Here is a 57,671-nt window from a genome sequence, read left to right on the forward strand (position 1 = left end):
ATGGTGTACAGACGCACGGTGTCGGCGCCGTACTGGTCGATGGCTTCCTGCGGGTCGACACCGTTGTTTTTCGACTTCGACATTTTGCTCATGCCGGCAGCCTGCAGCGGCAGACCATCGCTGGTGCGTTTGGCACCGGTTACACGGCCTTTGTCGTCGCGCTCAACAGTGACTTCGGTGGGGTTAACCCACTCTTTGCCGCCGTGTTCGGTGCTGTAGTAGAAGGCTTCCGCCAGCACCATGCCCTGACACAGCAGGTTGTTGAACGGTTCGTTGCCCGGCACCAGGCCGGCATCGCGCAGCAGCTTGTGGAAGAAGCGCGCGTACAGCAGGTGCAGAATGGCGTGTTCAATACCGCCGATGTACTGGTCGACCGGCAGCCAGTAGTTGGCTTCTTCCGGGTTGACCATGTGCATATCGTCCTGCGGAGAGCAGTAACGGGCGTAATACCAGGACGACTCCATAAAGGTGTCGAAGGTGTCGGTTTCGCGGAATGCCGGCTCGCCGTTGTATTCGACGTTCTCAAATTCCGGGTTGTTTTTGATCGGTGAATTAACGCCGTCCATCACCACGTCGGTGGGCAGAATCACCGGCTGCAGGCTTTCCGGGGCGACGATGGTGTCACCGGCCTGGGTGCGGATCATCGGGATCGGCGCGCCCCAGTAACGCTGGCGGCTGACGCCCCAGTCGCGCAGGCGGTAGTTGGTTTTCACCTCGCCTTTACCGGCAGCCACCAGTTTGGCGGCGATGGCATCAAAGGCCTGGTCAAAGTTCAGGCCGTCGAACTCGCCGGAATTGATCAGGGTGCCTTTTTCGGTGTAGGCGGCTTTGCTCAGGTCGCATTCGTCACCATCGTTGGCGGCGATGACCTGCTGAATCTCAATGCCGTATTTCTGCGCAAATTCCCAGTCGCGCTGGTCGTGGGCTGGTACGGCCATTACCGCACCGGTACCGAATTCCATCAACACGAAGTTGGCAACCCAGACTGGTACGGCCTGGCCGGAGATTGGGTGAATGGCGGTAAAGCCGGTGGCCATGCCTTTTTTCTCGGCGGTGGCCAGGTCCGCTTCGGCGGTGCCGCTGCGGTTGCACTCGTCAATAAAGGCGGCCAGGGCCGGATTGTTGGAAGCGGCTTCTTTGGCCAGTGGGTGGCCGGCGGCCACGGCCACGTAGCTGACGCCCATAACGGTGTCGGGGCGGGTGGTGTAAATTTCCAGCCCGTCAGCGCGGCCCTGCAGGCCGAAGGTCATCTGCACGCCACGGGATTTACCGATCCAGTTGCGCTGCATGGCTTTCACCTGTTCCGGCCAGCCGTCGAGCTGGTCGAGGTCGTTCAGCAGTTCTTCGGCGTAATCGGTAATGCGGATAAACCACTGCGGAATTTCTTTGCGCTCAACGATGGAGTCGCAGCGCCAGCAGCAGCCGTCGATAACCTGTTCGTTGGCCAGGACGGTCTGGTCATTCGGACACCAGTTCACCGCTGAAACTTTTTTGTAGGCCAGGCCTTTGTCGATCAGCTTGGTAAAGAACCACTGTTCCCAGCGGTAGTATTCCGGCTGGCAGGTGGTTAATTCGCGGTTCCAGTCGTAGCCAAAGCCCAGCGATTTCAGCTGGTTTTTCATGTAGGCGATGTTTTCGATGGTCCACTTGGCGGGTGCCACTTTGTGCTTGATGGCAGCGTTTTCCGCCGGCAAGCCGAAGGCGTCCCAGCCCATCGGCTGCATAACGTTTTTGCCCTGCATACGCTGATAACGGGAAATCACATCACCGATGGTGTAGTTACGCACGTGCCCCATGTGTAGCCGGCCGCTTGGGTAAGGGAACATCGACAGGCAGTAGAATTTCTCTTTATTGCTGTCGATAACGGCTTTGAATACCTGATTTTCTTCCCAGCGTTGCTGTACGGAAGGCTCGATGTCGCGGGGGTTGTAGGTCTCTTGCATCATGGTGGTTTCGGTCTGTTCGCAGGGCCAGAATAAAGCCCGGAAGTGTACCCGAATGCGCCGGTAGCTCATAGGGGCAGGCGCTGGCGTGTCGGGTATAAGCCCTTTCTGAATGTGTGGGATAGGCCAATTAAGCCGCAGGCTGCTTGATGCAGGTCAGCATTTATCGCCAATAGTGGCGGCTCTGCACCTTTGGCCTATTGGCCTGTGGTCGCTGAGTGCGTATGTTTGCCGACCATTCCAATGTCGTACTAATAAAGTGGTAGATATGAAAAACATCATGGTGGCCGGGTTCGCCGTATTGTTGCTGTTAAGTGTGTCTGCACAGGCCGATGTCAACCGGATGCTGCAGGAAATGGCCGTTATTGAACGCAATACGGCGTTACTGCAGGCTGCGCTTAACGATGGTCAGGAGCGCGCCACCCTGTGTGTGCACTGTCACGGCAATGATGGCAACAGCAAGCGTGACTATATTCCCAACCTGGCGGCGCAGAACTCTGAGTATCTGTTAACCCAGTTTGAACATTTTGCCGACGGCACCCGCAGCGATTATGTGATGAGCAAGCTGGCCAAAGGCCTGTCAGAAAATGACCGCGTTGCCATTGCGCTGTTCTTTTCCAGCCAGACGGTAAAACCGCGTCAGCAACCGGAGGCCGACAGTGAGAAAGGCAAGGCGTTGTACGACAGCCTGTGTTTTGCCTGTCACGGTGTCAGCGGTCATGGCAGCAAACAGTACCCGCGTATTGCCGGCCAGCCTTATGAGTTTCTGGAAACCACGCTGATGAAATTCCTGAATAATGACCCGACGCGGCAGAACTCGCCGATGATGTCGGTGATCCGTAACCTGAACGCCCAGCAAATTAAGGAAGTGGCCGCGCACGTCGCCAATATGCCCTGAACCGGCCGCCTTTGTTACACTGGCGGCCCGCTGAATTATGCAGGCCGCCCGATGTCTTCTCTCCCTTCTGTTGGTACCGATCCCCGCTGGCAATTCTGGATTGACCGTGGCGGCACCTTCACCGATATCGTCGCCATAACCCCGGCCGGTGAACTGCTTACCCATAAACTGTTGTCAGAAAATCCGCAGCATTATGCCGATGCCGCAGTGGAAGGTATCCGGCAGTTGCAGGCGCGCTTCCCACAATTACCGGCGGACATTGCGGCGGTAAAAATGGGCACCACGGTGGCCACCAATGCGTTGCTGGAACGCAAGGGCGCGCGCACCCTGCTGTGCATTACCAAAGGCCTGCGCGATCAGCTGGCCATCGGCTATCAGACGCGGCCGGATATTTTTGCCTTATTTACTAAACAACCGGCGCCTTTGTACGAACAGGTGGTGGAAATACCCGAGCGCGTATTGGCCGATGGTACGGTCGGCTATCCGCTGGATGAAGAAGCGGTGCTGGTGCAGTTACTGGAAGCCCGCCGGCACGGGTTTGATAGTATTGCCGTGGTGCTGATGCACAGCTGGCAATACCCGCAGCACGAACAGCGCATTGGCGCTATCGCCGCCGGGCTGGGGTTTACGCAGATTTCTTTAAGTCACCGCATCAGTCCGTTAATTAAATTGGTACCGCGTGGCGACACCACCGTGGCCGATGCTTATTTATCGCCGGTATTACGCCGTTATGTGGAGCAGGTGCAGGCGGAATTACCCCCCACCAATCTGCAGTTTATGCAGTCGCACGGCGGCCTGTGTGCTGCTGCCGACTTTCACGGTAAAGACGCCATTTTATCCGGCCCGGCCGGTGGTGTGGTCGGCATGGTGCGCACTGCACAAGCCGATGGGTTTGCACAGTTAATTGGCTTCGATATGGGCGGCACCTCCACCGATGTCAGCCATTTTTCCGGAACTTATGAGCGCAGCACTTTAACCGAAGTGAATGGCGTTAAATTGCGCGTGCCGCTGATGAATATTCACACCGTGGCGGCCGGTGGCGGTTCCATTGTGCGCTTTGACGATGGGCGCTTGCAGGTGGGTCCGGAATCCGCCGGCAGCTATCCTGGCCCGGCCTGTTACCGCCACGGCGGGCCGCTGACCATTACCGACTGCAATGTGCTGCTGGGGCGTTTGCAGCCGGAGTATTTTCCGGCCCTGTTCGGGCCGCAGCAGAATCAGCCGTTGGATGTGCTGCGGGTACAGCAATTATTTGCCCAGCTGGCGGAGCAGGTGAACGAGCAAACCGGCATTTTGTATACCCCGGAGCAACTGGCGCAGGCCTTTATTACCATTGCGGTGGAAAATATGGCGGCGGCGGTGAAAAAAATCTCGGTGCAACGCGGCTACGATATCCGCGACTATGTGCTGAACGCCTTTGGCGGCGCCGGTGCTCAGCATGCCTGTGCGGTGGCGCAGGCGTTGGGTATACAGCAGGTGTATCTGCATCCATTGGCTGGTGTGTTATCGGCCTTTGGTATTGGTTTGGCGGAACAGCGCTGGCTTGGGGATGAAGCGGTATTACAGCCGTGCGACCAGCAGGTAAGCGCAGCCGCGAAGCAGGCGTTCGAGCGCTTGTCTCAGCGCGCCACGTTAGCGTCACCGGAACAGAGTATCCGCCGCGCCTGGCTGCGCTACGACGGCAGTGATACGCCGCTGTTGGTGGCTTATGCCGAGCCGGGGGACATGCTGGATGAATTTGCCACACAACACCGGCAACTCTTCGGCTTTGTGCACAGCGGTCGCCGCGTCTGGCTGGATGCCGTGCAACTGGAACTGGCACAGGGGCAAACGGCCCTGCCGGCGCTGGCATTGCCCGCGCAGAGTGGTGCGCCGCTGGGGCAGGTAAGCATGCTGGTGAATGGCAAGCCGCAGCCGGTCGCGGTCTGGCAGCGCGAGCAACTGGCCGCTGGTTTTTCTGCCACCGGCCCACTGTTATTAACCGATGCCAACAGCACCATTGTGGTGGATGCCGGTTGGCAGCTGCAGGTGCTGAACAGCGGGGCTTTGTTGCTGACCGATCAGCGTCAGGCCGCCGCAACCTCCGGTGTCGGAAATAACCCAAATAACCGCATAGAGAACACCACCGCCGATCCGGTGCAGCTGGAAATATTTAATCATTTGTTTATGTCCGTCGCTGAACAGATGGGACTGGTGCTGGAACAAACCGCCAGCAGCGTGAACATTAAAGAGCGGCTGGATTTTTCCTGCGCCTTATTCGACACCCAGGGTGAACTGATCGCCAATGCGCCGCATATTCCGGTGCATTTAGGCTCGATGAGTGAAAGCATTAAAGTGGTGATGCACGGCCAGCCAACGATGCATCCCGGCGATGCCTTTGTACTGAATACGCCCTATAACGGCGGTACCCATTTACCCGATGTGACGGTGGTAAAACCGGTATTTATTGCACCGTTTAAACCGGGCAATAGCGCCGATTTTTATGTCGCGGCCCGTGGTCATCATGCCGATATTGGCGGTATTACGCCCGGCTCGATGCCGGCTCACAGCCGTCATATTGAAGAAGAAGGTGTGCTGCTGGATAACCTGTTGCTGATGCGTGACGGTCAGCTGCAGCAGGCTGAAATCCGCCGCGTGTTGGCTTCCGCACGTTATCCGGCCCGCAATCCCGATCAGAATATGGCCGATTTAGCCGCACAGCTGGCCGCCTGCGAAAAAGGCGCGGCGGAATTACAACGCCTGTGTGCGCAGTACGGTTTAAATACGGTGCAGCTGCGTATGCAGCAGGTGCTGGATAATGCCGAATACACATTGCGTAATGCATTAAAACAATTACCCTCCGGGCAATTTTTCGCACAAATGGATGATGGCACGCAGTTTAAGGTACGCATTGATGTAGATGCCGAACGCGGTTCAGCGCTGGTGGATTTTACCGGTACCCATTACCGCCCCGATCAGCCGCAGCATCCGGGCAATTTTAATGCCCCGTCCTCGGTGGTCATGGCTGCGGTGTTGTACAGTTTTCGTGTGCTGGTGGCGCGGCCCATGCCCTTAAATGCCGGATTTTTCCGGCCGTTAACCGTCCGTATTCCGCCGGCTTCAATCATTGCGCCGCAATACCCGGCGGCCGTGGTGTCGGGCAATGTGGAAACCGCGCAATATCTGGTCGATGTCTTAATGGGCGCGCTGGGGTTAATGGCCGGTTCGCAGGGCACCAATAATAATTTCACCTTCGGTAATGAGCGTTACCAGTATTACGAAACTCTGTGCGGTGGTACCGGCGCCTGTGCGCAGGCCGATGGCGCCAGCGCATTGCACAGCCATATGACCAATTCGCGCTTAACCGATCCGGAAATTCTGGAGCAGCGTTTTCCGGTGGTGCTGGAGAAATTTCATATTCGTCGTGGTTCCGGCGGAACAGGCCAATTCAGTGGTGGCAATGGGGTCGAGCGGCATATCCGCTTTCTGGAACCCATGCGCGCCAATATTATCAGTGGCCGGCGCAGCGTTGCACCGCATGGGCTGGCGGGTGGCCAGGCCGGTTTGGCGGGAATAAATGCAGTCTTGCGTCATACCGGCACGCTGGAACGGTTAAGTGGTTGTGCTGATGTGGCCATGCAGGCTGGTGATGTGTTTTGCATTAACACACCCGGAGGCGGAGGTTTTGGTCCGGAAAATCCCGGATAAAAAATATGAATTGGTCATTTCCAGCCAGCTTGTCGGAAAATTTGTTGCCAGAATATGAAAAAATTACAAATTACTACCGTTATTTCTGCCGCTAACCCTTTTGGGGTACTAAACTGCCCGATTGTCATCCTGCGAAAAAACACTTATGCGGCGCAATCTTCCTGTTACCCAGACTGAACGGACGTTCCCGGCGGAACAGAAGCTTATTTCATCGACCGATCTGAAAGGCATTATCCGCCATTGTAACGATGACTTTGAAGCGGTGAGTGGGTATTCACGCGCCGAGTTGATTGGTCAGCCACACAATATTGTGCGCCACCCTGATATGCCACCGGCTGCCTACAAAAATATGTGGGAACACCTGAAAGCCGGGCGGCCGTGGATGGGTATTGTCAAAAACCGCTGTAAAAACGGTGATTATTATTGGGTGCATGCCTATGTAACGCCGGTTGCAGAAAATGGCGTGGTGGTGGGGTACGAATCGGTGCGGGTTAAACCCCATGCTTCGGATGTGGCGCGGGCTACCCGCCTGTATAACCGCCTGAACCGCGGCGGCAGCCTGAAATCCTGGCGTGATCTGCGCAGCCTGATTCCGCTGTTGTTCGGTTTACCGGTGCTGGGTGGTCTGGCGTTCCTGCTGAATGATCAGGTGTGGCCGGCTTTTATTCTGGCTTCTTTAAGCGGCCTGGGTTACGCCGCTTATGCGCTGCGCGAGCAAAACCGGATTCTGAAATCGCTGCTGAAAATGATGCCGAATGCCTTCTATGATCCGCTGGCGGCCAAGGTCTTCAGCTCGGATACCTTACTTCTGGGGCAGATCAAAACCGCGGTAATCAGTCAGCAACGGCATCTGGATACGGTGCTTACCCGTATCGAAGACGCGGCCAATATTGTTTACAAAGGTGCCGATCAGGGGTTGGTACAGGTGGAAAATACCCGCTCGGCGCTGGTCGGGCAGCAGACCGAGACAGAACAGGTGGCCACCGCCGTGCAGGAAATGTCGGCCACCATTAACGAAGTGGCCGACAGCGTACAGAATACCGCCAATCAGGCTGGCCATACCCGCGAATTGGCCGAAAGCGGCCGTGATGTGATTCATGCAACGCGCGAATCCATCGACCATCTGGCTCAAACCGTTAATGATATCCGCGCTGCGGTGAATGAACTGGCGGGCCAGACCAAAGCCATCGCCGGCTCGGCGCAGATCATCGAGCAGATTGCTGAACAAACCAATCTGCTGGCCCTGAACGCCGCCATCGAAGCCGCCCGCGCCGGTGAACATGGCCGGGGCTTTGCGGTGGTCGCCGATGAGGTACGCAACCTGGCTGGTCGTACCCGCCAGTCGACTGCTGATATCCATAATATTGTTGATGCGCTGATGCAGCGCAGCGAAGCTTCAGTGCAGGTGGCCGGTGCCGGTGCTAAAGCGGCTGAGGCGGGGCTGGAGCGGATGCAACAGGCTGAGCAAACACTGCACGACATTGCTGCTTCGGTTGGCAGCATTGCCGAAATGGCCTTGCAGATGGCGACTGCGGTGGAAGAGCAGGCACAGGTTTCAGAACAAATCAGTGATCAGGTGACCCGCATCTCCGGCTTGTCGGATGACAGTATGAGCAGCGGTCAGCAGTCGGCCACCGAAGTCCGCAATATCCGTCAGGTGGCAGAAGACCTGCACGATCTGGTGGTGCGTTTCCGCTGAGTCACCAGAAGGATGTGAATACAACAGATTTTTTGGGGTAGCCTGGCCGCTATGTCTGAGCACAACTGTCAGGTATTCCGGGCCTTATGCTACAATCGCCGCCATATTCGTTAACCCGCTGCGGAGACAACCTATGGACATCATGCAGGTCATCAAAGATCAGATCGAACAGAACGCCATTCTGCTGTACATGAAAGGTTCACCGAACCAGCCGATGTGCGGTTTTTCTGCCCGCACCGTGCAGGCGGTGATGGATTGTGGCCAGAAATTTGCTTACGTGGATGTATTGTCGAATCCGGACGTGCGTACCAATCTGCCGGTATACGCTAACTGGCCGACTTTCCCGCAGCTGTGGGTAAATGGTGAACTGGTTGGCGGTTGCGATATCGTCACCGAAATGCACGCCAAAGGTGAACTGAAGCCGCTGCTGGAACAGGCGGTTTCTGCCTGATCTTAAGCACCAGAAAAAACCCGCTGCGGCGGGTTTTTTTATGCCGGTCCGGCGCGCCCCGGGCGTTGAGTCCGGCGGCCGGTCGTGGTTCCATAGCGCGATGCTGGAATCTTATAACAACCCTGCCGGACACCCTGATGAACACCGAAACTGCTGAAGCAACGCTGCCGTCTGCCGACTCTGCGGTACTGAATGCGTTGTTGCAGATTAAAAGCCGCTGGCCGGAAGCGCCACACTGCGGGCTGAACCGTCAGGGGTTGCTGGCGGCGCCGCTGCAACAGGCGCAGATGCTGTGGCTGAATGCCCCGGCCGGCTATGGCAAAAGTGTGTTGCTGGCCGATTATGCGCGTTCACAACAACAGCAGGGGGTGCCGGTACTCTGGTGCCGTATTGATAGCCAGGATCAGCCGGCGGCGCAGTTTCTGCTGCACCTGCTGGAACTGGCCGCCCGCCACTGGCCCGCTATTGAACAGACGGCGCTGGCGCACTGGTATGAAACCGGTCGCCGTGGTCACGTGGATACCGAGCAGGTGTTGCTGCTGTGGCTGGAAGCCCTGCAGCAGGGGGCTGACCCTCTGCTGCTGTGTCTGGATGATGTGCATAACCTCAGTGATGACAGCAGCTGGCAATTACTGGTGCGCCTGCTGGAACTGTTGCCGGAGCGCGTCAGTGTGGTATTGGCCAGCCGTCACTTACCCGGCCCGCTGGGCCGTCTGCATTTACTGCCCCGGTTGCACTGGTTACCCGCCGCCACACTGGTTTTCAGCGATGACGATACCCAACGCTTGCTGCAGCAGCATGGCATTGCCCGTGCCGCGGAGCTGGTGATGCCGTTAAGCCGCCGTCTGCAGGGCTGGCCGGCCGGTCTGGCCATCTGGCTGGCCTGTTATCGTGCTGCCGGCCAGCCGGCGGAACCGCCGGCCTCGCTGGGCGCTGCCGAAGCCGGTGATTATCTGCAGGGTGAAGTATTACAGCAGCAGTCAGAGGCGCTGCAGAACTTTATCGGGCTGGTAGCGGTGCTGGGCACCTTTAATGAAACCCTGTTGCGCCATTGTTGCGGCAATGACCAGTATCACCAGCTGTTGCAGCAGGCATTGCAGCAAAACTTATTTATAACGCCGTTAACCACCGTGCCGGGCTGGTTTCAGGTGCATCCGCTGATGGCTGGTTTACTGGCGGTGCGGCTGCCCGAATCGCAGCGTCTGCAACTGCACCGGCAGGCATTCAGCTGGCTCAGTCAGCACCGGCAACCGGTGGCAGCGTTGCAGCATGCGCTGGCAGCGGGTATGGGCGAAGAAGTGCAGGAATGGGTGGGGCGCGAAGCGGAACAGATTCTGGCTAATCTGGATATTGCCGGGCTGCTGCACTGGTTTGAACAGCTGGGGCCGGAATTACTGCAGCAGTCGCCACGCCTGATGGCCATTGCCTGCTGGGCCTTGTTACTGACGCAACAGCGTGAGCAGGCCCGTTCGTTACTGCAGTCATTATTACAGCGCGATTATGTGCAGGCCTTTGAGGCCGATGCCCTGCAGGGCTATCTGGCCCGGCTGGATGGTGATCTGGACGGCTCGGCGCTGTTGTGCCGGCGCGCACTGGAAGCCTTACCGCCGGCCCGCTTTGCTTTGCGCATTCTGATGAGTTCAACGCTGGCGCATTTGCAGCTGGCCCGGCAGGACACCGAAGATGCCCGCCACTGGAACCGCCTGACCCAGGATCTGGCGCGCCAGTATCAGGCGCCGGCGCTGGAAGCGCTGAGCCTGTTTGATTACGCCCGTATTGAACTGAACCGTGGCCATATCAGCCGCAGCAGCGCCATTATTGAACGTGGCCTGCAGTTGCTGGACGGTACATCGGAACACGCCGACCGCCTGCCGCGGGCGCGTTTGCTGCTGTATCGGGCGGTGTTGCTGTGGCTGACCGGCGACAGCGATGCGCGCCTGGAAGATGCCCTGCGCCAGGGCATTGCCGTCAGCACCGAGCTGCGAGATGTCAGCGTTTGTTACGGTTACGGCGTGGAAGCTATGCGTTGTGCCGCCCGGCAGGATTTTACCGCGGCGCTGGGGGCACTGGATGCGGCCGAGCGTCTGATGCAGCGCTGGCAGGTCGAGCGCAGTACCTATGAGTGGCTGGCGTTGGTGAAAGTGAATATCTGGATCACCCAGGGCAAGCTGGTACGCGCCCAGCAGGGGCTGGATCAGCTGCTGCGTGGCCGCACCTTTCTGGCGTTACCACGCCCGGAATTATTTCCCATGCAACCGGGCTTTGCGTTGCTGACCCAGGCGCGGCTGTGGCTGCATAACGGTCAGGTCAATGACTGTCTGGCGTTACTGGAACAGACCCTGCGCCAGCGTACCAATCCATTGATCAGTCTGGTGCTTGGGCTGTTGCGCAGTGCGGCGTTACGGCTGCAGCAGCCCGGGGCGGATGCGCAGCAGGTTTTCAGCCAGGCGCTGCGCAGTCTGCAACGGGAAGGGCTGGCGCTGAGCCTGCCCGATTGGCTGCCGGGCCTGAGTGATGGCAGCGTCAGCCTGGACAGTGGACGCGGCCTGGCGCTGTCAGCCAATCTCAGTGAACGCGAACTGGAGGTGCTGCGCAAAATTGCCCAGGGCTTATCCAACCAGGATATTGCCGACCAGCTGTTTATTTCGTTGCACACGGTGAAAACCCATGCCCGCAAAATCAACGTAAAGCTGGGCGCCCGCAGCCGTACGCAGGCGTTGCACCGGGCGCAGGAGCTTAATCTGCTTTAGGCAGGGCGGCTGGTTTGTCGCTGTCCAGCACTTCCCACGGCGGATTGGGGCGGATGCTTTCAATCACAAAATCAACAAAGCTGCGCACCTTGGCCGACAGATGCCGGTTGCTGGGGTACAGGGCGTGAATCGGGCTGGCTTCAAAGGGCCAGTCGGGCAGCACCGGAATCAGATTACCGGCCCGTACCGCCGGGGCGGCAATCAGCATCGGCAGTGGCGCAATACCGGCACCGGCCAGGGTTAAGGAATACAGACTGGCAAAGTCGTTTACCTGCAGCCGTGCTTTTACTTGAATGGATACTTCCTGCTCATCCGGTCCGGCCATATGCCACTGTGGCCACTGGCTGGCGGTAATCAGGCTGTGATTACTGAGTTCATCCGGGTGACTGGGGGCGGCTTTACGCCGCAGGTATTCGGGGCTGGCGCACAGCATGCCGCGCACATCACCGAGATAACGGCCGATCAGTGAGGAGTCTTCCAGCTGGCCGATCCGGAAGGCGATATCGATACCGTCCTGCACCAGATCCAGACGTTGATCCGACAGCACCAGGTCAACGTTTACCTGCGGATGCAGTTCCATAAACTCGGCGATCAGGGCGGATAACACGGTGGAACCAAACAGCACCGGCGCGGTAATACGCAGGGTACCGGTGGGCGTGCTCTGCATCTGGGTAACGGCGATATTGGCTTCTTCAATTTCGCTGAGAATGCGCGCGCAGTGGTTGTAGTAAGCATTGCCGGTATCGGTCAGGCGCAGGCTGCGGGTGGTGCGCTGAATTAAGCGCACGCCTAAGCGTTCTTCCAGCTGGGTGATTTTGCGGCTGACGGTGGATTTCGGCAGGCCCAGATTGCGGGCGGCCCCGGTAAAGCTGCCGGCATCCACCACGTGGGCAAAAATAGCCATTTCATTCAGGTCAAATTCTTCACGCTTTCCGATCAGCATAGCGGGGTTCCCCAGTCAGATTCCCCCGCTTAATGGGGGCAATGGCGTTATTTTAAAGTTCCAGATGGAACAATTCAGTAATTTTTTTCGCGATTAACGTCGCTGCAGGATGAATTACAACCTGACTTTAATACCGAAGGACACAATAGTGGGCAGATCGTTTACGTCTTTTCTGGTGCTGTAATCCGCGCCTTCGTATTGATAACCGGTGACGTTTTTACGGGCATAGACGTTAAGAATTTCGGCGTAGAAATCCAGCTCTCGGCCATTTTTCAGCCGGAAAGTGCGGTCGGCGCGCAGGTCGAGTTTGTGGTAAACGGGCAGGCGTTCAGAGTTCAGGCTGCCATAAACCGGAGTGTATAAATCGTTGCTGTCCGGACCAGTAACATCCGCCAGTGGTGTAATCAGCTGGCCGCTTTGCAGCCGCCATTTAAAGCCTACATCCCAGTGCTGGTTCAGTTGCCAGTTAGCCACCGCATTAATAATAAGCGGTTGGTCATAGTTATAACTGAATTCTTCACCGGTCAGTGTATTGGTGCGGAAGGTGCGCGAATAAGCCACCGATAACCAGCCGTACCAGCGGTCGCTGAGGTTTTTATTCAGGAAAAACTCCAGTCCCCAGGTTTTACCTTCGGCATCGTTGGTGTAGGTGGGTAATGCGTTGTATTCGGCTTCGGTCAGGGTCGGGTAGCTGCTGTCTTTGGCCGGACGCGACACAATCAGGTTATCCAGTTGTTTATAGTACAGCTGAATTTTCCACAGCAGGTCATCCCGCAGCTGTTGCTCCAGCCCTAACTCAAAATGCCGGGCGGTGGGTTGTTGCAGGTCTTCGTTACCAAAGGGCGCAATATACTGACCGAAATTATCCGGCAAAATGTGGTGGTCGCCGTAAGCGGCGTTAAACCACCATTGGTCGCGGAACTGCCAGCGGCTGCGCAGGCGCGGTTCAACAAAGGATTCGCTGGTGTAATCATCGTAAGACAGTGCCAGGGCCGGGGTTAACGTCCAGTTTTGGGTTACCTGCCAGATATCGGCAATATGAGCATCGTATTCGTTAATAACGGGTTCGCCGCTGCCGGTTAATGCTTCAGTACCATCGACAAGGCGGCAGTCGGTGCGGAATTCATCACAGGGCGGGCCGGAAAAGCGGCCGGCGTAATCAATATTTTTCTGCGTATATTCCACGCCCCATTGCAGCTCATGGGAAAAACTTAACGGCTGGTTAAACTGGCTGCGCAGATTAAAGTCGTTGACTTTGACATCGACAAAATTGGCATTGCCAATGGTGAACGCAAACTTCTGCTCCATGTGCGACAAACCAATTTTATGACTCATGCCGCTGGCATAAATCTTTTCCCAAAGTAAGCCCTGGGTATTAAAAAAGGCTTCAAAATTCAGCCCGCCGGATAAGCCCGGGTCCTGCAGTACGGCATCGGAATCCTCAGCAAATAACAAACCGGCTTTATCGCGGGAGCCCAGTATCTGAATGGCGACCTGTTCGGTGTCACTGAGGCGGAATTCGTACTTACCCTGGTAATCGTAGTATTCCGGTACAGTGGTGAATTCAAAATCTTCGTCATCGAGGAAGTTTTCGATGTAATACTGAAATAAACTCTGGCGGGCACCGAAATAAAAACTCTGGTTTTCGTTGACCGGCTGCTCGTAAAAGAAACCGGCTTTTAACAGGCTGGCATCAATAATAATCTGCCGGCGGTCGTAATACGGCGAGCGCGATGTGGCGTCGATCACGGCGCCGGTGGCATTGTTGTATTGGGGGGAAAAGGCCGCCAGTTCGAGGCGAAAATCTTCCAGCACGTTGTCACTGATAATGCTGGAGGAATCGCTGTGAAAAATATACCCGACCGGCAGGAAATCCACGTAGTAGGCGTTGTCGTTGGGTGATGAACCACGCACGGCAGGCTCTGACCCCATGCCGTTGGTAAAAGTAACACCGGGCAGGCTGCCAATAGCGCGTAATGGGTCGTAACCGGCACCGGGAACGCGCAGCAGTTTTTTGGTGGAAATTTCCGCCAGCGGTTCCTGCTGACCACTGATCTGAACCGTATCCAGTTGCAGCGCCGCCTCAGCCGGTGCAGCGGTTGTTGCGCCCGGTGCTGCGGTTGTTGCCTCCGGGCTGGTTTCTGCGGCGGCGGCCGGAATACCGGCCAGCAATAAAAACCCCAGGCGCTGCAATCTGTTCATGGCGTAATCCTTGTCCGGTTGTTCTTAATGTCAGTTTTCAGGGTTGGGCGTAGCCTGGTCGTGATACTGGTACTGAATAACGGCTTTAAAGGTGGTGCCGTTGTCGTCCTGAATATTGGTTAAGCCTTTATAGCGCAACAGTCGCTGGCTGGTTTTATCGTAGGTCAGTTCAATCGGGTCCAGCAGCCAGGCCAGCAGGCGTGAACTTAAGCGCATGGACAATACCAGTTCATTATTGTCGCTGGCCTGAGGTTCCAGCCGAAAGCGGATCAGATCCTGACGGGCGGCAGAAGCAAAATGAAAATCCACCCGTTTGCCTTGCTGCAGGGCCTGCCAGTGCTGGCGCACAAAATCATCAAAGCCGGCATCAATGATTAAATCATCCGGCAGGTTGCGGAAGGTTTTACGGCTGCTGTTGCCCTGCTCGGTCAGGCTCAGGGTCAGTTCATTACCCTGAAATACAGCCTGTTCGCGGTACTCTTTGCGGGCATCGGTGAGGGTAAATTCCGGAGTGGCGGCATTCTCGCCGTAGCGGTTGGTTTTTGTCGCCAGCAGGCGGCCATTGGCGTCGTGATATTCCACCTCGCGGCTGACCGGGCGCTGGTTTTGCAGCGTCAGACGATGACTTTCCCGGTACAGCACCAGGCTGCTGTCGTTTATATCACGGGCGGTGCCGGTGTATTCCAGCACTTCGGTCGTGGCAGCGCTGACCGGCAGCCCCTGTAACAGCGCCGGCAGCATCAGCAGGCCGAATATTTTATTCATGACTTCTCCGCTTTTACGGTGATGGGGCGCAGCCGTGCCATGGAAAACATCAGCATGGCCCAGCCAATACCAATCATGATTAAGGCCGCCGGCGCGGCGTCAACGGCACCGAGTAAATCTCCGGCGTAATAGCTCCAGGGCGCTGCCGTCAGGCCCAGCAGCACCGCCAGCCAGGGTTTGCGCAGCAGCCAGTCGAGTGAATGACGCAGGGTGCAGGCAAAGGCCAGCCACAGCAGCATCAGCCACAGGGGGATCAGCGCCGAGCTGTGGCCGGGAAAGCTGAGCAGACCGGCTTTATACAGCGCGGTATCAAACAGCACGCCGGTAATGGCAAAGGCGGCAAGCAGCATCGGTTCACCAGGTTTCAGCACTTGCCAGTGCCAGACAAAAAATGCCGCACAGACCGGAATGGCCCAGCTGTTGCCGCCCACCACACAGGCGATCCAGCACAGCTGAAATCCAATTACATTAATAGGCAGGGCCAATTTCTGCATGGGTTACTCCATCGCGCCCAGTAAAGGCTCGCGCCGGTTCTGGGGCTTGGCAAAAATAACCTGCACATCGCCGATAACGCGCTCGGCAAAACCGCCTTCGCAATAGGCAAAATAAAAGTCCCACAGGCGGATAAAGGTATCGTCATAACCCAGGGCTTTGATTTTTTCCTGGTTGTGCAGGAAGCGTTCGCGCCAGGCCGCTAATGTACGGGCGTAGTGCGGGGTAATGTCTTCCAGATGGATCATTTTCATATCGCTGGCACGGGCAAACGACTGGCTGATGGCGGTCACGCAGGGAATAAAGCTGCCGGGGAAAATATAACGCTTAATAAAATCCACTTCGGTTTTGGCCTGCTCGTAACGCTGGTCATCAATGGTAATGGCCTGCAACAGGGCAATGCCATCGTCTTTTAATAAACGGCTGATGGTGGCGGTGTAGGTGTCCAGAAACTGGTGGCCAACGGCTTCGATCATTTCAATGGAAACCAGTTTGTCGTACTGGCCTTCCAGCAGACGGTAATCTTGTTTCAACAGGGTAATTTTATCCTGCAGGCCTTCTTCTTTAACCCGGCGTTCGGCCCAGGCGTACTGCTCTTCGGAAATGGTGGTGGTGGTCACCCGGCAGCCATAATATTTGGCCGCATGAATGGCCATGCTGCCCCAGCCGGTACCAATTTCCAGCAGATGGTCGTCGGCATGCAGGCGCAGTTTCTGGCAGATGCGATCCAGTTTGTACAGGGAGGCTTCTTCCATGCTGGCGGAGGCCGACGGAAAAATACCACTGGAATACATCATGGTGGGGTCGAGAAATAATTCGAACATATCGTTACCCAGGTCGTAATGGGCGGCGATATTGCGGCGCGAGCCTTTTTCGGTGTTGCGGTTCAGGTAGTGGAACCCCTGCAAAAACAGTTTGCCGATATTGGCCAGACCACCATCAATGTTATCAACCACATCTTTGTTGCGCGCCAGTACGCGGATCAGCAACGGTAAATCCGGGCTGCTCCAGTCACCGGTCATATAGGATTCACCGGCGCCCACACTGCCGCTGAGGGCGATGTTGCGATAGGCCTCGCTGTCGTGAATAACGATGCGGGCGGTAAAGCTGGTGGCATCGGTCTGACCAAATGCCTGTACTTCATTGCCTTCCTGCACCTGTACACAGCCAGTGTGCAGTTTTTCCAGCGTGCGGAATAAAGCGGAACGGCAGATTTTATCCAGCCAATGCATGGCCGGCAGGGTTGCGCTGATGGTTTTCATTGCTGGTGCTCCTTGCCCGGTCGGGCGGGGACGGAAATTTTGTTATGGGTTGAGTAAGGCCGGTGCGGACTGGCATGGCCTGGGTGGTCATAAAACGGCGAACGTTTCAGCCACAATTTCAGAGCATTCCAGTAAATGCCCCAGACAACTTTGAACGTCATAAAGGGGTATTGCCACAACACGCGGGTCATATTGGCGCGGGTAAAAGGCAGGCGGTCTAATACCAGGGTGGCGTCGAAATCTTTGCGGTTATTTTCGTTCTGGTTCAGCGTATCCATGTGTATCCGCAGCTGCTCTGCGGGTTGCTGAATAACCCAGTGATAATTCATGGCCAGCGGATTAAAGGGCGACACATGAAAGTGTTTGCTGAAGGCGTATTCGTAAGCCTTGCCGGCAGCCAGCTGCAGCGTGCGCTGCGGCCTTACCGCGGGTGCCGGCAGCGGCTGACCGGTATGGCTGCTTAAGGTGTAATGAAAACGTTCATCCCAGGGGGTGTTGGTAATTTCCGCCAGAATACCGGCCAGTGAACCATCGGCGCGGTAGCCATAATAAAAACTGACCGGGTTTACCACATAACCGAAATAGCGCAGGTTGGTGAGCAGTTCTACCCGCACCACGGTTTCTTCTAATTCTGCCGCAAAGGCGTTAACCACTGCCTGTTTTAACTGCGCCGCCGTTTCCTGCTGCGCCTGCTGGCCGGCAAAATAATCACTGCGGCGGAATTGCGCCCAGGACAACCAGCCCGGGCGACTGCGCCACAGCGGATGCAACTGCATAACCGCATCGGTTTCATCCAGATCGAGCAGCACCATATACACCCGGTATTGCAGAGTGTTCTGTACCGGCGCAAAACGGCGGTGCCGTAACGTGCCGGTATAGAGAGCGCTGTGGCGGATGGTCACAGCGCGACTCCCAGCGCTTCAGTAACCCGCAGGGCGCTGCGCACACCGTCTTCATGGAAACCGTTAAACCAGTAAGCGCCACAGAAATGACTGCGGTTGTGGCCGCTGATATCGCCATGACGCTGCTGCGCTGCCACGCCTTCCAGGGTAAAGACCGGATGGGCGTAGTTAAAACGACGGATGACTTTGCTGTCGTCAATATCCATGGATTTATTCAGGGTGACGCAGAAATCCACCGGTGCGTCGTCAAAGTTCTGCAGACGGTTCATGTAATAGGTGACCGCGACCGTGTCCTGAGCTTTATTGCCGATGTGGTAATTCCAGCTAGCCCAGGCTTTTTTGCGTTGCGGTAAGATCGAGCTGTCGGTATGCAGAACCACGTCGTTATCCTGATACGGAATAGCCCCCAGAATGGCCTGCTCAGCCGTTGTTGGGTGCGCCAGCATGGCCAGTGCCTGATCGCTGTGGCAGGCAAAAATGACCTGGCTGTACTGTTCGGCGCCGCGGGCGGAATACAGCGTGACATGGTCGGCGCTGCGTTCAACCCGGTTAACAGCGGTGTTCAGATAAATCTGGCTGATGGGCAGATCTTGCTGCATACGTTCCACATAAGAGCGGGAACCACGGCTGACCACCCGCCATTGCGGCCGGTCGTCCACACTCAGCATGCCGTGGTTATTAAAAAACTGCAGAAAGAAATACAGCGGAAAATCCATCATCATGGCTTCGCTGGCTGACCAGATGGCCGCGCCCATGGGAATAATGTAGTAGCGGCGGAAATAATCGCTGTAATTTTTACGATCCAGATAATGGCTCAGTGTTTCCGCCGGGTTAACGGTGCCGGCAGCCAGTTCCGCGCGGGTTTCTTTGTTAAAGCGCAGAATGTCGCGGATCATCCACAAAAAGCGTGGATTAAAAATATTGCTGCGTTTGGCAAACAGGCTGTCCAGCGTGTGGCCGTTGTATTCCATGCCGGTTTGTTCGCACTTCACACTGAAGCTCATATCAGACGCTTCGGTGGCCACACCCAGGCGTTCCATTAATTTAATGAAATTCGGATAGGTCCAGTCGTTGTACACAATAAAACCGGTATTAACCGGGTAGATTTTACCGCCGGCTTCAACGTCGGTAGTTTGGGTATGGCCACCCAGATAATCCCCGGCTTCATACAGATGAACATCATAACGGTCACGCAATAACCAGGCGCAGGTAAGGCCGGAAATGCCGGAACCGATAATGGCGATTTTTTCTTTCATCAGTGAGTGTCTCCGGAGGATGAGGTTGTATTGTTATTGCGCGCCATGGCGCGGGTGATGCGAAAACGCAAAGCGGCCGGCAGTGCGCCCAGCAGTTGCAGAATACGGGTAAAGCGTTTGGGAAAATGAATATCGAAAACCCGTTTTTCCAGCCCTTTGATAATGGCCAGGGCGGCATCCTCAGCCGTGATACGGCCGGGCATAGGGAAATCATTACGGTCGGTCAGCGGGGTTTGCACAAACCCGGGTGAAATAACCGATACATCCATGCCTTCGTGCCATAAATCAGCGCGCATGGCTTCCAGAAAATGCCGGGTAGCGGCCTTGCTGGCACCATAGGCCTGCGCCCGGGGCATGGCCAGCCAGGTGACGCTGCTGCTCATGCCGGCCAGATAGCCACGTTCACTCTGGCGCAACCAGGGCAGTGCCGCGGCAACGGTGTACACCAGCCCCATAAAGTTGGTGTCCATGACGCGGCGGAACAGGGCGGTATCAAACTGTTTTACATCCACGTATTCGCAGGTACCGGCGTTGGCAATTAAGGTATCGATACGGCCAAACTGATCGCCGATGTAATTCGCCACCTGCTGTAGTTGTTGCTCGTTGGTAATGTCCGCTGCCTGCACCGTCACATTGCTGTAACCATTGGCCAGCGCGCTCAGGGCGTCGGCGTTGCGGGCAGTAATAATCAGATGCTTGCAGCGGCTTTGCAGGGCCGGGATCAGGGCCGCACCAATACCGCTGGAGGCACCGGTCAGCCAGATAATCTGTTCATTGAGCGGCAGTATTTTCATTGCATACGCTCCTTCAGTTTGCGGATGGCCCAGCCCAACAACGGCAGGTGTTCATAGAGCATGGCACCGGCATCGAAAAAATCGCGCTGGGCGGTAATTAATCCGTCTTGCCAGTGCAGTTCACTGCAGCCTTCTACAGCAACCGGCTGGCCGCTTTTAATGCGCGGATGACGGAAGGTCATGGTCCAGCGCACATTGCTGATCTGGCCTTGTTGCAGGCTGTGGTGAAATTCAAACTGAATATCTTCCACATTGCTGTACAGCGCGCTGAAGTAATCGGTCAGGTTGGGCAGGCCCTGTACCTGATGAAAGGGATCCGTAAACTGAATGTGCGGGGCATAGCAGCTGCCCAGTAATTCATCGCAGACATTGCTGCGGTTCAGCGTATGGTACAGCTGCTGAAAGCCTTCGTTATTAACGCTGCTGGTCATGGTGATGGCTGCCTTGTTGTTGTGAACGGCCTTCTGTCAGTACATGAGCAGGAACCGGATTCAGTTCCCGCACAATGCCGACCCAGCTCATTAATTTCAGAATCAGCCAGGTAATATCCAGCTCCCACCAGTAAAAGCCCTGGCGACAGGAAACGGCCCAGCGGTGATGATTGTTGTGCCAGCCTTCGCCCAGCGTCAGTAACGCCAGGAAGGGGTTGTTACGGCTTTCATCGTTGGTGTTAAAGCGTTTGCTGCCCCAGATATGGCCCAGTGAGTTAATGGTGACGGTGGCATGAAACAGCATGACGGTGGAAATAAAGAACCCCCAGATCACCAGCTGCACACCACTGGTATCTAACTGCGGCTGATAATGCGCCAGCAATTCGCCACCGGCGTATAACAATGCCACCAACAAGGCCGGGGCAAAGGCATCGTAACGGTCCAGCCAGCGCAGCTCCGGAAATTTGGCAAAGTCTTTAATGCGGTGCAGCTGGGTGCGGAAGGAGGCATCACAGGTAAACCAGCCGGCGTGGCTCCACCAGAACCCGCGTTGCACCGGTGAGTGTAAGTCCTGTTCGGTGTCGGCATGCTGATGATGGGCACGATGATGGGCGGCCCACCACAGTGGCCCGCGCTGGGTGGCCATATTGCCGAGCAGGGCAAAAATAAACTGCCAGAAGCGGTTGGTTTTATACGACCGGTGGGAAAAATAACGGTGATAAAACGCAGTAATGGCAAACAGGCGCAGCCAGAATAAACCTAAGCAAACCACAATGGCGGTGGTGCTGACGTCGATAAAGAAGGCGGCCAGACAGGCCAGGTGCAGGGCAATAAACGGTAATACCCGTACCCAGTTAAATTCGGTGCTGGTCATTTCTTCATCGGCACCGGCCCAGGAGTCAAACCAGCGCAGAATATTGCGCATAAAACTTGGTGCCGGGCGGGATTCGGGCGTGGCGTTTTTATTCATTACTGCTTTCTCCACTGTCGGCCATAACCGGCGACAGATTCAGACTGTTTTTAAACGCATTGAGGGCACGCTGACGGGCAAACTTATGCTCGACGATGACTGGTGGATAGTGACACTGACGGCGCTGAAAAGAATCAGGCTCATGACGATTCTTTGCTGTTATAGGCAACAGTTCCGGCACATAGCGGCCAATAAATTCCCCTTGCGGGTCAAATTTCTGCGATTGGCTGGTCGGGTTGAAAATACGGAAGTAGGGAGCACCGTCGGCACCGGTGGAGGCACTCCACTGCCAGCCGCCATTGTTGGATGCCAGATCGGCATCCATAAGCCAATAATTAAAAAACGCTTCGCCTTTACGCCAGTCAATCAGCAGGTGTTTGGTTAAAAACATGGCACTGATCATGCGCAGGCGGTTGTGCATCCAGCCCTGCTCGCGCAGCTGGCGTTGCGCGGCATCGATAATGGGGTAGCCGGTACGGCCTTCGCACCAGGCGGCAAAGTCTTCTGCGTGTTCCCGCCAGGGCACCGCTTCGGTTTCCGGGCGGAAGGCTTTGTGCTTGCACAGGTCGGGAAAGGCCACCAATAAATGCCGGTAAAATTCCCGCCATACCAGTTCGTTAATCCAGCTGTCGATACCGGGCTTGCCGCCGGTTTGCAGGCCGTCGTTGAGCAGCAATGCCGTGTGCAGGCACTGGCGTGGCGACAATAAACCGATGGCCAGATAAGGGGATAGCCGGCTGGTGGCATCCAGCGCCGGGAAATCCCGTTGCGTCTGATAGCGGCTCATCTGTTCGGCAGCAAAATTCTGCAGGCACTGGTGGGCGTGTTCTTCATCGGCCGGCCACAGCGGATCGGGCTCGGCGGTTAAGGGCGCCGGCTGTACCAGGGCGGCGGCCAGTTGTTGCAGTTCAGGCTGCGGTGACCGTGCTTGCGGGCGTGGCAGCGGAGCCTGATAAAAAGCCTCGCTGCGGTTAAACCACGCGCGTTTAAACGGGGTAAATACCTTAAAGGGCTGGCCTTGCTGGGTCAGCACTTCGCCGGGCGGGATAACGCACTGGTCATGAAACTTATGCACTTCCACCTGTTGGCGGCGGCACCAGCGGGAAAATTCAATATCACGATGACGTTCGTTGACTTCGTATTCGATATTAAAGGACACCGAGCGGATATCCAGCTGCACAATAAGACGTTGCAGACTGTTCAGGCTGCCGGCAAAGGTGCCGGCCGGAATAATCAGCAACGGAATATTCAGGGCCTGTAATTCCTGCTGCAGCGCCAGCATGGCGTTGCGCATAAAGGCGATGCGGCGTGGGCCAAGGCCATGCTTTTGCCATTGCTGCGGGCAGTCATAAACCACGGCAATAACCGGCTCAGAGGGTTGGCTGCAGGCATGCCAGAGGGCCGGGTTATCGGCACAGCGCAGGTCGTTGCGGAACCATACCAGTCGGGTCATTGTTGCTCTCCGTAGCGTTGGCCACCAGATTGTTGCTGGTAACAGACCGGTACTTCCTGCATCCGGCTGTGGTTCTGGTTGATGTATTGACGTACCTGCTGCGATAACAGCGCGGGCATAATTTCGATCTGATTATTGCTGCTAACGTCACAAGGCACGGTACCAGAAAGACAATGCGGAAACTGCTGTTGCCATAAATATTCCTGCCACTGTTGTTGTTGCGCTGCCGGCAGTGGATGAAAGTGAATCCATACCTGCTGGGCGGCAATGACTTCACGGGCCAGCATCAGTTCAGCCGGCTGCAGGTTAGCAGCAAAATATTCCACCCGTATTTCAGCGGCGCCCAGGGCACAGGCACAAGCCAGGGTATCCAGCTCGGCTTGTTTGTGGGTGGTGGCCAGTAATAATACCGGGCCACGGTTGTGACGTTGTTGCTGGGCGGCGACACAGGCCAGTTTGCGTTTCAGCAGGGCTTCAAAACATTTCAGCACCAGCGCCTGTTCGGTGCCGCTGCGTAATTGCTGCATTACCGGTTGCAGACAGCGTTCGTAATACACCGCCAGCGGATAAGTGGCGAAGCCCTGGTTCCATAATTCATCCAGCCGCTGACTGTGCAGGTGGCGCGCTGCCTGCAGAATCTGCTGCTGCAGTTGCGGCCAGTCATCGTCATTTTGCGGGTCGGGTTGCTGGGCTTCCTGCAATAACATCCGCACCTGACGGATCGGGTAGCCCTGATCCAGCCAGTACAGAATATGGCGCACGTGTTCCAGATGCTGCCCGGTGTAATAACGGTGCCCTTTGGCGGTACGTTCCGGGGCAATAATGCCGTAACGCCGTTCCCAGGCGCGCAGGGTAACCGGGTTAACCCCGGTCAGGCGGGCAAATTCACGGATGGGGTAAGTGTTATTCATACCGAATTCCGTAAGCCCAGTGCATGCGGGTGCGGGTTCAGATACACCTGCTCGACGGCGTAATGCAGTAATTCCTGATGCCGGCCCAGATGATGTTTCAGCAGCGTCAGCGGCACAATTAACGGCACAATGCCGGTGCGGTACTGGTGAATTAATTCGGTTAATTCGGCTTTGTCGTCGGCTGACAGCAGATTCTTCAAATAACCCTGCAGGTGCATCAGGGTGTTGCTGTGCATTTTCCGGGTCGCCGGATTAGTTAAGGCGGTCATTAATTGCAGAAAATATTCATCGGCAATGGCGTGCAGATCCTGGCCGCGTAAATTCGCCAGCAGCTGCCCCATGGATTTGTAGTGTGCCTGGCTGTGCGCCATCACCAGATACTTATAGCGGGAATGAAAGGCAATCAGATCTTTCGCGCTAAAGTCGCTGGTGCGGAATTGTTGCCAGTCGTAATAGGCGAATACCCGCATCATAAAATTCTCGCGTAGGCCGGCGTCGTTTAAACGACCGGCTTCTTCAACCGGCAATAACGGATTGGCGCGGGTAACGGCATCGGCATAAATACCCCGGGCAGTTCCCTCCGGGTGCCCATTGGCCAGATAACGTTTAACCCCGAACAAACCACAGCTGGGGCTTTTCTGCATAAAAATATAACCGCACAGCTGGGTTTGCTGCTGCGCCTGAGCATTGCCGTAGGCGGCTAAGGCATCGGTCACATCAATACTGCTGTCGACGGTCCCGAGCGCCCGCACCTCGGTATCGGCCGGGGTCTGACTGACCAGGCGGATCGGCTCGCGCGGCGTGCCCATGCCGATGGCGACTTCCGGGCACAGCGACACAAAATCGAAATACTGACTGAGGGTGTCGGTACAGAAGTGCGAACGCTTGTGCGAACCGTTGTAACGGACTTCATGGCCCATCAGACAAGCACTGATACCCACCGGGATGCGGGGAAGGGGTGTACTGCTGTGCAGAGAATGTGATTGCGGTGCCATTTGTACAACCTGTGTATCAGTTGGTGTATAGGTTATTGTGGCGCGCAAAAGTTCTACAAGTCAACAGACTTTGTACAAAAATTTGGGGTTTTGTATAAGGCTAAGTGAGCCAGCCCTGCCGGGCTGGTACGGCCGCCGCTGCCGCGGCTGGCCTATTGCGGGCTACGCCCGCGGGTATTGCAAGGGGAGGTATCCCCTTGCGAACCCCTCTGGCCCGCGTCCCAGCTGGTTCCTCGTTTACCAAACCCAATTGAGCATACGCGGCCAAGGGGCATCCATGCCCCTGGCCACTCGTTTGGAGTCATCCAAACGATGCTATTGGCTTTGCCAAACTTCGGGCTGGAACGAATGGGCCGAAACAACCGCAGCAACCTGAAAGTGTTTTAGCGGCCTGCGGCCGGATGTTGGCTTTTGGTTTTGCGCGCACAGCGCGCCATATTCAATATTGCCGGCGAAGCCGCTGCGGTTTGAATCGCGCCTATAGCACGCCGAAATGAACCGGCATTGACAGGCCCGCCCGGATGGACCGGGCGAGGATCGTGGCGCACGACGCGCCTTACGATCCGTGGCCGTCGGCAATGACGGTGAATGAGGAAGCACGTGCTATACAGCGCAAAAGCAGGGGCGTGGGGATAAGATCCCCACATCCGGGGAGCAGGGGCGGAGCCCCGCATCAGCTGACACGCAGTGGCAGCTTAAACAGCGGCTGTAAGCCGCAAAAAGCCGTCAGCGGCTGAGCTGCCTGACCACCACCTGGCGGATGGCTGCCGCCACCTCCGGCTCCAGCCCGACCGGGCTGTGCAACTCGATGCTCACCACCAGGCCGGCAGCCAGTAACTCCGCCTGCAGGGCTTCCAGCATGGCCGGTACGCCTTTGCGTAAATGCCGGCCAGCGGCAAAAAACAACGGCAACACGTCGATATGGCGGTAGCCTTCCTGCACCAGCCAGCGGATCTGCTGGCACAGTTCCGGTTCGGCCAGTTCCATATAGGCCAGTTCCACCCGGGCATGGTTTTCCTGCAGTCCGCTGCGGATTTGCTGCAGCAGCTGGCCGAAGGGTTCCAGCCAGTGTGGGTCACTGCTGCCGTGGGCGAGGAGCACCGAGGCGCGGGTAAGGTTGGTCATAGCAGATCCCATGGCGTCAAAGTGGTTAAGAGTATTAGTTCAGGGTGGTCAGCAGGCTGGTGGCGGCGCGCCGGCCACTCAGCCACGCACCTTCCAGGCTGGGGCTGTGGCACCAGTCACCACAGACGGCCAGATTATGCTGCAGGTCGGTTAAGGCGCCCAGTGTAAGAGCTTTGGCCGGAATTGCGTAGAGCCAGCGGTGCAGCCACAGGTTGGCGGCCACGCGCAGGTCGGCACCACTGAGGTCGGTAAAGGCTTCCAGCAGCTGTTGCTGCACCTGTTCGCGCGGGCTGTCAGCATGCTGGCGGCTCCAGTCGTGGCCGGCCTGAATCACCCAGGCTTCGCCGGCGTCGCGGCCGGGTTTGCTGTTGTTGCGGGCGATAAAGCCCAGTGGCCCTTCTTTTACAAAGACCATATCCGGCAGGTTCAGCCGCTGCGGCAGGGTCAGCAGTAATGTCCAGCAGGGCAGCATATCCACCTGTTCGCACTGTTGCTGCAGGCCGGGGCTTGAAGCCAGCAGCGGGGCGGCCTGTTGCGGCGGGGTGTTAATAATCAGCCCGGCGAACGGGCCGAAGTCGCGTTCGTCGTCGCTGCGCAGATGCCAGCCATCGGCCTGGTTGGCGGCGCTGATAATACGGGTGCTGTCGATAAACGGGTGGGCGCTGCTCAGTAGTTGGCGGCTGAGGCCGGTCATGCGCGGCATTCCCACAAAACGTTCGATATTGTCTCCGGTAGGCCGCAGCTGACCTTGCCGCCATTCGTGCGGCTCAGCTTGCCAGCGGGCAATCCAGCCCCTTTGTTGCCAGGTCTGCAGTTGACCCGCAAATTCAGGGCTGTGAGCACGCATAAACTGTGCCCCCATATCCCAGCTGGCATCGCCGACTTTCTTGGTGGCCATGCGGCCACCTGAGCCGCGACTCTTATCGAATAACGTGATCTGGTGTCCCGCAGCTGCTAGCACGTGCAGGGCACTCAGCCCGGCCATGCCGGCGCCGATGATCGCAATCTCCGCCATAAAAAAATTCTCTGCCTGAAAAAAGTTGTACAACTTTCGCCATTGTACATAAAATTGTTGTGATGTATAAGTATTGTATAGATAACGGCAAGTCAGACTTGCCTGTTTGTTGTTGTGTACAACCAGCCGCTGCGCGGCTTATTTAACCGAGGAACTTTCCATGAGCTATCAGGCACCGCTGCGCGAAATGCAATTCGTTCTGTACGAACTGCTGAAAGGTGATGAAATTCTGCCTTCTCTGCCCGGCTTTGAAGACGCCACCCGTGAGATTATGGATGCCATGCTCACCGAGGGCGCCAAACTGGCCCAGAACGTGATTGCCCCCACCAACGTACCCGGCGACCGTGAAGGCTGTGTGTATGATCCGGTGGCCAAAACCGTAAAAACCCCGACCGGTTTTAAAGAAGCCTATCAGCAGTTTGCTGAAGCTGGCTGGACAGCGCTGTCGGCGCCGGTGGAATACGGTGGTCAGGGCCTGCCGCACACGCTGAATACTCTGGCCGAAGAAATGATGTGCTCGGCCAACCTGTCGCTGGGCATGTATCCGGGTCTGACCCATGGCGCCGTCAATGCGCTGACCAGCTACGGTACCGATGAGCAGAAAAACTACTACCTGCCGAAACTGATCAGCGGTGAATGGACCGGTACCATGTGTCTGACTGAGCCGCAGTGTGGTACTGACCTGGCGCTGATCCGCACCAAGGCGGAACCGCAGGCGGATGGTACTTATGCCATTACCGGCACCAAAATCTGGATCACCGGTGGTGAACACGATCTGGTAGATAACATTGTGCATCTGGTGCTGGCCAAACTGCCGGACGCGCCGGGTGGTTCCAAAGGTATTTCCCTGTTTCTGGTGCCGAAAGTGCTGCCGGACGGTAGCCGTAACACCGCCTTCTGTGGTGGTCTGGAACACAAAATGGGTATCAAAGGTTCCGCCACCTGTGTGATGAACTTTGAAGGCGCCAAGGGCACGTTAATTGGTGAGCCGCACAAAGGTCTGCAGGCCATGTTCGTAATGATGAACAGTGCCCGTCTGATGGTGGGAACCCAGGGGCTTGGTTTGGGCGAAATTGCTTATCAGGTATCGCTGGGCTTTGCCAAAGAGCGTCTGCAGAGCCGTTCGCTGAATGGCCCGCAGGCGCCGGATAAACCGGCTGACCCGATTATCGTGCACCCGGATGTCCGCCGTATGCTGCTGCGCCAGAAAGCCACCATCGAAGGGGCGCGCGCCATGGCGTACTTTGCAGCGCTGAATCTGGATATTGCCCATAAAGCGGAAGATGCTGACACCCGTGAGCGGGCGGACGATATGGTGCAGCTGCTGACGCCGGTGGTGAAAGCCTTCCTCACTGACGAAGGTTTTTTCTGCGCCAATGACGGTCTGCAGCTGATGGGCGGTTCTGGTTTTACTCAGGACTGGCCGCTGGAGCAGTACGTCCGTGATGCCCGCATCACCCGTATTTATGAAGGCACCAACGGCATTCAGGCGCTGGATCTGGTGGGACGGAAAATGGGTCTGAACGGTGGCCGTTCGGTGAAACGCTTCTTCGGCATGCTGGAAAGCTACCTGAAGGACAACGCCGATGCGCCTTTTGCTGCGCATGTAAAAGATGCGCTGGCTAAACTGCAGAAAGCGACCCTGTGGCTGATGCAGAACGGCATGGCCGATCGTGAGCAGGCCGGTGCGGCAGCAACGCCTTACCTGCGTTTGTTTGCCCTCACCACCGTGGCTTACTTCTGGAGCCGTATGGCGCAGATCGCTCAGCAGCAGCTGGCGGCCGGTACCAGCGAAACGGAGTACTATGATGCCAAGGTGAAAACCGCGCAGTTCTACATGGAAAAAATTCTGCCGCAGGTAAATGGTCTGCTGACAGACATTGAAGCGGGTAAAGACAGCCTGATGCAGCTTAGCGTCAGCCAGTTCTGAGCCGTTTAACCAAAAGCGTCGCCAGCCGGCGGCAGGAGTGATGGTATGAGTGATGCGATCCTGATTACCGGAGGAACCGGGTTCATTGGCCAGATGCTGGTTGATCGCTGGCTGGCCGCTGGCCATCGCATTACCGTGCTGTCACGCCGGTCGGCCTGGGTGGCGCAACGTTGGCTGGGGCGGGTGCAGGCGGTCAGCAGTTTTGATGAGCTGTCAGGCCGGTTTGATGTGGTGGTTAATCTGGCCGGTGAGGGCATTGCCGACCGCCGCTGGAGTGCTGCCCGCAAACAAGCCTTGCGCCACAGTCGTATTGATCTGACTCACAATCTGGTTGCCTGGGCCAGCCGTACCGGCCAGCGCTTCCGCGCTGTGCTCAGCGGTTCCGCCATCGGTTACTACGGCAGTTTTGCCGGACTGGATGCTTACCCGCTGCACGAACAGGACAGTGCCGGACAGGATTTTGCCGCGCGTTTGTGTGCCGACTGGGAAGACGCTGCGCAACCGCTGGCGGCCTTAAGTGAGCGCTTGCTTGTCTTGCGCACCGGTGTGGTGCTGGGCCAACAGGGCGGTATGCTCAAGCGCCTGCGCCTGCCGTTTTCACTGGGGCTGGGTGGGGTAATCGGTGATGGTGAACAGGTTTTGTCCTGGATTCATGCCGATGACTACTGTAACGCAGTCGATTTTCTGCTGCAGTCCGATATAACCGGGCCGGTCAACATGACGGCTCCGCATCCGGCTAGCAATCGTGACTTTACTCATACGCTGGCACAAACGCTGCGTCGTCCGGCGCTGGCACCGTTGCCCGCCTTTGCCGCTAAGCTGTTGTTCGGTGAAATGAGTGATTTGTTGCTAAAGGGACAGCGGGTGCTGCCGTTACAGTTGCAGGAGCAGGGGTTTGAGTTTGCCTATCCGCAATTGGCGCCGGCGTTACAGCAGCTGTTCAGCCGCTGATTTTTTGACGCAGAGTTGCTACTGTGCCGATTTTTCAGGGGCTTCAGTCGTTGGCATTTCTGACTGAAAAATGACAATGCTGCCTTATGTGTAGCATTCTGTTATTGCTTGTTGCGCTCGTCTTATTCCCGGTCTACACCTATCCCTATTCAGGCCATTTGCACACAGGTTTGCCTATTCATGAGCACCAGTCGCCAGACCCTTGACCAATACCTTTACGAGTTCGATCAGGGCTATGAAGTCAGCTACGTTAATTACAGCCGCGCCAGCGAGCTGGCCGATGCCCAGCTGATTATGACGCTGGAACGGGGTTGTGAGCGCAAAACCTTTGCCTTTACTCAGCCGCAATTCTGCGATGTGGATAAAAACCTGGTCGCCAGTCACGGGGTTTATATTGCCTCGCTGAAAAGTTCGCCGTTGTCTCCGGTGCGGGTGGAAGTGGGCGATGTTGAAGGCGGTTTTGCTTACTTCACGGCCCGTACGGTACGCAACATTACTCCCACGGCCTGATTCTCAAATCCAACCCGGCAATTTAACCCCGATGGGATATTTCCAGCGCCTTCAGTGGCGCTGATTCTGTCTGTTCTTTCATGCTATTGTCCGGCCCTGATCCGGAGCCTGTGCATGAAATTTCCTCTTATTAATCTGTCTTTGTTGTTACTGCTGGCGTTACCCGTACGTGCCGATGTGCTGGTGGCGGTGGCGTCTAATTTTACCGCGCCGGCGCAGGCCATTGCTGCCGCTTTTGAGCAACAGACAGGGCAGCGGGTACGGCTGGCCTTTGGCGCTTCCGGCAAACTGACCGCCCAGATTGTACAGGGCGCTCCTTTTGAGATTTTCTTATCGGCTGACCAGGCCAAGCCTGAATTATTGGTCGCACAGGGGCAGGCCGTTGCTGCCAGTCGTTTTACTTACGCCATGGGCAAACTGGTGTTGTGGACGGTGCAGGACGGTGTCGAACCCTATCAGCAATTAACGCAAAACTATTCAGCCAGGCTGGCGCTGGCCGACCCGCGTCTGGCGCCTTACGGCGTGGCCGCTCAGCAAACGCTCAGTTCTTTGAACTTGCTGGAATCTACACGCCGCCAATGGGTGATGGGTGAGAATATTTCCCAGACCTGGCAATTTGTCGCCACTGGTAATGCGCCGCTGGGGTTGGTGGCCTTGTCGCAGGTGATGGAAAACGGCCAGATCGTGCGCGGCAGTGGCTGGGTAGTACCACAGGCATTGTATCAGCCGATTCATCAGGATGCGGTCTTGCTGAAAAAAGGCGCACAGAATCCGGCGGCGCAGGCTTTTCTGCGGTATTTGCAGCAGCCGCAAGCGCAAGCCATTATGCAGCGCTTTGGTTATGGCATTGAATAAAGGAACGCTCATTTGGATTGGTTGCTGAGTGCCGATGACTGGCAGGCCATTGGCTTAACGCTGAGGCTGGCGGCATTGGTCACGCTGTTATTGTTGCTGCTCGGTACGCCGCTGGCCTGGTGGCTGGCGCGCACGCGTTCTGTTTTTCGTGGCCCGGTGTCGGCGCTGGTGGCATTGCCGCTGGTGCTGCCACCGACCGTCCTTGGTTTTTATTTATTACTTGCCATGGGGCCCAATGGGCCACTGGGTGCGGTTACTCAGGCGCTGGGCATTGGCTTATTACCCTTTACCTTTTCCGGCCTGGTAGTGGCTTCGCTGCTGTATTCGCTGCCCTTTGTGGTGCAACCCATTCAGAACGCCATCGAGGCCATGGGCGAGCGCCCACTGGAAGCCGCTGCCACACTCGGCGCCGGGCCACTGGACCGCTTTTTTACCGTGGTGTTGCCGCAGGCTAAGCCGGGCATCTTAACCGCTGCGGTATTGGGCTTTGCGCATACCATCGGCGAGTTCGGGGTGGTGCTTATGATGGGCGGCAATATTCCCGGCGAAACCCGCCTGATTGCGGTGCAGATATACAACCATGTGGAGGCGCTGGATTACGCCAGTGCGCACCGGTTATCGCTGCTGATGCTGACCTTTTCTTTTGTGGTGTTGTTGCTGATGTACAGCCTGAACCGTCATAGCCGGCTTAATTTCTCGGTGGGGCGGCGATGAGTCAGTACTTACAGATTCAGCTCGATGGTCATTTAGGCGATTTTCACCTGCAGCTGCAAACCCGCTTACCGGCGACGGGGGTGACGGCTGTTTTCGGACCGTCCGGGTGTGGCAAAAGCACCTTATTACGCAGCATTGCCGGCCTGAATCACATGGGAACCGTGCAGTTTGGCGACCAGATGTGGAGTGATCAGCGCACCTTCGTGCCACCGGAGCGCCGGCCGCTGGCCATGGTGTTTCAGGATGCTGGTCTGCTCTCCCATCTGACCGTGCAGGGCAATCTGGATTACGGTCTGAAGCGGGCAGCACGGCGCGGCTTAACGCCCATGAATGCCCAGCAATGCCATGACGTCTTAGCCTTGCTGGACGTATTGCCGTTACTGAAGCGGTCGGTACAGGCGCTGTCGGGTGGCGAGCGACAGCGGGTGGCATTGGCGCGAGCCCTGATCATTAACCCACCTTTGCTGATGCTGGACGAGCCATTGTCGGCACTGGATACGCGGCGTAAACAGGAGGTTTTGCCTTACTTGCGCCGTATCCGGGAGGTGTATCAGGGCTGTCTGTTGTACGTCAGTCATGCTCTGGATGAAGTCATTGCGCTGGCCGATCAGCTGCTGGTTCTGGATAACGGCCGTTTGCAGGCACAGGGGAGTTTGGCGGAGGTGCTGCCGGTACTGAATCTGGGCGATGACACCAGCAGCGTGCTGAATGGACAGGTAGTGGACGTCGCGGCGGATGGACTGGCAAAACTGCAGGTCGCCGAGGGCGTTGCCTTTTGGTTGCCGGCCACCGGGGTTACGCAGGGTGACCACTGTCGCCTGCGCGTATTGGCCCGCGACGTCAGTATCAGTCTCAGCCGTGCGACCGACAGCAGCATTCTCAATATTGTGCCGGCCCGCATTCAGTTACTCACCGATACCGGCAGCGCCTGTCGGGTGCAGTTACAGCTGAACGGTGGGCAGATATTACTGGCGCAACTCACCCATCGTTCAGCAGCCCAACTGCAATTGCAGCCGGGCATGGATGTATGGGCACAGGTGAAGTCCGTTGCGCTGAGTCAGTAAAAACCATCGGCACGGTCTTATTCCGGCCACAGCTCTGGCTGCTGTATTCCAGCTCGTTTACTCTCTGTGCATTCTTTTTTCAGACAGAGAGTGGTTATGGTTGATCAGGTGTTTGTGATTGCCGCTTACGGCATCAATATTGTGCTGGGGTTACTGGCGCTGGTGTTTCTGGGGTTGCTGCTGTGGGTAGTGGTGGCGTACCGGGTGGATGTGCGGCAAACCCGCCATACCGTGCGGCGAAATTTTCCGGTGCTGGGGCGCTTTCGCTATTCGCTGGAACATCTGGGCGAATTTTTCCGCCAGTATTTTTTTGCCATGGACCGCGAAGAAATGCCCTTCAACCGCGCTGAGCGCACCTGGGTGTACCGGGCGGCAAAAAAACTGAACACCACCATCGCCTTTGGCTCTACCCGCCGGCTGGATATTCCCGGCACCATTTTGTTTGTGAACAGCCCTTTTCCGGCGCTGGAGCAGGACGCAGTGCCACCCCAGCCCGTCACCTTCGGCGAATACTGCCGTTCCCCTTACACCACGTCGGCGTTAATTAATATTTCCGGCATGAGCTATGGCGCGCTGTCAAAGCCGGCGGTACAGGCGTTGTCGAAAGGCGCGGCCATGGCCGGCTGCTGGATGAATACCGGCGAAGGTGGTTTGTCGCCTTATCATCTGGAAGGCGGCTGTGACCTGGTGCTGCAGATTGGTACGGCGAAGTACGGCGTGCGCAATGAATTCGGCGAGCTGGATGAACAGCGCCTGCACGAAATCGCCGGCCATGAGCAGGTGCGCATGATTGAAATTAAACTCAGCCAGGGCGCCAAGCCGGGTAAGGGCGGTATTTTGCCTGGCGGTAAGGTGACGCCGGATATCGCTGCTATTCGTATGATTCCGGTCGGAGAAGACTCCATCAGCCCCAATGGCCACCCGGAAATTCGCTCGGTAGAGGATTTGCTGGATATGGTGGCCAGGGTGCGCGCGGTTACGGGTAAGCCAACGGGCTTTAAAACTGTACTGGGCGGGGTGGAGTGGATTCAGGACTTATGTCGGGCCATTCAGGCCCGGGGGCCGGAAAGTGCCCCCGATTTTATTACCCTCGATGGCGCTGAGGGCGGTACCGGAGCGGCGCCGCAGGCGTTAATGGACTATATGGGCCTGCCGCTGACGCTGGCGTTGCCGATGCTGGTAGATGTGCTGGACGAATACAGCCTGCGTCCGCGCATTCGTGTCATTGCTTCCGGCAAACTGATTACCCCGGACCGGGTGGCCTGGGCTTTGTGTGCTGGCGCCGATATGGCGGTGACGGCGCGGGGCTTTATGTTTGCGCTGGGCTGTATTCAGGCGCTGCAGTGCAATAAGAACACCTGTCCGACCGGCATCACCACCCACAATCCACAGCTGCAACGTGGGCTGGTGGAGGCCGACAAAGCCCAACGGGTGGCTAATTTTGTTCAGACCATGGTGCAGGAAGTGGGGGTGATTGCGCATTCCTGTGGTGTGCATGAGCCACGCAAGCTGGGGCGCCAGCATGCCCGTATCGTGCAGCCGGATGGGGAGGCGCCGTTGTTGTCGCAACGCTATGGCTGACGCCGGAGTAATCGGTAGAAAGTCTTATATGCATTTCCTGAATTATGAGAATAATTACTGTGAATAGTATCCGGGCCGTAGTCATTGTGGCCCGTTTTGATGTATTCATAGGATAAGGTGGTTCTGAATAGATCGGTCAGGATTATTGCCGGCACGGATTTATTCAGAGCGACCTTGGCTATACTCATCCTCAAACACACAGGAATCAGGAAGCTCTGCAATGGAAGAAAAAACGCATTCTCAGGGTGCCGGTTTTGCACAGGACCCGGACCCGCAGGAAACCAAAGAATGGCTGGATGCCATTCACTCTGTTATCCGCGCCGAAGGTATTGAGCGCGCCCATTTTCTGATTGAACGCATTGCTGAACGCGCCACCCGTGATGGCTTGCCGCTGCCCTATGCGCTCAACACGCCCTATCGCAATACCATTTCCCCGGAAAACGAAGCGCCGATGCCGGGCGACCTGTTTATGGAACGCCGCATCCGCTCGTTAATCCGCTGGAATGCGCTGGTGATGGTGCTGCGCGCCAATAAAGACGGCGCCGGTGATCTGGGTGGCCATATTTCCAGTTTTGCCTCCAGCGCCACTCTGTACGACGTGGGTTTTAACCATTTTTTCCGCGCTCCGGATGCTAACCGGGAAGAGTCCCCGCTTGGTGATCTGATTTATTATCAGGGCCATATTTCCCCGGGTATTTACGCCCGTTCTTTCCTGGAAGGCCGCTTTGAAGAAGCCGATTTGGAACGTTTCCGCCGTGAAGCGCTGGCGCCGGGATTATCGTCTTACCCGCACCCAAAATTAATGCCGGATTACTGGCAGTTCCCCACCGTTTCTATGGGCCTTGGCCCGCTGCAGGCCATTTATCAGGCGCATTTTATGCGCTATTTATCGGCTCGCGGGCTGGTGCCGCGTAAAGGCCGCAAGGTGTGGGCTTTCCTCGGTGATGGTGAATGTGATGAGCCGGAATCTCTGGGCGCCATTGGTCTGGCTGGCCGCGAAAAACTGGAAAACCTGATCTTTGTGGTGAACTGTAACCTGCAGCGCCTGGATGGTCCGGTGCGTGGTAACAGCAAAATTATTCAGGAGCTGGAAGGCCAGTTCCGCGGTGCCGGCTGGAACGTTATTAAAGTGGTGTGGGGCCGGCATTGGGACCCGCTGCTCGCCAAAGACCGCAGCGGTATGCTGCAGCGGCGTATGGATGAAACCGTGGATGGCGATTATCAGAATTACAAAGCCAAGGGCGGTAAATACACCCGTGAACACTTTTTTGAAGTGTATCCCGAGCTGAAAGAGCTGATTAAAGACCTGAGCGATGAGGATATTTTCCGTCTGAACCGCGGTGGCCACGATCCGTACAAGGTGTATGCGGCTTACCACGCAGCGATGAATCACAAAGGTCAGCCCACCGTTATTCTGGCGCATACCATCAAAGGCTATGGCATGGGTGCCGAGGCCGAAGGCCAGAACCAGGCCCACCAGGTGAAAAAACTGGATCTGGACAGCGTGCGAAAATTCCGCGACCACTTCGATATTCCGGTGCGCGACGAAGACTTACCGCATCTGCCGTTCTACCGGCCGTCGAAAGACAGCCCGGAACTCACCTATATGCGCAAGCAGCGGGAAAAACTGGGTGGTTATTTACCGCAGCGTAATGAGCAGTGGGGTGCCTTAACCGCACCAGAACTGGATTTCTTTAAAACCCAGCTGGAAGGCACCGGGGAGCGGGAAATTTCCACCACCATGGCCTTTGTGCGCATTATGTCGCAACTGCTGAAAGACAAAATTATGGGCGACCGTGTGGTACCCATTGTGCCGGACGAAGCCCGTACCTTTGGTATGGAAGGCCTGTTCAAACAAATCGGCATTTATTCTTCGGAAGGGCAGCAGTACGAACCGGTCGATCAGGGCCAGTTGCTGGTGTACCGCGAAGATAAAAAAGGCCGAATTCTCGAAGAAGGCATTAACGAAGCCGGTGCCTTTGCCGCCTGGATGGCTGCTGCGAGTTCTTACAGCACCAACGGCCTGGCGATGATTCCGTTCTACATTTATTACTCCATGTTCGGTTTCCAGCGGGTTGGCGATTTAGCCTGGGCTGCTGGTGATATGCAGTGTCAGGGTTTCCTGATTGGCGCCACCTCCGGCCGTACCACTCTGAACGGTGAAGGCCTGCAGCATCAGGATGGCCACAGCCATATTCTGGCCTCTACCATCCCCAACTGCGTCAGCTATGACCCGACCTATGCCTACGAAATGGCAGTGATTGTTCAGGACGGTCTGAAGCGCATGTACGAGAAGAAAGAAAAAGTCTTCTACTACATCACCAGTCTGAACGAAAACTACCCGCACCCGGCTATGCCGGAAGGCGTGGAAGAAGGCATCCGGCGCGGTATTTACCGGCTGAAGAAATCCACCGTCAAAGCGAAAAAAGCCGCTCCGGTGCAGCTGCTGGGCAGTGGTTCCATTCTGCGGCAGGTCGAGCAGGCCGCCGCTTGGCTGGAACAACAGGGCGTCGCCGCTGATGTCTGGAGTGTTACATCGTTCAACGAGCTGCGCCGCGATGGTCTGGCCTGTGAGCGTACCGATTACCTCACCGCCGGTGAGCAACAGCCGCTGCCTTATGTGACCCGGCAGCTGCAGGATTCTCAGGGCCCGATCATTGCCGCCACCGACCATATGAAGGCTTTTGCGGAACAGATCCGCCCCTTTATTCCGGCCGGCCGGCGTTACAAAACCCTGGGTACCGACGGCTTCGGCCGCAGCGATACCCGCGAAAGTCTGCGGCGCTTCTTTGAAGTGGATTGGCAACACGTTGCCTGGGCGGCGGGGGTGGAGCTGGCCAAAGCCGGTCAGCTGACCCCGCAACAACTGCAACAATGGCGCACCGAACTGAACATCGATGCCGCCAAACCCGATCCGCTGTATAGCTGAGGAGCTGCCCATGACAACATTGAAAATTCCGGATCTGGGTGGGTCCAGCCAGGTCGAGGTGATTGAACTGATGGTGCAGGCCGGTGAACAGGTCAGCGCCGATCAGGGCGTACTGGTACTGGAAACCGATAAAGCGACCATGGAAATCCCGGCTGAACAGGCCGGGGTGATTACCAAACTGCTGGTGAAGGTTGGCGATAAAGTCAGCACCGGCGATGCCTTTGCCGAGCTGGATGCCAGTGCAGCGGCCGCAAAACCGGCAGAAGAAAAACCGGCAGAAGAAAAACCGGCAGAAGAAAAGCCGGCGGCTGCGCCGGCCGGAAAAACCGCAGCAGAAACAACGCCGGTGACAACCCCGGCTGCCCCCGCCACTGCACAACCTGTGTCGTCAGCATCCGCTCCGGCGGCTGCAGACATGGCCAGCGCGAGCAGCGATGACAGCGTTCACGCCGGCCCGGCGGTGCGCAAACTGGCGCGCGAGCTGGGGGCTGATCTGGCGCAGATTAAGGGCAGCGGTAACCGCGGACGGATTCAGAAAGAAGATGTCCATGCCTTTGTAAAACAGCGTATGCAGAGTGGCGCTGCCAGCGGTGGTTCCGGCGTGCCGGCCGTGCCGGAAGTTGATTTCAGCCAGTTCGGACCGGTTCATACGCAACCGCTGAACAATGTTAAACGGGCTACCGCCCGCGCTATGACCATTGCTAACCTCAACGTGCCACAGGTCACCCAGTTTGATCAGGCCGATATTACCGACCTGGAAGCCTACCGGGTGCAGCAGAATGCGCGCTATGCGAAACAGGGGATTAAGTTCTCACTGGTGCCTTTTGTGCTGAAGGCACTGGCGCATTGTCTGCGTGAATTTCCTACCTTCAACGCATCGCTCAATCGCAACGGTGAAGAGCTGATTCTGAAAGACTATGTACACATCGGTGTGGCGGTGGATACACCGAAAGGCCTGTTGGTACCGGTATTGCGCGATGTGGATAAGAAGACGGTTACAGAAATTACACAGGAGTTGCAGGAAAAAGCGGTACTGGCGCGGGAAGGTAAGCTACCCTTAGCTCAGATGCAGGGCGGGTGTTGCAGCCTGTCCAGCCTGGGGGGAATCGGTGGTACCGCTTTTACCCCCATCGTAAATCCACCGGAAGTGGCTATTCTGGGCCTGTCGAAGGCCACGATGCAGCCTGTGTGGGATGGCCAGAGTTTTGTACCGAGGCTGATGTTGCCGTTGTCGCTGTCTTACGATCACCGGGTGATCGATGGCGCTGAAGCGGCGCGCTTCAGCCAGCGGTTGGTGGCCTGCCTGCAGGATCTGCGGGAAATTATAATGTAGCCCGGGGTGAAAGCCCTGCCCGGCCTCATGTTGCCGGGCAGGCAGCCGATACCCCTTATAACAAGCATAATATCGGGGTTGGGAGTTTATGCTCAAAGCAGTAATGTGGCCGGCAATCCGGTTCATGGGTCAGTTGAATTACGCCGCCAAGTTCGGCCTGATCAGCTTCCTTTTCATGGTGCCGTTAATGGTACTCAGCGGTCAGGTGTTCCTGGCGGCGTCTGATTCTCTGGAAAAAACCAAAGAAGAGCTGAGTGGTCTGCAAGCCACCCGTCAGCTGTTCGCCTTTGCCCATCAGCTGGAATTGTTCCGCAACCTGGGGGCCGTTGCGACGCACAAAAGCGATGCCGACCTGCAACAGCAGGTCGCGCCGATGATGACGGCGCTGACTGAGCAGTTGTCACAGCTCAAGTCGTCGGCCGCCAGCGCCGAGTTGCAACAACTGATTGCCGATTGGGAAAGCCGTTTTGCCAGCCGGCTGCAAATCAGTGGCGAACACCGTCAGCCAACCCTGAATGACCAATACCGTTATTACCAGATGGCCATTGATGAGGTGTATCTGCTGATTCGTCAGTACACTCAGGAAACCGGCGTGGCGCTGGATTCTGACCGGGATATTCAGCGTTTGGTGAATATTCTGATGTCCATGCAGACCCTGCATAAAACTTTTGGTATTGGTCACAGCTCCGGTGTGTTCGCCTTTATTGAGCAATATCTGCAGTCCACCACCTATGACATGGTGAACGGTGTTTACGACCAGTTGGTAACGGCTGAGCCGGACGTTCAGCTGGTGGTAAGCAATGCTGAAATTATCGGCGATGCGGCTCTGGTCGCCTCGACCCGTGAGGCGGAACAAAACCTGGTGGCCCTGCGCAATAAAATCGATGAGGACATCATTGCCTCGGCACAGGTAGAAGGCAGCTGGCAGGAATTTGATGCCTATTTTATGCAGCAGCTGGACGCCTTACTGGCGGTAGAAAATCAGGTGTTTCCGTTAATTGAATATCGCCTTACTCAACGCCTGAATGAACAACAGAACCGTATTACGTTACTGGCCACGGTGTTGCTGGTGGCGCTGACCATTATTGTGTATCTGTACCTCGCCTTTTTTATGTCCATTCGTTACACCATTAAGCGTTTTTCAGCGACCGCCCGCGATATTGCCCGGGGCGACCTGACCCAGGAAATCCGCTTTAATGGCCGTGATGAAATGGGCCAGCTGCGTGATGCCTTTAACGAAATGATCACCAATATCCGCGCCACCTTAAGTGCGGTGAAAGACAGTTCAGAATCGGTCAGCAGCAACGTTAATGAAGTAGAAAGCATTGCTAACCGCAGTCGTAAAGCGGTGCAGGATCAGCTGGAACAAACCAATCAGGTGTCCAGCATTATCCGTAATGTGGCAGAACATGCCGGCAGTGTTACCCGTCTGGCCGAAGAAGCTGAACAGGCGGCTCACACCGGCCATGAAAAATCGGATGAAGCGGCGCGGGTGATTACCAACGTGATGGGCGAAATTGGTCGTTTATCCAATGAGATGTCCAACTCCATGGAAGCGGTTAACCGGTTGGCGGAAAACTCATCCAGCATCAGCAGTATTCTGGCCACGATTAAAGGTATTGCCGAACAAACCAACCTGCTGGCGCTTAACGCTGCGATTGAAGCAGCCCGGGCCGGTGAACAGGGGCGTGGTTTTGCGGTGGTTGCGGATGAAGTACGTACACTGGCCAGCCGTACCCAAAAATCGGCCAGTGAAATTGAAGGGCTGATCAGTGATGTGCAGAAGAATATCGTCAGTGCGGTGGAAACCATGGAAGTAAACCGCTCGATGGTGGAAAAAACCGTGGCCAACTCTGGTCAGGTGAATACCACACTGCATGAAATTCAGACCAGTATGGGCGATATTCAGCATAAAACCGCCGATATTGTTACCACCGCCAACGAACAGCGCCGCAATGCCATGGATCTGGAAAATAACCTGGAAGTTATCCGTGAAAATGGCCAACAGACTTCGGCTAACGCCGAAGGAACGGTGCAGGCGGTACGTCAGACGCAGGCCATTACCGATGCGCTGTCACAGCGGGTAGCCGCCTTTAAGGTGCATTAATGTATTGTTAATGCCGCCGTCGCGCAGACAAAAAAGCCACGCAATTGCGTGGCTTTTTTGTGGCTGCAATAGCAGAAAAAATTACTGCTTATGCCGGCTTTGCCACAGCACCTCAGTGCCACCATCACGGCGTGCCAGCACCCGCGCCAGCACAAATAACAGATCCGATAAACGGTTCAGATATTTCAGGCCGGTTTCATGTACGGCTTCCTGCTGCAGCAGTGCCACATAGGTACGCTCAGCACGACGGGCAACGGCACGGGCCATGTGGCAGTGCGCAGCCGCAACGCTGCCACCGGGCAGAATAAAATCTTTCAGCGGCGGCAGGCTTTCGTTCCAGTGCACTAGATGCTGCTCCAGCTCGCTGAGCATGACTTCATTCAGCAAGGTGTAACCCGGCATCGCCATTTCCCCGCCCAGATCAAACAAATCGTGCTGTACCTGGCTTAATAAGGGTTGCAGCTCATCCTGTCCGGTCAGGCTGGCGCGCAGCACCCCCACCCAGGAATTCAGCTCGTCAATATCGCCCAGAGTGGCAATGCGCAGGCAGCTTTTACTGACCCGGGAACCGTCGCCCAGACCGGTTTCACCGCGGTCGCCGGTTTTGGTGGAAATTTTGGAAAGACGGTTGCCCATACAGTTTATTCCTTATCTTCAGAATTCAGCGCGGATGCCAGCATACCATGTGCGGGTGAAGTTAACGGGGTAAATGGCATCATCCCTAATCCATAGGCCGTTGCTCTGATCAAACAGATTCTGTACCTGAACATAGGCACTCAGCTTGCCGAACTGATGCTGATAGCTGATGTCCGTACTGTTAAAGGCTTTTTGCTTCTGCTTGAAATTATTAGCAAAGTCCTCGGCTGCCAGAGCTTTGCTGCGCCAAATCTGGTTGATGCTGAATGAGCCACGTTCGCTGGCCTGGTAATTTACCCCCAGGGTTGCGCTGTGTTCAGATACCCCGGGTAAATCTTTGCCATTAAAGGCGCCGGTACCGCTGTCTTCGCGGTCAATAATGGCGCGTGTCCAGCTGTAATTCAGACGAACGGCAAGCTGTTCGCTGGCCTGATACTGGTTCTGCAATTCAGCACCGTATTTGTGCGATTCATCGATATTGGTGTTGCTGAAAGTTTGCGGATTGTAGTAAATCTCATCCGTCAGATCCGTATAAAAAATAACGGCCTTAAGTTTATTGCGGCTGTGCAGATGGTTCAGGCCGAGGTTAACTGTGCGTGACTCGGCCGGTTTGATAAAACCATTGAAGCCGGTACCTATAAAGTTCCAGCTGCTGTCATACAGCTGAGTAAAAAACCGGTCAATGTCGGGTGCCTGAAAGCCCTGGTTCAGGTTGGCAAAGACGGTTAGTTGTGCAGAAATTTTCTGGTTAATACCCAGATCCCAGGCCGTCAGATAATGATTGTCCTGCAACAGCGTGACGCTACTACGGTATTGATAGTCAGCCTTCTCACGCCGCCAGCCGGCGCTGATGCGGGTGTCCTGCAGGCGGTATTCAGCCTGAATATAAGCAGCACTGTTTTCTTTGGTTGTGGTATCAGTAGCACTGCTGCGCTCGCCATCAAAGAGTTGAACGCCGGTGAGTACCTGAAGGTTGTTTTGTTGCCAGGCAATGGAATAATCACCGGAGCGGTAATCATATTCTGATAGCCAGCCACTGGAATATTCTGAATCTTTTTTCTCAATAAAGTAATCAGCATTCAAACGCAGATTGTCGTTGATCTGAAGGCTGGTGCCTACACGACTCACATCGACAGTAAAGGTTTGACCGGTGTAGGTTTTACCAGCGTTTTGTTCTGGATTGTTATTAAATTGAGGCAGAGTCAGTGTGTCTCCATAGGTGGTATCCAGCCACGAGCGTTCCTTACCGGCACGGATCTCAACCCCAGACATGGGAAACAGCTTTAAATCCGCTGCTACGTTGTTGCTATCGGAATCATCTTTTTCGCCGGTAATGTCCTGGTCGCGGAAACCGTCACTGCGACCGTTTTCGGCGAGCAGCTGCAGGGTAAATTGCTCTTCGGTAATGCCGGCGCTGACGCTGGTCGATGAATAACCGTGGCTGCCGGCGGCAATATTCAGTGCGCCACCGGTCTGGTCTTTGGTCACAATATTAATAATGCCGGCCATGGCACCATCACCTTGCGCCACCGAGCCGCTGCCTTTAATAATTTCAATCCGTTCAATGCTTAATAATGGCACGCTGCTGAGCAGCTGAGGTACGGTGTCGACGTTGTTCAGGCGGCGACCATTTACCGTTACTACGATATTCTGATGGCCAGAGCCAACACCATAACCACGCATATCCAGTAATTGTGCAAAGGGGTTGCCGTACGAGGGTAATACGGTCACAGAGCTGTAGCGATTCAGGTAATCGTACAGGTCAATGGCACCGGAACGGGTAATGTCATCGGCATGATGAATTTCCGCCGCATAAGTGGCCAGCATATCGGGCTGAGCGATGCGGTTACCGGTTACCACCACCGGTGCTAATTCGCTATTTTCTGTGCTGGCAGAATGGGCCGTCGCAGCGATAAAAATGCTGCTTAAGGACAGCAAAAGAGAGATTTTTTTCATAGTAATCCGAATGGTAAAAAGACCAATCGGCGGATTCAGGAGGGAGCGGGCAGCAAAAAATTACCCGGCACCCGCATCGCCCACCGCAATACGTTGCTTGGGAGCCTCTGAATAACTCTGCACAGCTCTGCGCGAGTCTTTCCGGGCTGTAGAGCAAGGCGGCGAACGCCGAGAATGGCGAGCCCTTTTCAAGTTCGCCAACGTCGCTATACGGTCCGGAAAGCCGCGCCCTACGGGGATGGAAGGAAAACCCCGACTCGGTGTCGCCGGGTTTTGCCAGAACCCGCGATGCCTGCAACCCGGCTTCGTGATTCAGAACTTTCCTGCCATCCAGAGCGGGCACTGAGTTATTCAGAGGCTCCCTTGATTATTCAGGCCGGTCTCCGGGCTGACGACCTGATTCCGGGCTTACGCCGGAACCGCTGCTAACGCCTTCCCATACTTTATTAAGCACAGTGGCATCTGGTTAGCAGTGCGGTTGATCACCGTTGCGGGGGCAGCGCTGGATTGGCCTTGTGGCGCACCAGTCTTCCCGTTTAACTTGCTCCGCAAAAAGGGAACAAGCACCTGAAGCCGCGCAGGGTAATGGCAGGGGATAACAGGGTCAAGGGCAGGGGAAATAATACCGCTGAAATTTCCGCATGCAGATCACGCGGAAATTTCATGCAGCTGCTGGTACAACGCTGTGGTTAACGGCAGGGCATAATTTTTTTCTGCCGCGATTTTTAATAAATACCCGCAAATATAGGGTAATTCGGTTGGCCGGTTATGCAGCACATCCTGCAGTGTGGATGACTGATTGGCGGCGGTCGCGGCGGCCACTTGCTGCACCCGCTCAACCAGCCCGGCGGCTTCCGGCCAGCCTAAACAGGCATACAACCCGGCAATCTCTGTGCTGAGCGCGTCCAGCTGCTGCCGGTAAAGCGGGTTCTGCAGTAATTCACCATTGTGGCAGCGCAATTGTGCGGTCAGCGGATTAATCACCGCATTAATGGCCAGCTTGGTCCGAAGCTGGCTGGCAATATTATTCACTATGCGGGTATGAGGTGGAGTAACCACCGCATGGTCGGCGTCCGTTATTTCTGTGCCCCAGCGGCCAATCAGGTTGTCGCCCTGGCCGGCATACACCACGCGGTCGTCAGCGCGGTAAGCGCCTTCGGTGCTCATACCGGCCCATAGCTGGCAGGGCAGTTGTTGTTCTTGCAGCCAGTCGGCCAGCTGTTGCTGCTGCCCCATGCCGTTCTGCACTAACAGAATATTCTTCACCGCTGTTAAATGGTTGCGCCAGGGAGTCAGTGCCGTCTGGGTGGCTGCGGCTTTGGTACAGATCACCAGCCAGTCCAGCGCTTCACCTTGCCAACAGGGCAGTGTCTGTTGCCAGAGTTGTTGCTGTACCTGCACTTTCAGGTTGCACGCGCTGTGCTGATCACGGGGCAGAGCGACCAGCGGCAGGTCACGCCAATGCCAGGCCAGCACCGAGCCGAGCGAGCCAAGACCAAGAATGCCGATGCGGAGCGGGGGCTGGGTCATCAGAAGGGGTTTACCGGGTGCAGAACAAATAAAAGACGGGCCTGTGGAACAAACAATAGGCCCGTCTGGCTCAGGCTTCCGCGTTGCTGTAAGCCGGTGCAGGTTGCCAGCGGCGTAACAGTTGGCTGCGGACGTTGTCGGTATGGTCAGCGGGTAAATTACGCAACCAGAGTTCCAGCCGTACTTCGTCTTCATCAACGCGCTTGGCCAGCTCATCCAGCGCCACGCCCCGTTCGCGCAGTAACCACACCACCAGCGGCATTAAGTGGTGGAAACGACGGCGCTGGGTCGGGTCACGCAGGTCGGCAACGCTTAAGCCAAACTGTTCGGCCACCAGTTGGCAGGCATCGGCGAACAGGCGATTAACATCGTCTGCGGTATACGCCGATTGCACCAGGGCTTCCTGTTTCAGATGCCGGTTAATAAAGGCATCGCGGGCCAGCGCCTGATAGAGCGGGTGGTTGCCGTGGCGCAGGTCGAGTTTCTCTCCCACCGGTTGTTGCATAACCGCTTCGTAATGCTGGCTGCGGTTGCGGCGGCTGTGGGCCAGTAAATTGAGCATGGATTCAGTATCAATCCAGGCCGGCGGCTGCGGTTCGCGGTACCAGCGGTCGCTGCTCCAGGGCCACAGGCTGGCATCGGCGACTTTGCCGCTGTAACGCGGCCAGTCGTGCAGTTGCAATACCAGCGGCGCCAGATAGGCCTGTTCATCCACTAACAGTACGGTGCTTTGTTCCGCCAGCACCTGACGGCGCTTATTCCAGCAGCGTTCATGCAGGTTATCGAAGGCCGTGTGGATATCGTCCATCACTTCGCTCCAGTCGCGCTGGCAGCGCAGCACCAACCGGACCGAGTGGCTGTCGAATACATAGGCCAGCAGGCGAGTGCCGGGCAGGGTGGCCAGGGCTTTCAGGGCGTATTCGTATTCAAATACCGACTGAAAAATGGCTTGTTCTTTCGCTCCGGTCAGCGCGAAGTAGTACACTCCGGCTCCGTGCAGGGTCATTTTGGTTTCCATGACAATAATCTAGCTGACTTTGTTATAAGTTCCAGCGCCGGCAAACTTGCCCGGGTTAGCTGCACAGGGGTTAGAATACGCGCTTTTGCTGAGGAGTGAAGCAATGCCTTCTTTTGATGTGGTTTCTGAAGTTGATAAACACGAAGCCCGTAACGCCGTAGAACAGGCCAGCCGCGAGCTGAGCACCCGCTTTGATTTCCGTGGGGTGGATGCCAGTTTCGAGCAGAACGATCTGGAAGTGACCATGACTGCCAACCATGAATTTCAGATTGAGCAGATGAAATCCATGCTCACCGGCGCCATGACCAAGCGTGGCATTAAGGTGAACTGTCTGGAGTACAGCAAGCCGGAAGGTACCGGCAAACTGGTGCGGGTGAAGGCCAAAATGCGTCAGGGCATCGACAGCGACCTGGCCCGTAAAATGGTGAAGCTGATCAAAGACAGCAAGCTGAAAGTACAGGTACAGGTGCAGGGCGATACCTTGCGCGTACAGGGCAAAAGCCGGGACGATCTGCAGGGCGCCATGCAACTGCTGCGTACCGATGAAAGCATTGATATGCCCCTGGCGTTCAAGAACTTCAAAGATTGAACGTCTACCCGCCACTGCCACCGGCGCTGCTGCGCTGGTGGGCTGATGTCCGGCGCATTTATCTGCGCAAACCGGTGCTGGTCATTGCCCTCCTGGGCTTCAGCGCCGGGTTACCCTTTTTGCTGGTGTTTTCCACTTTGTCGGCCTGGTTGTTTGATGCCGGGGTGGAGCGTACCGCCATTGGTTTTTTTGCCTGGGTCGGCATTACCTATTCCGTAAAAGTGTTCTGGGCGCCGGTGGTGGATCGTTTTGCGCTGCCCGTTTTGTCGCACCTCGGGCAACGGCGCGGCTGGATTCTGGCCGGTCAGCTCGGCATCATCGCCGGGCTGGTGCTAATGAGTATGAGCAACCCTGCCTCGTCGCTGCTGGTGATTGCGTTGGCGGCGGTGCTGGTGGCGTTCTGTTCCTCCACCCAGGATGTGGCGGTGGATGCTCTGCGCATTGAATCGGCTGAGGATGAGCTGCAGGGTATGTTGTCAGCGGCTTATATTTTTGGCTATCGGGCCGCTCTGCTGGTCGCCGGTGCCGGCGCCCTTTACATCGCCGAGTTTGGCAGCTGGGCGCTGGCGTATTTATGCATGGCAGGTCTGATGGGGCTGGGCGTGGCAGCGGTGCTGTGGGCCGATGAGCCGCAACGGGTCAGCGCTGAACAGCGGGACCAGAATGAAATAATTCTGATTGACCAGATTATGGGCCGGCCGATGCAGATGGCGCAGCGGCCAGGCTGGCAACGCTGGTTGCTGGGTGCGGTGGTGTGCCCGGTGCTGGAGTTTTTTCAGCGTAACGGCAAGTTTGCGCTGCTGATCCTGAGCTTTATTGCCTTGTTCCGCCTCAGCGATATCACCATGGGCATGATGGCCAACCCCTTTTATCTGGATCTGGGGTACAGCAAAGCCGATATCGCCAGCGTGGCCAAAGTCTTTGGCTTTTTTATGACCATTTTCGGCTCGGCGCTGTGCGGTGTGCTGGTGGTAAGACACGGCATTATGCAGCCGCTGTTACTGGGCGCGATTATGGTGGCGGGCACCAATCTGCTGTTTGCCTTACTGGCGGTGCTGGGCAGTAACGGGGTGACCCCCCCCATATACGGGCTGGCGCTGGTGATTGGTGCCGATAACCTCAGCGGCGGCATTGCCAGCACGGCCTTTGTGGCGTATTTGTCCAGCCTGGCCAATCGCAGTTACACCGCCACCCAATACGCACTGTTCAGTTCACTGATGACCCTGCCGGGTAAATTTATCAGTGGGTTTTCCGGCTGGGTGATCGACAGCAGTGGTTACATGGAATTTTTTCTGCTGGCGGCGGCACTGGGCATTCCGGCCATCGTGCTGGTGCTGGTGTTGATGCGGCATGCCCGCCATGAGCCACCGGCCGTCGAGGCCAAGAACCCGCTGTCAGCGCCCTGATCGGTTAACGGCTGCGCCCAGCCAGGCGGCACCGCGCACACCGCTGGAATCACCGTGCACCGATTGTTTCAGTGGCGTACAGACGGTGTCGGAAAACACATAGTCGCCCCACAGTCGCGGTACTTCGGTGCAGAGGCCGGGCAGGTTGGAGACACCGCCGCCGAGCACAATGACGTGCGGGTCCATCAGGTTAATCACCGCCGCCAGCGCTTTAGCCAGTCGCCGGTAATAGCGTTGCAGCACCTCCAGTGCCTGCGCTTCACCCCGCGTGGCCCGTTCGGCCCATTCCGGTGCGGATAAATCCAGGCCGGTTTCCTGCAACGCTTGCTGGCGCATTCCCGGCCCCGATAACAAGGTTTCCAGGCAGCCGTGCTGGCCGCAGTAACAGGGCGCTTCGCCATCCTCTGCGTTGCGCCACGGCAGCGGGTTGTGCCCCCATTCGCCGGCAATGGCGTTGGGGCCGCCGAGCAGCTGGCCATTTACCACCCAGCCACCGCCGCAGCCGGTACCGATAATCACGGCAAACACGGTTTTATAACCGGCGCCGGCGCCATCGGTGGCTTCCGATAGGGCCAGACAATCGGCATCGTTGGCCAGAATCACGCGCTGGCTAAGCGCCCGTTGCAGATCGCCCTGCAGATCGCGCCCGATCAGACAGGTGGTGTTGGCGTTTTTGATTAAACCGGTGGCCGGACTGACCGCACCGGGAATGCCGATGCCGAGGGTGAAATCGTTGGTATTCAGTTCACTGGCGGCGTTGTGCACCAGTGCGGTGATGTTGGCAACAATGGCGTCGTAGGAATGGGATGGGGTGGCGTTGCGGTGGCGTAACAGGGGTTCGCCGGACTCGTTCAGAACAATAATTTCGGTTTTGGTGCCGCCCAGATCAATGCCGAATTGCAGCATAATGGTGTCCGCAAAAATGGAAGAAACGGGCGGCAGTGTAGCAGAGTTGATTCAGGAACCGACCGGGTGGCTGTAGCTGCGGATCATGCTTTGCAGCATCGACGAGCTTTCGACCAGCCGGCAGCCGTTGCCATACAGGCTGGGGGTGATTTTGTCGCTCCACACCACTTCAACCACGCCCTGGCCGGTGCGGCGGTTGTCGATATTGGGCGGAATATCCACCAGATCCAGCTGCAGCCGGGTACCTGGGGCCAGGTAATCGTAGGAAGAAATCATCAGGCCCTGTTCGGAACAGTCGACCAGCAGACCCAGGTATTCCTTATTTTGTTGTTCGAATACACTGACGCTGCTTTTCAGCGTCCAGCGCGGGTGCATACGTTGATCAATAACGGATGTGCTCATAATGATTTCTCCACACAAACGGCTAAAACAACCACATTACTCCGCAGTGTAGCGCCGCCACAGGAACAAAGGCTATGACAGAAATGACGAACCTGGCGGTTACGCCGGCCATTCACCTGATTCTGGGCGCCGCCCGCAGTGGTAAAAGCCGCTACGCCGAGCAACAGGCCAGCCTGCTGGAACAGCAAAGCGCCGCCACGGTGGTGTATATTGCCACCGCCCAGGCCCATGACGGCGAAATGCAGCAACGTATCGATCAGCATCGTGATCAGCGCCCGGCGCACTGGCCGACTCTGGAAGAACCGCTGCAGCTGGCGGCCTGTTTGCAGCGGGCGCAACAGCAGTACCCCGGCTCAGCGTTGCTGGTGGATTGCCTGACCCTGTGGGTGACCAACTGTTTGTTACACAGTGACCCTGATTACTGGGTGCGCGAGCGCGAGGCATTACTGACGCTGTTGCCAGAGCTACAGCAACCGCTGTTGCTGGTGAGTAATGAAGTGGGCTGGGGCATTGTCCCCATGGGCGAACTGAGCCGTCGTTTTGTGGATGAAAGCGGCCGTCTGCATCAGGCCATTGCCGCGCAGGCGCAGGCGGTGACGCTGGTGGTGGCGGGGATACCGGTGGAAGTTAAACGCTAGACGTTTAACGGGAGACGGGAGACGCTCGCCTTGGGAATTTGCTGCCGGGCACGCTGAACCCTCAACCCCGAACCCTCAACCTGATCCGCATTATTTATTGATCTGATTTAAGGAACCGCATGACCATTCAAGCCTGGTGGCAGCAACCCGCCGCCGCCGTTTCCGAATCCTTCCGCCAGCAGGCGCTGGCGCGCCAGAATCAGCTGACCAAGCCGCCGGGTGCGCTGGGGCAGCTGGAGCAGGTTGCCGTGCAGCTGGCGGCTCTGCAGCAGCGCGTAAAACCTGCTGTTCAGAACCCGCAGCTGGTGGTATTCGCCGGCGATCATGGCGTGGTAGCGCAAGGGGTATCGGCGTTTCCGCAGGCGGTGACGGTGGCCATGCTCAGTAATTTTGTTGCTGGCGGTGCCGCAGTAGCGGTGCTGGCACGGTTGCACGGCATCGGTTTAAGCGTGGTTAATTGCGGGACCGTCACGCCCTGTGAGCATCTGGCCGGTGTTATTCAGTGCCCGGTGATGCCGGGCACGCAGGATTTTTCTCAGCAGCCCGCCATGAGCCCGGCGCAGGCGCAACAGGCGTTACGCATTGGTGCAGAACAGGTAGAGCGCCTGCACGCAGAAGGGTGTGATCTGTTTATGGCCGGCGAAATGGGCATTGGTAATACCTCGGCAGCCAGTTGTCTGGCGGCACTGCTGTTGCAGCAGGATGTCGTCGCACTCACTGGCCCTGGCACCGGCGTGCAGGGCGCCGCCCTCAGCCACAAACAACAGGTGCTGGCGGCCAGTGTGGCGCGGGCGCAACCGCTGGTAAGTTCGCCTTTGCAGGCACTGGAACAGGTTGGCGGGCTGGAACTGGCGGCCATGTGCGGTGCCTTTATGCGTGCTGCGCAGTTGGGTATTCCGGTGCTGGTGGATGGTTTTATCGCCACTGCCTCGGCCTTGTTGGCGGTGCAGCTGAACCCCGGCGTACGCGAGTGGCTGCTGTTCGGCCATCGCTCGGCTGAACCCGGCCATGCGGCGTTGCTGCAGGCCTTAGCAGCTGAGCCGCTCATTCAATTAGGCATGCGGCTGGGCGAAGGCTCGGGCGCGGCGGTTGCCTATGGCGTGGTGCAGCAGGCACTGGCCCTGCATAACGGCATGGCCACCTTTGCTGAAGCAGGCATCGGCTGATGCAGACGCGCATCGATATTATCCGCCACGGCGAACCGGAGGGCGGCAACGTCTTCCGCGGCCGCACCGATCATGCCTTAACCGGGTTGGGGCAGTGGCAGTTTGATCAGCGCATTGCCCGTCATCGCAGCGCCTGGCAGCGCGTGATCAGCTCGCCGCTGCAGCGGTGCCGGCAATCGGCGCAGACGCTGGCGCAGCAGCTGCAGATTCCGCTGCACATCGATGAGCGCTGGACCGAGATTGATTACGGCGATTGGGAAAACCAGCCAGTGGATTCCATCATGAACGACCCGGCGCAGGATGCCCGTGCCTTGTGGGAAGACCCGCTGAATTTCTGTGCTCCTAATGGCGAGCCGGTTGTCGTCTTGCAGCAGCGTGTACTGGCCGGCTGGCACAGTCTGCTCACTGACTATGCCGGTGAGCATCTGCTGGTGGTGTGCCACGGCGGTGTGATGCGTGTGTTGGCGCAGCAGCTGCTGCAACTGGCCCCCCAGGCCATGAACCGACTGGCGGTTCCTTATGCCGGCTTGCTGCGTTTCCGTATTGATCACAGCGAGTATCAGGGTCAGCCGCAGCAGTGGATTACGCTGGAACATCTGGATGGAAACGACCTGACACCATGAAACAGCACTTCAGCACACACGTCTGGGCCTTCTGGTACGCGCTGGCGTTGTTAAGCCGGGTGCCGGTGCCTTATTTGCAACGTACTGACCGCGATGTTGCCGCCACTTCATTGCTGTATTACCCCGTGGTGGGCGCCTTGCTCGGCTTGTTATTACTGGGCTTTACCCTGTTGTGCGGCTGGTGGAATCCGCAGCTGTCGCTGTTGCTGCTGGCGGCGTTACTGCTGTTGCTGTGGACAGGCTTTACCGGCGCCCTGCATCTGGACGGCTTAGCCGACAGCGCCGACGCCTGGGTGGGGGGGTTAGGCGACCGTGAGCGCACGCTGGCGATTATGAAAGATCCACAAAGCGGCCCGATGGGCGTGACTGCGGTGGTGCTGGCGTTGCTGCTGAAACTGGCGGCGATATTCGCGTTGCTGGAACAGACGCGCAGCGACAGTGGCTGGAATATTACGCTGCTGGCGGCCGGCTTATTGTTGGTCCCCATGCTGGCACGCGCGTCGGTGCTGGGGCTGCTGGCCACTACGCCATACGTCCGCAGCGGCGGCATGGCCAGCGATCTGGTCGCCGGTGCCACGCCGCTGCGGCTGGTGCTCTGGGGGCTGGCGCTGGCCGCGCTGGCATTACTGCTGGTGCCAGCGCAGGGGTTATTTCTGCTGGCGCTGTGGCTGACGCTGGTGTTGCTAGTGCGGCAACAGCTGCTGAAACGGCTGGGGGGCTGTACCGGCGACACCCTGGGCGCCGGTATTGAACTGCAGGAGGCGTTACTGCTGGCCGCGCTGGCTTTATAACGGCTGGGGCAATCAGTCGTACATGCTGGTAATCACGTCGATGGAGGGCTTCAGCGTCGCGCGCCAGGTCTGCTCCAGGGTGGGTGAAAATTGCGGGTCGTGGCGGTACAGGGTTTCCATCAGGGCGTCCAGCCACAGGCTGTAATACGACGGGTGAATATTCATTTTTGCTTTGCTGTGGCTTTCACCCAATGCGCGGATTTTGCTGTCGGACATACCGCGCGCGTGCATTACCAGCCACATGATGCCGCCGCGTAATAAACCGCGCTGCGATTCCATATTGGTGTTGGCAAACATGGCGCGGATATCCGCCGATTTACCCATAAAAATCGTATAGAAATCTTCGAAAAAAGCCGGGTTGTTGCAGCTGCGGCCATAGCTTTGAAACACAATATCGGGATTGCCCATCATCGGTTCTCTGTGGGTTTTTTGCGGGGGGATTAACAAGGCGGCGCAGGGTAAGGATTTTTGGCCACTATGGCAAAGGGACTTTTGTGGTGAATTGGTTAACGCTGGCGCGATTATTTTAACGCTGACGTAATTGGTTGACTCGTATTCTGTTTCAGCGATGACGCCATACATCTGGTACACTCGGCGCCGGAAAAAATCAGCGGCCATTGTATGACAAGCACTCCGGATTCCAGTCTTTTTCCCGGTTATTTCCCGGAACTTTTGCCGCTGTTGCTGCTGGCGGCGTTATTGCTCGACCGCTGGCTGGGCGAACCGGCGCGTTTTCATCCGCTGGTGGGGTTTGGCAACTGGGTGGCCTGGCTGGAACGTCGTTTAAATCGGACAACAGAGCGACCGCTGGCCGGACGTATATTGGGTGTGCTGGCGTTATTACTGGCGTTATCCCCCTTGCTGGTTATTGCTGTGGTGCTGCTGTGGCTGTACCAGCAAACGCCGGTGTTATTCTGGCTGGCGCATATCGTGATTCTGTATTTCTGCATCGGCTGGCAAAGTCTGCAACAACATGTGCAGGCGGTAGCGCAGGCCTTACAAGCGGATGATTTACCTCTGGCGCGGGAAAAACTGAGTTGGATGGTCAGCCGCGATACGGCGCAATTATCGGATTCTGAGGTGGCGCAGGCGAGCCTTGAAAGTCTGCTGGAAAATTCCCTCGATGCTTTATTCGCCACGCTGTTCTGGTTTTGCCTTGGTGGCGCGCTGGCGGCTTTAATGCACCGCTGGGTGAATACGCTGGATGCCATGTGGGGCTATAAAAATAGCCGTTTCCGTTATTTTGGCTGGGCCGCCGCGCGGCTGGACGATGCGCTGGCCTATATTCCGGCGCGCTTAACGGCGCTGAGTTTTGTGCTGCTGGGCCGGTATAAGAAACAGGCGTTAACGTGCTGGCGGCAACAGGCAGCGGCCTGCGCCAGCCCCAACGGTGGCCCGGTGATGACCGCTGGGGCTGGTGCCTTAAATATCCGCCTCAGTGAACGCGCCTGTTACCACGGTGAATGGAAAATAAAACCGCCGATGGGCTCGGGTAACGCCGCTACCGTTGCCGATATTCAGCCGGTCTTTCAGTTAATTCGACGGGTGTTGTGGCTGTGGTTGCTGGTGATTTTTATCGCCGTTATCGGGTGGAAAATGTTCGCATGAGTCTGATCTTATTACCCGGTACAACGCCACCGGTGCACGGTGCCGATTTAACCAACGCGTTGCAGCAATACGGCGGTGAGCCGGAACACTGGCTGGATTTATCGGCCGCGATCAGCCCCTACAGTTGGTGGGCCGAGCGCGGCTTAATGCCGGCGGCCAACAGTCTGCGCAATTTACCGCAGCCGGTGGCGGAATTAGCACAGGCCTGTGTGCAGTATTACGGCCATGCCGCGTTGCCGGTGCCGGGTTCGCAGGCGGCTATTCAGACGCTGCCACGTTGTTTTTCCCACGCCCGCGTGTGGGTGCAGGCCGATACCTACGCCGAGCATGCGTTCAGTTGGCAACAGGCCGGCCACAATGTGCAGGAATTAACGCTGGCGGACATACGGGCCGCGTTTCATAAGGGTACCGCACTGCCGGATCTGTTAATTCTGGTGAATCCTGCTAATCCCAGTGGCGAGTGTTTAGCGGCGGATGAAGTGCAACAATGGACGGCGCAATTACAGCAGCTGGGCGGTTATATGCTGGTGGATGAAGCCTTTATGGACTGCACGCCCGAACACAGCATTCTGAATATTCCGCTGGCGGCTAACCGCATGGTGCTGCGCTCACTGGGTAAATTTTTCGGACTGGCCGGGTTACGTTGTGGGTTTGTGATTGCGGCTGAGTCGGTGCAACAGCGACTTCAGCAACAACTGGGGCCCTGGGCGGTGAACAGTCTGGCGCTCAGCATCGCCTCGCAGGCACTGCGTGACGAAGCCTGGCAGCAACAACAGCGGCTGCGGTTACTGCGGATGCAGGAACAGGTGCTGGATACCTGCCGTTTGCTGCAATTACCGGTGCTGGGCAGCACGCCGTTGTTTGTGACGTTTCAGGGCGAAAAAACACAGATCATGCACACCCAACTGGCGCAGCAGAAAATATGGAGCCGGTATTTTCCACGCCAGCAATGGTTACGGTTGGGCATGCCCGATCCGCAACAATGGCCGCGTTTATACAGCGCCTTAAAAACGCTGAGGGAGTTATGATGAAAATAGTTTGGTGTTTAACGCTGTTTTTTTTCAGCGCATCAGTACAGGCATTAACGCTCACCGACGATAGCGGTCAGGCTGTGCGTTTGTCGGCGCCGGCCCAGCGCATTATTACCTTAACGCCGCACGCCACTGAGCTGATGTTTGCGGTGGGAGCCGGTCAGCAGGTTGTCGGCGCGGTGGATTATTCCGATTACCCGGCCGATGCGGAAAAAATCCCCCGTGTCGGCGGTTATTCCGGTCTGAATATTGAAGCTATTCTGGCGTTGCAGCCGGATCTGATTATTTACTGGCCGGAGGGCAATCCGGCGCGGGAAATACAGCGCTTAAAACAGCTAAAAATGCCGCTGTACGCTTCCGATCCCAACAGTTTTGCGGATATTGCCAGAAGCCTGGAACATTATGGTGAAATCAGCGGTAATGTTGCCAAGGGGCAACAAGCCGCTACGCAATTCCGTCAGCGGCTGAATGCGTTGCAGCAGCGCTATGCCGGTGCCGGGAAATTGCGGGTGTTTTATCAGGTCTGGCATCAGCCACTGGTAACGCAAAGTGGCGATACCTTTATTTCCCGCGTACTGGAATTGTGTGGTGGTGAGAATATTTTTGCCGACCTGCCCATGCGTTCACCCCAAATCAGTGAAGAAGCGGTACTGGCAGAAAATCCTGACGTCATTATTGCCAGTGGCATGGCGGCTGAGCGCCCGGAATGGCTGGATCACTGGCGGCGTTATCCACATCTGAACGCGGTAAAACATAACCATCTTTACCATGTGCATCCCGATTTATTACATCGGCCGACCCCCAGGTTGCTGGATGGTGCTGAGCAGGTTTGTGCGTTATTGCATAGAGTGCGACAGAAGCCGTAAGGTTTTTGCCCATAAGGATGTAAAAATCCCGCCCGGTTTTTACCGGGCGGGATTTTTTATGGGCTTATTTAACGGTGCCGATTTTATTCAAAACTGCGGGGTCTCAGCAGTTCTGGTTTCAGAATGGGTTTTGAGCCGGTGTTATCGTGCTGGCCCAGAATTTTTCCATTCCGCTCAGTTCCGTACATAGAAAATTTATGGAAATTCAGGAATTTCTCCCGGGTTTCCTTGGCATTACCGGTATAGCGTGGGTCTTGCGGGCGCTCTTGCGAGTTAATGTATAACGCTACATCCCAGGCTTCTTTATCGGACAAACGGCCCGGCTGACCCAGTGGCATATTGTTTTTAATAAAGGAAGCGGCAGTGAATACCCGGATCATACCGGCGCCCCAGTTGTAAGAGTTATCCCCCCACAGTGCCGGGAATACCACTTTACCATCGACTTTTTTACCGGCGCCGTCAGCGCCATGACAAACCTGGCAGTTTTCGGTGTACACCTGCTGGCCTTTTTCATAGCTGATGTCTTTCGGCATCTGGTTGCCCAACGAGTTAAAGCCACGGCCGGCAATATTGCTGTCATACACCTTGGCACCTTTAGCCATGTACTGGTGGTAAGAGGTAATGGCCAGCATATCGTCACTGCCATAGGCGGGTGGGATGCCGTTCATTGAGAACGAGAAACAGCCGACAATACGCTCTTCCAGTGAATTCACATGGCCGTTTTTGCCACGGAAATCGGGCAAGGTGGTGGCGGCTGGCCAGACTGGGCCGGACCAGGCCATACGGCCTTCGCCCATGTGGCAGGATTTACAGCTCATGTCGTTAAAGACATATTTGCCGCGGTATTTCTGGGTATCCATAAACATATCGCGGCCTTTCAGAATCACTTTGCGCAATTCCGGATGCAGACTTTTATCGGCATTAATATCGTCAACCGTGGGGGCTTTGTGGACATACTGGCCTTCTTTAAACGCCGGCAGGATAACGCCATGCGGCTGTGCCAATGCGCCCACAGAGAACCCGGTAATGGCCACAGTACCCACAGCGATGGTGATTTTTTTCAGTGCGTTCATAACAGGTTCTCCTTATTGCTGCGCAGCAGGTTGGCTGGCCAGATAAGCAGCAACGGCGTCAATTTGTTCATTGCTCAGGCGTTTGGCGATGTTTTCCATCAGCTGTATCGGGTCGGATTTACGCTGACCCTGTTGCCAGGCCTGAAGTTGCTGCTTGATGTAGCTGGCGTGCTGACCAGCAATACCGGGAAAGTTTTCATCCACGCCCTGATTGGCAGGGCCATGGCAGCTGGCGCAGGGAGGCAGGTAATCATCCCACTGGCCCATTTCGGCTAAGCGTTTACCCAATGCCAGCTGTTCGGCGCTGGCGGTGGTAGGCGCCGGTGCTGGTGCCGGCAGGCGGGCAAAATGAGCCGCCAGATCGCGGAGATCCTGTTCTTTAAAGTTATCGACGTTCATGCTCATCACCGGGTTCACCCGGGTGCCATTCTGATACGCCTGCAAACTACGGAAAATATAGCCTTCATCCTGACCGGCAATTACCGGAAAGGCACCAGCGGCGTTGCCTTCACCG

General features: G+C 56.6%; 49 protein-coding genes and 1 riboswitch (2 of these 50 running past the window's edge). Of the genes, 24 read left to right on the forward strand and 25 right to left on the reverse strand.

Features of this window, described 5'->3' with window-relative positions; genetic code table 11:
* Positions 1-1,943, reverse strand: the 5' portion of a protein-coding gene (leuS, locus tag GJQ55_RS02855; protein ID WP_228346743.1) for a leucine--tRNA ligase. 631 nt of this gene lie to the left of the window's left edge; the window shows 1,943 of its 2,574 coding nt (coding positions 1-1,943); it begins with the start codon at positions 1,941-1,943; its stop codon lies beyond the left edge, outside the window.
* A 268-nt stretch (positions 1,944-2,211) separates the two neighbouring features.
* On the opposite strand from leuS, the gene GJQ55_RS02860 reads away from it, so the two are divergent.
* The 5 genes from GJQ55_RS02860 (at position 2,212) to GJQ55_RS02880 (ending at position 11,428) form a co-directional block, all read left to right on the forward strand.
* Positions 2,212-2,841, forward strand: coding sequence for a c-type cytochrome (locus GJQ55_RS02860; protein WP_228346009.1), 630 nt, complete (start codon positions 2,212-2,214; stop codon positions 2,839-2,841).
* A 51-nt stretch (positions 2,842-2,892) separates the two neighbouring features.
* Entirely contained in the window at positions 2,893-6,528 is a 3,636-nt protein-coding gene (locus tag GJQ55_RS02865; RefSeq protein WP_228346010.1) for a hydantoinase B/oxoprolinase family protein, read from the forward strand.
* A 145-nt stretch (positions 6,529-6,673) separates the two neighbouring features.
* On the forward strand, positions 6,674-8,227 hold the full coding sequence (locus GJQ55_RS02870; protein WP_228346011.1) for a methyl-accepting chemotaxis protein: 1,554 nt from the start codon (positions 6,674-6,676) through the stop codon (positions 8,225-8,227).
* Between the two features lie 133 nt (positions 8,228-8,360).
* Positions 8,361-8,678, forward strand: a complete 318-nt coding sequence (gene grxD / locus GJQ55_RS02875) for a Grx4 family monothiol glutaredoxin (protein ID WP_228346012.1) — start codon at positions 8,361-8,363, stop codon at positions 8,676-8,678.
* A 137-nt stretch (positions 8,679-8,815) separates the two neighbouring features.
* Positions 8,816-11,428 (forward strand): LuxR C-terminal-related transcriptional regulator, encoded by a 2,613-nt coding sequence (locus GJQ55_RS02880; protein ID WP_275944430.1) that lies wholly within the window; start codon positions 8,816-8,818, stop codon positions 11,426-11,428.
* Here GJQ55_RS02880 and GJQ55_RS02890 read toward each other — a convergent pair.
* The 15 genes from GJQ55_RS02890 to GJQ55_RS02960 all read right to left on the reverse strand — a co-directional run bounded on the left by GJQ55_RS02890 (position 11,415) and on the right by GJQ55_RS02960 (position 26,944).
* Positions 11,415-12,371, reverse strand: a complete 957-nt coding sequence (locus GJQ55_RS02890) for a LysR family transcriptional regulator (protein WP_228346013.1) — start codon at positions 12,369-12,371, stop codon at positions 11,415-11,417. The genes GJQ55_RS02880 and GJQ55_RS02890 overlap by 14 nt on opposite strands.
* 114 nt (positions 12,372-12,485) lie before the next feature.
* Positions 12,486-14,573: a TonB-dependent receptor plug domain-containing protein gene (locus GJQ55_RS02895; RefSeq protein ID WP_228346014.1), complete on the reverse strand. Its 2,088-nt coding sequence runs from the start codon at positions 14,571-14,573 to the stop codon at positions 12,486-12,488.
* Between the two features lie 30 nt (positions 14,574-14,603).
* Entirely contained in the window at positions 14,604-15,338 is a 735-nt protein-coding gene (locus GJQ55_RS02900; RefSeq protein WP_228346015.1) for a hypothetical protein, read from the reverse strand.
* Positions 15,335-15,832, reverse strand: coding sequence for a DUF2878 domain-containing protein (locus GJQ55_RS02905; protein ID WP_228346016.1), 498 nt, complete (start codon positions 15,830-15,832; stop codon positions 15,335-15,337). The genes GJQ55_RS02900 and GJQ55_RS02905 overlap by 4 nt, the downstream gene beginning before the upstream one ends.
* 3 nt (positions 15,833-15,835) lie before the next feature.
* Entirely contained in the window at positions 15,836-17,092 is a 1,257-nt protein-coding gene (locus GJQ55_RS02910; RefSeq protein ID WP_228346017.1) for an SAM-dependent methyltransferase, read from the reverse strand.
* Positions 17,089-17,994, reverse strand: a complete 906-nt coding sequence (locus GJQ55_RS02915; protein WP_228346018.1) for a DUF1365 domain-containing protein — start codon at positions 17,992-17,994, stop codon at positions 17,089-17,091. The genes GJQ55_RS02910 and GJQ55_RS02915 overlap by 4 nt, the downstream gene beginning before the upstream one ends.
* Positions 17,991-19,250 carry an NAD(P)/FAD-dependent oxidoreductase gene (locus tag GJQ55_RS02920; RefSeq protein ID WP_228346019.1) on the reverse strand — a complete coding sequence of 420 codons (1,260 nt, stop codon included), beginning with the start codon at positions 19,248-19,250 and terminating at the stop codon, positions 17,991-17,993. Before GJQ55_RS02920 ends, GJQ55_RS02915 begins: the two co-directional genes overlap by 4 nt.
* Positions 19,250-20,044 carry an SDR family NAD(P)-dependent oxidoreductase gene (locus tag GJQ55_RS02925; protein WP_228346020.1) on the reverse strand — a complete coding sequence of 265 codons (795 nt, stop codon included), beginning with the start codon at positions 20,042-20,044 and terminating at the stop codon, positions 19,250-19,252. The genes GJQ55_RS02920 and GJQ55_RS02925 overlap by 1 nt, the downstream gene beginning before the upstream one ends.
* The gene (locus GJQ55_RS02930) at positions 20,041-20,475 is read right to left on the reverse strand and encodes a nuclear transport factor 2 family protein (RefSeq protein WP_228346021.1); all 435 of its coding nucleotides are present in this window, start codon (positions 20,473-20,475) and stop codon (positions 20,041-20,043) included. The genes GJQ55_RS02925 and GJQ55_RS02930 overlap by 4 nt, the downstream gene beginning before the upstream one ends.
* Positions 20,459-21,445, reverse strand: coding sequence for an acyl-CoA desaturase (locus GJQ55_RS02935; RefSeq protein WP_228346022.1), 987 nt, complete (start codon positions 21,443-21,445; stop codon positions 20,459-20,461). The genes GJQ55_RS02930 and GJQ55_RS02935 overlap by 17 nt, the downstream gene beginning before the upstream one ends.
* Positions 21,438-22,898: a deoxyribodipyrimidine photo-lyase gene (phrB, locus tag GJQ55_RS02940; RefSeq protein WP_228346023.1), complete on the reverse strand. Its 1,461-nt coding sequence runs from the start codon at positions 22,896-22,898 to the stop codon at positions 21,438-21,440. Before phrB ends, GJQ55_RS02935 begins: the two co-directional genes overlap by 8 nt.
* Positions 22,895-23,809: a MerR family transcriptional regulator gene (locus GJQ55_RS02945; protein WP_228346024.1), complete on the reverse strand. Its 915-nt coding sequence runs from the start codon at positions 23,807-23,809 to the stop codon at positions 22,895-22,897. Before GJQ55_RS02945 ends, phrB begins: the two co-directional genes overlap by 4 nt.
* Positions 23,806-24,804 carry a YbgA family protein gene (locus GJQ55_RS02950; RefSeq protein WP_228346025.1) on the reverse strand — a complete coding sequence of 333 codons (999 nt, stop codon included), beginning with the start codon at positions 24,802-24,804 and terminating at the stop codon, positions 23,806-23,808. The genes GJQ55_RS02945 and GJQ55_RS02950 overlap by 4 nt, the downstream gene beginning before the upstream one ends.
* 726 nt (positions 24,805-25,530) lie before the next feature.
* Positions 25,531-25,929 (reverse strand): sirohydrochlorin chelatase, encoded by a 399-nt coding sequence (locus tag GJQ55_RS02955; RefSeq protein WP_228346026.1) that lies wholly within the window; start codon positions 25,927-25,929, stop codon positions 25,531-25,533.
* Between the two features lie 34 nt (positions 25,930-25,963).
* Positions 25,964-26,944 carry an NAD(P)/FAD-dependent oxidoreductase gene (locus tag GJQ55_RS02960; RefSeq protein WP_228346027.1) on the reverse strand — a complete coding sequence of 327 codons (981 nt, stop codon included), beginning with the start codon at positions 26,942-26,944 and terminating at the stop codon, positions 25,964-25,966.
* Positions 26,945-27,104: 160 nt separating this feature from the next.
* On the opposite strand from GJQ55_RS02960, the gene GJQ55_RS02965 reads away from it, so the two are divergent.
* From GJQ55_RS02965 to GJQ55_RS03010, 10 genes are all read left to right on the forward strand, one after another.
* Positions 27,105-28,874, forward strand: coding sequence for an acyl-CoA dehydrogenase C-terminal domain-containing protein (locus tag GJQ55_RS02965; RefSeq protein WP_228346028.1), 1,770 nt, complete (start codon positions 27,105-27,107; stop codon positions 28,872-28,874).
* A gap of 45 nt (positions 28,875-28,919) precedes the next feature.
* The gene (locus GJQ55_RS02970) at positions 28,920-29,825 is read left to right on the forward strand and encodes a TIGR01777 family oxidoreductase (protein ID WP_228346029.1); all 906 of its coding nucleotides are present in this window, start codon (positions 28,920-28,922) and stop codon (positions 29,823-29,825) included.
* Positions 29,826-30,005: 180 nt separating this feature from the next.
* On the forward strand, positions 30,006-30,335 hold the full coding sequence (locus tag GJQ55_RS02975) for a hypothetical protein (RefSeq protein ID WP_228346030.1): 330 nt from the start codon (positions 30,006-30,008) through the stop codon (positions 30,333-30,335).
* Between the two features lie 114 nt (positions 30,336-30,449).
* Positions 30,450-31,190 carry a molybdate ABC transporter substrate-binding protein gene (modA, locus tag GJQ55_RS02980; protein ID WP_228346031.1) on the forward strand — a complete coding sequence of 247 codons (741 nt, stop codon included), beginning with the start codon at positions 30,450-30,452 and terminating at the stop codon, positions 31,188-31,190.
* A gap of 21 nt (positions 31,191-31,211) precedes the next feature.
* Positions 31,212-31,904: a molybdate ABC transporter permease subunit gene (modB, locus tag GJQ55_RS02985; protein ID WP_228346744.1), complete on the forward strand. Its 693-nt coding sequence runs from the start codon at positions 31,212-31,214 to the stop codon at positions 31,902-31,904.
* The gene (modC, locus tag GJQ55_RS02990; protein WP_228346032.1) at positions 31,901-32,968 is read left to right on the forward strand and encodes a molybdenum ABC transporter ATP-binding protein; all 1,068 of its coding nucleotides are present in this window, start codon (positions 31,901-31,903) and stop codon (positions 32,966-32,968) included. The genes modB and modC overlap by 4 nt, the downstream gene beginning before the upstream one ends.
* Before the next feature lie 96 nt (positions 32,969-33,064).
* Positions 33,065-34,549: an FMN-binding glutamate synthase family protein gene (locus GJQ55_RS02995; protein ID WP_228346033.1), complete on the forward strand. Its 1,485-nt coding sequence runs from the start codon at positions 33,065-33,067 to the stop codon at positions 34,547-34,549.
* A gap of 220 nt (positions 34,550-34,769) precedes the next feature.
* Entirely contained in the window at positions 34,770-37,478 is a 2,709-nt protein-coding gene (aceE, locus tag GJQ55_RS03000; RefSeq protein WP_228346034.1) for a pyruvate dehydrogenase (acetyl-transferring), homodimeric type, read from the forward strand.
* A 10-nt stretch (positions 37,479-37,488) separates the two neighbouring features.
* The gene (aceF, locus tag GJQ55_RS03005) at positions 37,489-38,811 is read left to right on the forward strand and encodes a dihydrolipoyllysine-residue acetyltransferase (RefSeq protein WP_228346035.1); all 1,323 of its coding nucleotides are present in this window, start codon (positions 37,489-37,491) and stop codon (positions 38,809-38,811) included.
* A gap of 124 nt (positions 38,812-38,935) precedes the next feature.
* Entirely contained in the window at positions 38,936-40,918 is a 1,983-nt protein-coding gene (locus GJQ55_RS03010) for a methyl-accepting chemotaxis protein (protein WP_228346036.1), read from the forward strand.
* Positions 40,919-40,999: 81 nt separating this feature from the next.
* On the opposite strand, the gene GJQ55_RS03015 is transcribed toward GJQ55_RS03010, so the two are convergent.
* The 4 genes from GJQ55_RS03015 to GJQ55_RS03030 form a co-directional block, all read right to left on the reverse strand.
* Positions 41,000-41,554: a cob(I)yrinic acid a,c-diamide adenosyltransferase gene (locus tag GJQ55_RS03015; RefSeq protein WP_228346037.1), complete on the reverse strand. Its 555-nt coding sequence runs from the start codon at positions 41,552-41,554 to the stop codon at positions 41,000-41,002.
* 18 nt (positions 41,555-41,572) lie between these two features.
* Positions 41,573-43,510, reverse strand: coding sequence for a TonB-dependent receptor (locus GJQ55_RS03020; RefSeq protein WP_228346038.1), 1,938 nt, complete (start codon positions 43,508-43,510; stop codon positions 41,573-41,575).
* Between the two features lie 357 nt (positions 43,511-43,867).
* Positions 43,868-44,096, reverse strand: a riboswitch (cobalamin riboswitch).
* A 62-nt stretch (positions 44,097-44,158) separates the two neighbouring features.
* On the reverse strand, positions 44,159-45,040 hold the full coding sequence (locus GJQ55_RS03025) for a ketopantoate reductase family protein (RefSeq protein WP_228346039.1): 882 nt from the start codon (positions 45,038-45,040) through the stop codon (positions 44,159-44,161).
* 70 nt (positions 45,041-45,110) lie between these two features.
* Positions 45,111-46,046, reverse strand: a complete 936-nt coding sequence (locus GJQ55_RS03030; protein ID WP_228346040.1) for a hypothetical protein — start codon at positions 46,044-46,046, stop codon at positions 45,111-45,113.
* Between the two features lie 115 nt (positions 46,047-46,161).
* Here GJQ55_RS03030 and GJQ55_RS03035 point away from each other — a divergent pair, with 115 nt between their 5' ends.
* Together GJQ55_RS03035 and GJQ55_RS03040 are read left to right on the forward strand one after the other, a co-directional pair.
* Positions 46,162-46,647 (forward strand): YajQ family cyclic di-GMP-binding protein, encoded by a 486-nt coding sequence (locus tag GJQ55_RS03035; protein ID WP_228346041.1) that lies wholly within the window; start codon positions 46,162-46,164, stop codon positions 46,645-46,647.
* Complete coding sequence (locus GJQ55_RS03040) at positions 46,644-48,053, forward strand: AmpG family muropeptide MFS transporter (RefSeq protein WP_228346042.1); 1,410 nt, start codon at positions 46,644-46,646, stop codon at positions 48,051-48,053. The genes GJQ55_RS03035 and GJQ55_RS03040 overlap by 4 nt, the downstream gene beginning before the upstream one ends.
* On the opposite strand, the gene GJQ55_RS03045 is transcribed toward GJQ55_RS03040, so the two are convergent.
* Together GJQ55_RS03045 and GJQ55_RS03050 are read right to left on the reverse strand one after the other, a co-directional pair.
* A complete protein-coding gene (locus GJQ55_RS03045) occupies positions 48,042-48,959 on the reverse strand; it encodes an ROK family protein (RefSeq protein ID WP_228346043.1) in 918 nt (305 codons plus the stop codon). The two genes, GJQ55_RS03040 and GJQ55_RS03045, sit on opposite strands and share 12 nt — an antisense overlap.
* A 51-nt stretch (positions 48,960-49,010) precedes the next feature.
* Positions 49,011-49,361: a PilZ domain-containing protein gene (locus tag GJQ55_RS03050; RefSeq protein ID WP_228346044.1), complete on the reverse strand. Its 351-nt coding sequence runs from the start codon at positions 49,359-49,361 to the stop codon at positions 49,011-49,013.
* 74 nt (positions 49,362-49,435) lie between these two features.
* Between GJQ55_RS03050 and cobU the strand changes: the two genes are divergently transcribed.
* From cobU to GJQ55_RS03070, 4 genes are all read left to right on the forward strand, one after another.
* Positions 49,436-49,999: a bifunctional adenosylcobinamide kinase/adenosylcobinamide-phosphate guanylyltransferase gene (gene cobU / locus GJQ55_RS03055; protein ID WP_228346045.1), complete on the forward strand. Its 564-nt coding sequence runs from the start codon at positions 49,436-49,438 to the stop codon at positions 49,997-49,999.
* 119 nt (positions 50,000-50,118) lie between these two features.
* Entirely contained in the window at positions 50,119-51,165 is a 1,047-nt protein-coding gene (cobT, locus tag GJQ55_RS03060; RefSeq protein ID WP_228346046.1) for a nicotinate-nucleotide--dimethylbenzimidazole phosphoribosyltransferase, read from the forward strand.
* A complete protein-coding gene (locus GJQ55_RS03065; RefSeq protein ID WP_228346047.1) occupies positions 51,165-51,788 on the forward strand; it encodes a histidine phosphatase family protein in 624 nt (207 codons plus the stop codon). The genes cobT and GJQ55_RS03065 overlap by 1 nt, the downstream gene beginning before the upstream one ends.
* Positions 51,785-52,579 carry an adenosylcobinamide-GDP ribazoletransferase gene (locus tag GJQ55_RS03070; protein ID WP_228346048.1) on the forward strand — a complete coding sequence of 265 codons (795 nt, stop codon included), beginning with the start codon at positions 51,785-51,787 and terminating at the stop codon, positions 52,577-52,579. The genes GJQ55_RS03065 and GJQ55_RS03070 overlap by 4 nt, the downstream gene beginning before the upstream one ends.
* A 12-nt stretch (positions 52,580-52,591) precedes the next feature.
* On the opposite strand, the gene GJQ55_RS03075 is transcribed toward GJQ55_RS03070, so the two are convergent.
* Positions 52,592-52,990, reverse strand: a complete 399-nt coding sequence (locus tag GJQ55_RS03075; RefSeq protein ID WP_228346049.1) for a globin — start codon at positions 52,988-52,990, stop codon at positions 52,592-52,594.
* Between the two features lie 210 nt (positions 52,991-53,200).
* Between GJQ55_RS03075 and cbiB the strand changes: the two genes are divergently transcribed.
* The 3 genes from cbiB to GJQ55_RS03090 are packed head-to-tail and all read left to right on the forward strand — an operon-like array spanning position 53,201 to position 56,084.
* On the forward strand, positions 53,201-54,187 hold the full coding sequence (cbiB, locus tag GJQ55_RS03080) for an adenosylcobinamide-phosphate synthase CbiB (RefSeq protein WP_228346050.1): 987 nt from the start codon (positions 53,201-53,203) through the stop codon (positions 54,185-54,187).
* Positions 54,184-55,215: a threonine-phosphate decarboxylase CobD gene (cobD, locus tag GJQ55_RS03085; protein ID WP_228346051.1), complete on the forward strand. Its 1,032-nt coding sequence runs from the start codon at positions 54,184-54,186 to the stop codon at positions 55,213-55,215. The genes cbiB and cobD overlap by 4 nt, the downstream gene beginning before the upstream one ends.
* A complete protein-coding gene (locus GJQ55_RS03090; protein WP_228346052.1) occupies positions 55,212-56,084 on the forward strand; it encodes a cobalamin-binding protein in 873 nt (290 codons plus the stop codon). Before cobD ends, GJQ55_RS03090 begins: the two co-directional genes overlap by 4 nt.
* A gap of 83 nt (positions 56,085-56,167) precedes the next feature.
* Here the strand turns inward: GJQ55_RS03090 and GJQ55_RS03095 are convergent, their stop codons facing one another.
* Both GJQ55_RS03095 and GJQ55_RS03100 read right to left on the reverse strand, forming a co-directional pair.
* Entirely contained in the window at positions 56,168-57,157 is a 990-nt protein-coding gene (locus tag GJQ55_RS03095; RefSeq protein WP_228346053.1) for a c-type cytochrome, read from the reverse strand.
* A 12-nt stretch (positions 57,158-57,169) separates the two neighbouring features.
* Positions 57,170-57,671, reverse strand: the 3' portion of a protein-coding gene (locus GJQ55_RS03100) for a c-type cytochrome (protein WP_228346054.1). It continues 149 nt past the right edge of the window; the window shows 502 of its 651 coding nt (coding positions 150-651); its start codon lies off the right edge, out of view; it ends in the stop codon at positions 57,170-57,172.

It is taken from the genome of Venatoribacter cucullus, assembly GCF_016132445.1.
GTDB classification, from domain to species: Bacteria; Pseudomonadota; Gammaproteobacteria; order Pseudomonadales; family Oceanobacteraceae; genus Venatoribacter; species Venatoribacter cucullus.

Bases quoted from the DNA above. Each gene is read 5' to 3' on its own strand.
- GJQ55_RS02860 (WP_228346009.1), top strand. From the start codon at position 2,212: ATGAAAAACATCATGGTGGCCGGGTTCGCCGTATTGTTGCTGTTAAGT.
- GJQ55_RS02865 (WP_228346010.1), top strand. From the start codon at position 2,893: ATGTCTTCTCTCCCTTCTGTTGGTACCGATCCCCGCTGGCAATTCTGG.
- GJQ55_RS02870 (WP_228346011.1), top strand. From the start codon at position 6,674: ATGCGGCGCAATCTTCCTGTTACCCAGACTGAACGGACGTTCCCGGCG.
- grxD (WP_228346012.1), top strand. From the start codon at position 8,361: ATGGACATCATGCAGGTCATCAAAGATCAGATCGAACAGAACGCCATT.
- GJQ55_RS02880 (WP_275944430.1), top strand. From the start codon at position 8,816: ATGAACACCGAAACTGCTGAAGCAACGCTGCCGTCTGCCGACTCTGCG.
- GJQ55_RS02890 (WP_228346013.1), bottom strand. From the start codon at position 12,371: ATGCTGATCGGAAAGCGTGAAGAATTTGACCTGAATGAAATGGCTATT.
- GJQ55_RS02895 (WP_228346014.1), bottom strand. From the start codon at position 14,573: ATGAACAGATTGCAGCGCCTGGGGTTTTTATTGCTGGCCGGTATTCCG.
- GJQ55_RS02900 (WP_228346015.1), bottom strand. From the start codon at position 15,338: ATGAATAAAATATTCGGCCTGCTGATGCTGCCGGCGCTGTTACAGGGG.
- GJQ55_RS02905 (WP_228346016.1), bottom strand. From the start codon at position 15,832: ATGCAGAAATTGGCCCTGCCTATTAATGTAATTGGATTTCAGCTGTGC.
- GJQ55_RS02910 (WP_228346017.1), bottom strand. From the start codon at position 17,092: ATGAAAACCATCAGCGCAACCCTGCCGGCCATGCATTGGCTGGATAAA.
- GJQ55_RS02920 (WP_228346019.1), bottom strand. From the start codon at position 19,250: ATGAAAGAAAAAATCGCCATTATCGGTTCCGGCATTTCCGGCCTTACC.
- GJQ55_RS02925 (WP_228346020.1), bottom strand. From the start codon at position 20,044: ATGAAAATACTGCCGCTCAATGAACAGATTATCTGGCTGACCGGTGCC.
- GJQ55_RS02930 (WP_228346021.1), bottom strand. From the start codon at position 20,475: ATGACCAGCAGCGTTAATAACGAAGGCTTTCAGCAGCTGTACCATACG.
- GJQ55_RS02935 (WP_228346022.1), bottom strand. From the start codon at position 21,445: ATGAATAAAAACGCCACGCCCGAATCCCGCCCGGCACCAAGTTTTATG.
- phrB (WP_228346023.1), bottom strand. From the start codon at position 22,898: ATGACCCGACTGGTATGGTTCCGCAACGACCTGCGCTGTGCCGATAAC.
- GJQ55_RS02945 (WP_228346024.1), bottom strand. From the start codon at position 23,809: ATGAATAACACTTACCCCATCCGTGAATTTGCCCGCCTGACCGGGGTT.
- GJQ55_RS02950 (WP_228346025.1), bottom strand. From the start codon at position 24,804: ATGGCACCGCAATCACATTCTCTGCACAGCAGTACACCCCTTCCCCGC.
- GJQ55_RS02955 (WP_228346026.1), bottom strand. From the start codon at position 25,929: ATGACCAACCTTACCCGCGCCTCGGTGCTCCTCGCCCACGGCAGCAGT.
- GJQ55_RS02960 (WP_228346027.1), bottom strand. From the start codon at position 26,944: ATGGCGGAGATTGCGATCATCGGCGCCGGCATGGCCGGGCTGAGTGCC.
- GJQ55_RS02965 (WP_228346028.1), top strand. From the start codon at position 27,105: ATGAGCTATCAGGCACCGCTGCGCGAAATGCAATTCGTTCTGTACGAA.
- GJQ55_RS02970 (WP_228346029.1), top strand. From the start codon at position 28,920: ATGAGTGATGCGATCCTGATTACCGGAGGAACCGGGTTCATTGGCCAG.
- GJQ55_RS02975 (WP_228346030.1), top strand. From the start codon at position 30,006: ATGAGCACCAGTCGCCAGACCCTTGACCAATACCTTTACGAGTTCGAT.
- modA (WP_228346031.1), top strand. From the start codon at position 30,450: ATGAAATTTCCTCTTATTAATCTGTCTTTGTTGTTACTGCTGGCGTTA.
- modC (WP_228346032.1), top strand. From the start codon at position 31,901: ATGAGTCAGTACTTACAGATTCAGCTCGATGGTCATTTAGGCGATTTT.
- GJQ55_RS02995 (WP_228346033.1), top strand. From the start codon at position 33,065: ATGGTTGATCAGGTGTTTGTGATTGCCGCTTACGGCATCAATATTGTG.
- aceE (WP_228346034.1), top strand. From the start codon at position 34,770: ATGGAAGAAAAAACGCATTCTCAGGGTGCCGGTTTTGCACAGGACCCG.
- aceF (WP_228346035.1), top strand. From the start codon at position 37,489: ATGACAACATTGAAAATTCCGGATCTGGGTGGGTCCAGCCAGGTCGAG.
- GJQ55_RS03010 (WP_228346036.1), top strand. From the start codon at position 38,936: ATGGGTCAGTTGAATTACGCCGCCAAGTTCGGCCTGATCAGCTTCCTT.
- GJQ55_RS03015 (WP_228346037.1), bottom strand. From the start codon at position 41,554: ATGGGCAACCGTCTTTCCAAAATTTCCACCAAAACCGGCGACCGCGGT.
- GJQ55_RS03020 (WP_228346038.1), bottom strand. From the start codon at position 43,510: ATGAAAAAAATCTCTCTTTTGCTGTCCTTAAGCAGCATTTTTATCGCT.
- GJQ55_RS03025 (WP_228346039.1), bottom strand. From the start codon at position 45,040: ATGACCCAGCCCCCGCTCCGCATCGGCATTCTTGGTCTTGGCTCGCTC.
- GJQ55_RS03030 (WP_228346040.1), bottom strand. From the start codon at position 46,046: ATGACCCTGCACGGAGCCGGAGTGTACTACTTCGCGCTGACCGGAGCG.
- GJQ55_RS03035 (WP_228346041.1), top strand. From the start codon at position 46,162: ATGCCTTCTTTTGATGTGGTTTCTGAAGTTGATAAACACGAAGCCCGT.
- GJQ55_RS03045 (WP_228346043.1), bottom strand. From the start codon at position 48,959: ATGCTGCAATTCGGCATTGATCTGGGCGGCACCAAAACCGAAATTATT.
- GJQ55_RS03050 (WP_228346044.1), bottom strand. From the start codon at position 49,361: ATGAGCACATCCGTTATTGATCAACGTATGCACCCGCGCTGGACGCTG.
- cobU (WP_228346045.1), top strand. From the start codon at position 49,436: ATGACAGAAATGACGAACCTGGCGGTTACGCCGGCCATTCACCTGATT.
- cobT (WP_228346046.1), top strand. From the start codon at position 50,119: ATGACCATTCAAGCCTGGTGGCAGCAACCCGCCGCCGCCGTTTCCGAA.
- GJQ55_RS03065 (WP_228346047.1), top strand. From the start codon at position 51,165: ATGCAGACGCGCATCGATATTATCCGCCACGGCGAACCGGAGGGCGGC.
- GJQ55_RS03070 (WP_228346048.1), top strand. From the start codon at position 51,785: ATGAAACAGCACTTCAGCACACACGTCTGGGCCTTCTGGTACGCGCTG.
- GJQ55_RS03075 (WP_228346049.1), bottom strand. From the start codon at position 52,990: ATGATGGGCAATCCCGATATTGTGTTTCAAAGCTATGGCCGCAGCTGC.
- cbiB (WP_228346050.1), top strand. From the start codon at position 53,201: ATGACAAGCACTCCGGATTCCAGTCTTTTTCCCGGTTATTTCCCGGAA.
- cobD (WP_228346051.1), top strand. From the start codon at position 54,184: ATGAGTCTGATCTTATTACCCGGTACAACGCCACCGGTGCACGGTGCC.
- GJQ55_RS03090 (WP_228346052.1), top strand. From the start codon at position 55,212: ATGATGAAAATAGTTTGGTGTTTAACGCTGTTTTTTTTCAGCGCATCA.
- GJQ55_RS03095 (WP_228346053.1), bottom strand. From the start codon at position 57,157: ATGAACGCACTGAAAAAAATCACCATCGCTGTGGGTACTGTGGCCATT.